The organism is Bacillus sp. ES1-5, from assembly GCF_022487605.1.
Lineage (GTDB): Bacteria > Bacillota > Bacilli > Bacillales > Bacillaceae_G > Bacillus_A > Bacillus_A wiedmannii.
In genome coordinates this window covers 1-57671 of sequence record NZ_JAKVPU010000006.1, presented here as the reverse complement: position 1 = coordinate 57671, position 57671 = coordinate 1, and the positions used below count along the sequence as shown (strand labels likewise).

57 protein-coding genes, 2 tRNA genes and 1 other annotated feature (1 of these 60 running past the window's edge) are annotated in these 57671 nt (G+C 36.9%); of the genes, 10 read left to right on the top strand and 49 right to left on the bottom strand.

Going from position 1 to position 57671, the window contains the following annotated elements; all coding sequences use genetic code 11:
* From MKO96_RS19675 to hemA, 9 genes are all read right to left on the bottom strand, one after another.
* A protein-coding gene (locus MKO96_RS19675) for a valine--tRNA ligase (RefSeq protein ID WP_000072220.1) crosses the window boundary here: on the bottom strand, positions 1 to 1615 show its 5' portion. 1031 nt of this gene lie to the left of the window's left edge; 1615 of the gene's 2646 nt are visible here — the first part of the coding sequence; the start codon lies at positions 1613 to 1615; its stop codon lies beyond the left edge, outside the window.
* Between the two features lie 37 nt (positions 1616 to 1652).
* Positions 1653 to 1885, bottom strand: a binding site (T-box leader).
* Between the two features lie 172 nt (positions 1886 to 2057).
* Complete coding sequence (ysxE, locus tag MKO96_RS19670; RefSeq protein WP_240588414.1) at positions 2058 to 3083, bottom strand: spore coat protein YsxE; 1026 nt, start codon at positions 3081 to 3083, stop codon at positions 2058 to 2060.
* A 62-nt stretch (positions 3084 to 3145) separates the two neighbouring features.
* Positions 3146 to 4159 (bottom strand): stage VI sporulation protein D, encoded by a 1014-nt coding sequence (spoVID, locus tag MKO96_RS19665; protein WP_240588413.1) that lies wholly within the window; start codon positions 4157 to 4159, stop codon positions 3146 to 3148.
* 79 nt (positions 4160 to 4238) lie between these two features.
* Positions 4239 to 5528 (bottom strand): glutamate-1-semialdehyde 2,1-aminomutase, encoded by a 1290-nt coding sequence (hemL, locus tag MKO96_RS19660; RefSeq protein ID WP_098096644.1) that lies wholly within the window; start codon positions 5526 to 5528, stop codon positions 4239 to 4241.
* Entirely contained in the window at positions 5528 to 6517 is a 990-nt protein-coding gene (gene hemB / locus MKO96_RS19655; protein ID WP_001087076.1) for a porphobilinogen synthase, read from the bottom strand. Before hemB ends, hemL begins: the two co-directional genes overlap by 1 nt.
* A gap of 20 nt (positions 6518 to 6537) precedes the next feature.
* Positions 6538 to 7290, bottom strand: coding sequence for a uroporphyrinogen-III synthase (gene hemD, locus MKO96_RS19650; protein ID WP_240588412.1), 753 nt, complete (start codon positions 7288 to 7290; stop codon positions 6538 to 6540).
* Positions 7291 to 7292: 2 nt separating this feature from the next.
* A complete protein-coding gene (hemC, locus tag MKO96_RS19645; protein ID WP_240588411.1) occupies positions 7293 to 8222 on the bottom strand; it encodes a hydroxymethylbilane synthase in 930 nt (309 codons plus the stop codon).
* Between the two features lie 15 nt (positions 8223 to 8237).
* The gene (locus tag MKO96_RS19640) at positions 8238 to 9071 is read right to left on the bottom strand and encodes a cytochrome c biogenesis protein (RefSeq protein WP_000008998.1); all 834 of its coding nucleotides are present in this window, start codon (positions 9069 to 9071) and stop codon (positions 8238 to 8240) included.
* 17 nt (positions 9072 to 9088) lie between these two features.
* Positions 9089 to 10423 (bottom strand): glutamyl-tRNA reductase, encoded by a 1335-nt coding sequence (hemA, locus tag MKO96_RS19635; protein WP_240588410.1) that lies wholly within the window; start codon positions 10421 to 10423, stop codon positions 9089 to 9091.
* Between the two features lie 415 nt (positions 10424 to 10838).
* On the opposite strand from hemA, the gene MKO96_RS19630 reads away from it, so the two are divergent.
* Together MKO96_RS19630 and MKO96_RS19625 are read left to right on the top strand one after the other, a co-directional pair.
* Complete coding sequence (locus MKO96_RS19630; protein WP_000138543.1) at positions 10839 to 11291, top strand: MarR family winged helix-turn-helix transcriptional regulator; 453 nt, start codon at positions 10839 to 10841, stop codon at positions 11289 to 11291.
* Between the two features lie 2 nt (positions 11292 to 11293).
* Positions 11294 to 11710, top strand: a complete 417-nt coding sequence (locus MKO96_RS19625; RefSeq protein WP_240588409.1) for an organic hydroperoxide resistance protein — start codon at positions 11294 to 11296, stop codon at positions 11708 to 11710.
* Positions 11711 to 11745: 35 nt separating this feature from the next.
* Here the strand turns inward: MKO96_RS19625 and ysxC are convergent, their stop codons facing one another.
* The 7 genes from ysxC to MKO96_RS19590 all read right to left on the bottom strand — a co-directional run bounded on the left by ysxC (position 11746) and on the right by MKO96_RS19590 (position 21186).
* Positions 11746 to 12342: a ribosome biogenesis GTP-binding protein YsxC gene (gene ysxC / locus MKO96_RS19620; protein ID WP_000869124.1), complete on the bottom strand. Its 597-nt coding sequence runs from the start codon at positions 12340 to 12342 to the stop codon at positions 11746 to 11748.
* On the bottom strand, positions 12339 to 14669 hold the full coding sequence (gene lon, locus MKO96_RS19615) for an endopeptidase La (RefSeq protein WP_240588408.1): 2331 nt from the start codon (positions 14667 to 14669) through the stop codon (positions 12339 to 12341). Before lon ends, ysxC begins: the two co-directional genes overlap by 4 nt.
* Before the next feature lie 184 nt (positions 14670 to 14853).
* Positions 14854 to 16524 carry an ATP-dependent protease LonB gene (gene lonB, locus MKO96_RS19610; RefSeq protein ID WP_240588407.1) on the bottom strand — a complete coding sequence of 557 codons (1671 nt, stop codon included), beginning with the start codon at positions 16522 to 16524 and terminating at the stop codon, positions 14854 to 14856.
* Between the two features lie 106 nt (positions 16525 to 16630).
* The gene (clpX, locus tag MKO96_RS19605; RefSeq protein ID WP_000472285.1) at positions 16631 to 17890 is read right to left on the bottom strand and encodes an ATP-dependent protease ATP-binding subunit ClpX; all 1260 of its coding nucleotides are present in this window, start codon (positions 17888 to 17890) and stop codon (positions 16631 to 16633) included.
* Between the two features lie 264 nt (positions 17891 to 18154).
* Positions 18155 to 19432, bottom strand: coding sequence for a trigger factor (gene tig / locus MKO96_RS19600; protein WP_064474678.1), 1278 nt, complete (start codon positions 19430 to 19432; stop codon positions 18155 to 18157).
* Positions 19433 to 19741: 309 nt separating this feature from the next.
* A complete protein-coding gene (locus MKO96_RS19595) occupies positions 19742 to 20740 on the bottom strand; it encodes a hypothetical protein (protein ID WP_240588406.1) in 999 nt (332 codons plus the stop codon).
* A 197-nt stretch (positions 20741 to 20937) separates the two neighbouring features.
* Positions 20938 to 21186, bottom strand: coding sequence for a hypothetical protein (locus tag MKO96_RS19590; RefSeq protein WP_001973787.1), 249 nt, complete (start codon positions 21184 to 21186; stop codon positions 20938 to 20940).
* 495 nt (positions 21187 to 21681) lie between these two features.
* Here MKO96_RS19590 and MKO96_RS19585 point away from each other — a divergent pair, with 495 nt between their 5' ends.
* Positions 21682 to 22296: a PH domain-containing protein gene (locus MKO96_RS19585; protein ID WP_087982190.1), complete on the top strand. Its 615-nt coding sequence runs from the start codon at positions 21682 to 21684 to the stop codon at positions 22294 to 22296.
* 94 nt (positions 22297 to 22390) lie between these two features.
* Here MKO96_RS19585 and MKO96_RS19580 read toward each other — a convergent pair whose 3' ends face one another.
* From MKO96_RS19580 to MKO96_RS19540, 9 genes are all read right to left on the bottom strand, one after another.
* Positions 22391 to 22591: a cytoplasmic protein gene (locus tag MKO96_RS19580; RefSeq protein WP_151633448.1), complete on the bottom strand. Its 201-nt coding sequence runs from the start codon at positions 22589 to 22591 to the stop codon at positions 22391 to 22393.
* A gap of 425 nt (positions 22592 to 23016) precedes the next feature.
* Positions 23017 to 23090, bottom strand: a tRNA-Arg gene (locus MKO96_RS19575).
* Position 23091: 1 nt separating this feature from the next.
* Positions 23092 to 23165 (bottom strand) — tRNA-Gly (locus tag MKO96_RS19570).
* Between the two features lie 109 nt (positions 23166 to 23274).
* Positions 23275 to 23778, bottom strand: a complete 504-nt coding sequence (locus MKO96_RS19565) for a metallophosphoesterase (RefSeq protein WP_098537505.1) — start codon at positions 23776 to 23778, stop codon at positions 23275 to 23277.
* A gap of 13 nt (positions 23779 to 23791) precedes the next feature.
* Complete coding sequence (locus MKO96_RS19560) at positions 23792 to 24400, bottom strand: XTP/dITP diphosphatase (protein ID WP_046956272.1); 609 nt, start codon at positions 24398 to 24400, stop codon at positions 23792 to 23794.
* Between the two features lie 11 nt (positions 24401 to 24411).
* Entirely contained in the window at positions 24412 to 25149 is a 738-nt protein-coding gene (rph, locus tag MKO96_RS19555; protein WP_001261774.1) for a ribonuclease PH, read from the bottom strand.
* Positions 25150 to 25277: 128 nt separating this feature from the next.
* The gene (gene gerM, locus MKO96_RS19550) at positions 25278 to 26327 is read right to left on the bottom strand and encodes a spore germination protein GerM (protein ID WP_240588405.1); all 1050 of its coding nucleotides are present in this window, start codon (positions 26325 to 26327) and stop codon (positions 25278 to 25280) included.
* A gap of 155 nt (positions 26328 to 26482) precedes the next feature.
* Positions 26483 to 27292, bottom strand: a complete 810-nt coding sequence (racE, locus tag MKO96_RS19545; RefSeq protein ID WP_000774000.1) for a glutamate racemase — start codon at positions 27290 to 27292, stop codon at positions 26483 to 26485.
* Positions 27293 to 27502: 210 nt separating this feature from the next.
* On the bottom strand, positions 27503 to 28828 hold the full coding sequence (locus MKO96_RS19540) for an MFS transporter (RefSeq protein WP_240588404.1): 1326 nt from the start codon (positions 28826 to 28828) through the stop codon (positions 27503 to 27505).
* A gap of 370 nt (positions 28829 to 29198) precedes the next feature.
* Here MKO96_RS19540 and MKO96_RS19535 point away from each other — a divergent pair, with 370 nt between their 5' ends.
* Positions 29199 to 29882 carry a type 1 glutamine amidotransferase domain-containing protein gene (locus MKO96_RS19535; RefSeq protein WP_087982195.1) on the top strand — a complete coding sequence of 228 codons (684 nt, stop codon included), beginning with the start codon at positions 29199 to 29201 and terminating at the stop codon, positions 29880 to 29882.
* A 49-nt stretch (positions 29883 to 29931) separates the two neighbouring features.
* On the opposite strand, the gene MKO96_RS19530 is transcribed toward MKO96_RS19535, so the two are convergent.
* From MKO96_RS19530 to MKO96_RS19505, 6 genes are all read right to left on the bottom strand, one after another.
* Positions 29932 to 30570 (bottom strand): TetR/AcrR family transcriptional regulator, encoded by a 639-nt coding sequence (locus MKO96_RS19530; RefSeq protein WP_240588403.1) that lies wholly within the window; start codon positions 30568 to 30570, stop codon positions 29932 to 29934.
* A gap of 155 nt (positions 30571 to 30725) precedes the next feature.
* A complete protein-coding gene (locus MKO96_RS19525) occupies positions 30726 to 31388 on the bottom strand; it encodes a type 1 glutamine amidotransferase domain-containing protein (protein WP_240588402.1) in 663 nt (220 codons plus the stop codon).
* Between the two features lie 156 nt (positions 31389 to 31544).
* On the bottom strand, positions 31545 to 31832 hold the full coding sequence (locus tag MKO96_RS19520) for a hypothetical protein (protein WP_087982200.1): 288 nt from the start codon (positions 31830 to 31832) through the stop codon (positions 31545 to 31547).
* Positions 31833 to 32018: 186 nt separating this feature from the next.
* Positions 32019 to 32243: a spore germination transcription factor GerE gene (gene gerE / locus MKO96_RS19515; protein WP_000659484.1), complete on the bottom strand. Its 225-nt coding sequence runs from the start codon at positions 32241 to 32243 to the stop codon at positions 32019 to 32021.
* Positions 32244 to 32408: 165 nt separating this feature from the next.
* On the bottom strand, positions 32409 to 33704 hold the full coding sequence (locus MKO96_RS19510; RefSeq protein ID WP_240588401.1) for a purine/pyrimidine permease: 1296 nt from the start codon (positions 33702 to 33704) through the stop codon (positions 32409 to 32411).
* Between the two features lie 99 nt (positions 33705 to 33803).
* Positions 33804 to 35045: an amidohydrolase family protein gene (locus tag MKO96_RS19505; RefSeq protein ID WP_240588400.1), complete on the bottom strand. Its 1242-nt coding sequence runs from the start codon at positions 35043 to 35045 to the stop codon at positions 33804 to 33806.
* 182 nt (positions 35046 to 35227) lie between these two features.
* Between MKO96_RS19505 and MKO96_RS19500 the strand changes: the two genes are divergently transcribed.
* Positions 35228 to 35413: a PspC domain-containing protein gene (locus MKO96_RS19500; protein WP_240588399.1), complete on the top strand. Its 186-nt coding sequence runs from the start codon at positions 35228 to 35230 to the stop codon at positions 35411 to 35413.
* Positions 35414 to 35483: 70 nt separating this feature from the next.
* Here MKO96_RS19500 and MKO96_RS19495 read toward each other — a convergent pair whose 3' ends face one another.
* Positions 35484 to 36056, bottom strand: a complete 573-nt coding sequence (locus tag MKO96_RS19495; protein WP_240588398.1) for a helix-turn-helix domain-containing protein — start codon at positions 36054 to 36056, stop codon at positions 35484 to 35486.
* A 100-nt stretch (positions 36057 to 36156) separates the two neighbouring features.
* Here MKO96_RS19495 and MKO96_RS19490 point away from each other — a divergent pair, with 100 nt between their 5' ends.
* Both MKO96_RS19490 and MKO96_RS19485 read left to right on the top strand, forming a co-directional pair.
* Positions 36157 to 37122, top strand: a complete 966-nt coding sequence (locus MKO96_RS19490) for a DMT family transporter (RefSeq protein WP_087982224.1) — start codon at positions 36157 to 36159, stop codon at positions 37120 to 37122.
* Positions 37123 to 37265: 143 nt separating this feature from the next.
* The gene (locus MKO96_RS19485) at positions 37266 to 37931 is read left to right on the top strand and encodes an MIP/aquaporin family protein (protein ID WP_060632441.1); all 666 of its coding nucleotides are present in this window, start codon (positions 37266 to 37268) and stop codon (positions 37929 to 37931) included.
* A 59-nt stretch (positions 37932 to 37990) separates the two neighbouring features.
* Here MKO96_RS19485 and MKO96_RS19480 read toward each other — a convergent pair whose 3' ends face one another.
* The 3 genes from MKO96_RS19480 to MKO96_RS19470 form a co-directional block, all read right to left on the bottom strand.
* The gene (locus MKO96_RS19480; protein ID WP_000512998.1) at positions 37991 to 38422 is read right to left on the bottom strand and encodes an Rrf2 family transcriptional regulator; all 432 of its coding nucleotides are present in this window, start codon (positions 38420 to 38422) and stop codon (positions 37991 to 37993) included.
* A 117-nt stretch (positions 38423 to 38539) separates the two neighbouring features.
* Positions 38540 to 39760, bottom strand: coding sequence for an ABC transporter permease (locus tag MKO96_RS19475; RefSeq protein WP_240588397.1), 1221 nt, complete (start codon positions 39758 to 39760; stop codon positions 38540 to 38542).
* Positions 39761 to 39762: 2 nt separating this feature from the next.
* A complete protein-coding gene (locus tag MKO96_RS19470) occupies positions 39763 to 40647 on the bottom strand; it encodes an ABC transporter ATP-binding protein (protein ID WP_240588396.1) in 885 nt (294 codons plus the stop codon).
* A 342-nt stretch (positions 40648 to 40989) separates the two neighbouring features.
* On the opposite strand from MKO96_RS19470, the gene MKO96_RS19465 reads away from it, so the two are divergent.
* Entirely contained in the window at positions 40990 to 41823 is an 834-nt protein-coding gene (locus MKO96_RS19465) for a 5'-nucleotidase, lipoprotein e(P4) family (RefSeq protein ID WP_240588395.1), read from the top strand.
* Between the two features lie 24 nt (positions 41824 to 41847).
* On the opposite strand, the gene motB is transcribed toward MKO96_RS19465, so the two are convergent.
* Positions 41848 to 42636: a flagellar motor protein MotB gene (gene motB / locus MKO96_RS19460; RefSeq protein ID WP_087982232.1), complete on the bottom strand. Its 789-nt coding sequence runs from the start codon at positions 42634 to 42636 to the stop codon at positions 41848 to 41850.
* On the bottom strand, positions 42626 to 43420 hold the full coding sequence (gene motA, locus MKO96_RS19455; protein ID WP_000344855.1) for a flagellar motor stator protein MotA: 795 nt from the start codon (positions 43418 to 43420) through the stop codon (positions 42626 to 42628). Before motA ends, motB begins: the two co-directional genes overlap by 11 nt.
* Positions 43421 to 43685: 265 nt before the next feature.
* On the opposite strand from motA, the gene MKO96_RS19450 reads away from it, so the two are divergent.
* Positions 43686 to 44465, top strand: a complete 780-nt coding sequence (locus MKO96_RS19450) for a M15 family metallopeptidase (RefSeq protein ID WP_048541274.1) — start codon at positions 43686 to 43688, stop codon at positions 44463 to 44465.
* A gap of 39 nt (positions 44466 to 44504) precedes the next feature.
* Here the strand turns inward: MKO96_RS19450 and MKO96_RS19445 are convergent, their stop codons facing one another.
* The 4 genes from MKO96_RS19445 to sdhC all read right to left on the bottom strand — a co-directional run bounded on the left by MKO96_RS19445 (position 44505) and on the right by sdhC (position 48229).
* Positions 44505 to 44948, bottom strand: a complete 444-nt coding sequence (locus MKO96_RS19445; protein ID WP_087982234.1) for an acyl-CoA thioesterase — start codon at positions 44946 to 44948, stop codon at positions 44505 to 44507.
* Positions 44949 to 45041: 93 nt separating this feature from the next.
* Complete coding sequence (gene sdhB / locus MKO96_RS19440) at positions 45042 to 45803, bottom strand: succinate dehydrogenase iron-sulfur subunit (RefSeq protein ID WP_001291830.1); 762 nt, start codon at positions 45801 to 45803, stop codon at positions 45042 to 45044.
* Positions 45796 to 47589: a succinate dehydrogenase flavoprotein subunit gene (sdhA, locus tag MKO96_RS19435; protein WP_097916585.1), complete on the bottom strand. Its 1794-nt coding sequence runs from the start codon at positions 47587 to 47589 to the stop codon at positions 45796 to 45798. The genes sdhB and sdhA overlap by 8 nt, the downstream gene beginning before the upstream one ends.
* Positions 47590 to 47602: 13 nt before the next feature.
* On the bottom strand, positions 47603 to 48229 hold the full coding sequence (sdhC, locus tag MKO96_RS19430) for a succinate dehydrogenase cytochrome B558 (RefSeq protein ID WP_000678353.1): 627 nt from the start codon (positions 48227 to 48229) through the stop codon (positions 47603 to 47605).
* Positions 48230 to 48528: 299 nt separating this feature from the next.
* On the opposite strand from sdhC, the gene MKO96_RS19425 reads away from it, so the two are divergent.
* Positions 48529 to 48978 carry a YslB family protein gene (locus tag MKO96_RS19425; RefSeq protein WP_000042225.1) on the top strand — a complete coding sequence of 150 codons (450 nt, stop codon included), beginning with the start codon at positions 48529 to 48531 and terminating at the stop codon, positions 48976 to 48978.
* A gap of 114 nt (positions 48979 to 49092) precedes the next feature.
* Here the strand turns inward: MKO96_RS19425 and uvrC are convergent, their stop codons facing one another.
* From uvrC to MKO96_RS19385, 8 genes are all read right to left on the bottom strand, one after another.
* Positions 49093 to 50877, bottom strand: a complete 1785-nt coding sequence (uvrC, locus tag MKO96_RS19420) for an excinuclease ABC subunit C (protein ID WP_240588394.1) — start codon at positions 50875 to 50877, stop codon at positions 49093 to 49095.
* Positions 50878 to 51024: 147 nt separating this feature from the next.
* Positions 51025 to 51339, bottom strand: coding sequence for a thioredoxin (trxA, locus tag MKO96_RS19415; protein WP_001018943.1), 315 nt, complete (start codon positions 51337 to 51339; stop codon positions 51025 to 51027).
* 210 nt (positions 51340 to 51549) lie between these two features.
* On the bottom strand, positions 51550 to 52527 hold the full coding sequence (gene etfA / locus MKO96_RS19410; RefSeq protein WP_000101968.1) for an electron transfer flavoprotein subunit alpha: 978 nt from the start codon (positions 52525 to 52527) through the stop codon (positions 51550 to 51552).
* 36 nt (positions 52528 to 52563) lie between these two features.
* Positions 52564 to 53337 carry an electron transfer flavoprotein subunit beta/FixA family protein gene (etfB, locus tag MKO96_RS19405; RefSeq protein ID WP_240588393.1) on the bottom strand — a complete coding sequence of 258 codons (774 nt, stop codon included), beginning with the start codon at positions 53335 to 53337 and terminating at the stop codon, positions 52564 to 52566.
* A gap of 78 nt (positions 53338 to 53415) precedes the next feature.
* Positions 53416 to 54192 carry an enoyl-CoA hydratase gene (locus MKO96_RS19400; RefSeq protein ID WP_000911294.1) on the bottom strand — a complete coding sequence of 259 codons (777 nt, stop codon included), beginning with the start codon at positions 54190 to 54192 and terminating at the stop codon, positions 53416 to 53418.
* 11 nt (positions 54193 to 54203) lie between these two features.
* Positions 54204 to 54791 (bottom strand): fatty acid metabolism transcriptional regulator FadR, encoded by a 588-nt coding sequence (locus MKO96_RS19395; protein ID WP_000742213.1) that lies wholly within the window; start codon positions 54789 to 54791, stop codon positions 54204 to 54206.
* 106 nt (positions 54792 to 54897) lie between these two features.
* On the bottom strand, positions 54898 to 56583 hold the full coding sequence (locus MKO96_RS19390; RefSeq protein WP_240588392.1) for a long-chain-fatty-acid--CoA ligase: 1686 nt from the start codon (positions 56581 to 56583) through the stop codon (positions 54898 to 54900).
* Between the two features lie 188 nt (positions 56584 to 56771).
* Positions 56772 to 57671: BclA C-terminal domain-containing protein (locus MKO96_RS19385; protein ID WP_483298329.1), on the bottom strand; the 900-nt coding region annotated here is incomplete at its 5' end.

Here is a 57671-nt window from a genome sequence, read left to right as displayed (position 1 = left end):
CCATTGGATCAATACCGTTACCAAGAGATTTACTCATTTTACGTCCTTGCTCATCACGAACTAAACCGTGAATTAATACATCTTTAAATGGACGCTCACCAGTAAACTCTAAACCTTGGAAAATCATACGAGATACCCAGAAGAAGATGATGTCATAACCCGTTACTAATGCATCTGTTGAATAATAACGTTTAAAGTCTGCTGAATCTTCATCCGGCCAGCCAAGTGTTGAGAACGGCCATAACGCTGAACTGAACCATGTATCAAGTACGTCGTTATCTTGATTCCAGTTTTCAATATCTGCTGGTGCATCTGTACCTACGTATACTTCACCAGTTTCTTTATGATACCAAGCTGGAATACGGTGTCCCCACCATAATTGACGAGAAATACACCAGTCGTGAATGTTTTCCATCCAGCGTAAGTATGTGTTCTCAAAACGTTCTGGTACGAACGTTACTTTCTCTTCTTCTTTTTGTTGAAGCTCTACTGCCTTCTCAGCAAGTGGAGCCATTTTTACGAACCATTGTGTTGATAAGTAAGGCTCAACAACTGCACCACTACGCTCACTATGACCTACTGAATGCATATGAGGCTCAATTTCTACTAATACGCCCGCTTCTTGTAAGTCCTTCACTAACGCTTTACGGCATTCGAAACGATCCATACCGTTATACTTACCAGCTTTTTCGTTCATTGATCCATCTTCGTTCATTACTAAGATACGTGGTAAATCATGACGGTTACCTACTTCAAAGTCATTCGGGTCATGAGCTGGTGTAATTTTTACAACGCCTGTTCCGAAATCTTTTTCTACGTACTCATCAGCAATAATCGGAATCTCACGGCCTACGATTGGAAGTGTAACTGTTTTTCCGATTAAATGTTTGTAACGATCGTCTTCTGGATGAACTGCTACTGCTGTATCACCAAGCATCGTTTCTGGACGAGTAGTCGCAAGACGAATATGACCAGAACCATCTGTTAACGGATAGTTCATATGATAGAATGCACCTTGAACTTCTTTATGAATTACTTCAATATCAGAAAGAGCTGTGCGTGTTGCTGGGTCCCAGTTGATAATATATTCACCGCGGTAAATTAAGCCTTTTTCGTATAATTGAACGAATACTTTATTAACCGCATCAGATAAACCTTCGTCTAATGTGAAACGTTCACGAGAATAGTCTAGTCCTAAACCAACTTTCCCCCATTGTTGACGAATGTGAGACGCGTATTCCTCTTTCCATTCCCAAGCTTTTTCAAGGAATTTCTCACGGCCAAGATCGTAACGTGAAATACCTTCTTCACGAAGTTTTCCTTCTACTTTCGCTTGTGTTGCGATACCCGCATGGTCCATTCCTGGAAGCCATAATACATCGTAACCTTGCATACGCTTCGTACGAGTTAAAATATCTTGAAGAGTTGTATCCCAAGCATGACCTAAGTGTAACTTACCAGTTACGTTCGGAGGTGGAATTACAATTGTATACGGTTGTTTCTTCTCATCTCCTGTTGCTTCGAAATATTTGCCTTCAAGCCACCATTGATAAAGCCCTTCTTCAACGGACATATGATCATATTTAGTTGGTAAATTCTTTTCCGTGTTTGACATTATTTTCCCTCCTTAAAATAAAAAATGCCCCTCATCCAAAAAGGACGAGGGACATCGCGGTACCACCTTTATTTACAAACAAATTCAGGAATTTGCTTATACTCTTAATTTGATAACGGACAAATCCGTCTTTTCCTAATGAGAACTATTCCGTTCAGAAAAGATGCTCCAGGGCTACCTTCTAACATAACTATCTAGAGAATCTCCCAGCTAATGATTCTCCTCTCTGAAGACGTTTCTTGTTATACTCTTCCCCTTCAAGGCATTTATATGATTGTTAATTATTATATACAATAGTGTAAAAAACGAAACCCTATTCGTCAAGATAAATTTAATACTACGGCTTTTTGAGCAAAAAAAGAAGATAAGTAGCATCCTCTACTTATCTTCTTTATCCCGCTATTTGCGGGCAGTAAGATCCCCTACCAATTAAAGTTTCACTTTATCCGTTCCCTTGCTGGGCAGCTTGTAATTGCGAAAGGAAATATTCTATATTGCTAACGAGCCAATGCGATTGTTGCAAGCTCTTTACTCCGAGAAGTTCATTTTCCTCATTGCGACTCTCTCTTCTTTTCTTATAAGACTGGATTTGCCGAATAAATTGCGATGGATACGTCATATACGCAAACATGAGTAGTTGCTCTTCTTTCGTAAAAGGGAAATTTTTTTGGTACATTTGATACCATTCAAACCGATCACTTCTCGCAATTGGATACGTGTTTAAAGACCGAGAATAAAACCCTACTATATCTTGCACCGGTGTGGCAAACTTCGATTTTTCTAAACTAATAAAATAGCCATTCCGTTCATAATCAAATAAGAAATGATTAAGCGATACGTTACCATGCACAAAAGTAATACGTGTTTTTTCTTTTTCCTTCATCGCATCGTTCCACTCAGTCAATTGCTTCGTTGCAAACTCACGCGCCCTCATTACATGATGATAGTACGTACAATATTGCAACTCAAACGGAGACATATACCACTTCGCTTCAGATTCTACGAGAAACTCTTCTAACATCTCACCATCATTCTCCCAGCGATCGGATATATTTGTATAATGTTTTTCTAAATCTTCTTCTGTATACGTTTCTTCTTTCACCGTTTTTTGATGCAATGTCCCGAGGGTTTGAAACATTTTATGGTATTGATCGTTATCCTCGCCGTTCCCTTCCGCACGTTCTAACCAAGGCATTAAATAATAATTATACGTACCATCATTTAAAATATAATTTCCATCCGTCGCATGGTATATAGGTACATAATTTGAAAAACCTTTCTCCTTCAAATATTGAATATGATGCAGAAAGTTATTCCGCTCTAACTTTCTGCCTTCTATTTTCTTGAGCGCATACGGACCTTGATTCGTGTAAATTTTCGTTACACTTCCGTGCTCTTCCATATGCTGCGTATCCAATCTATATTGCCTTACAATGGGTTCATAGCGATTTCGTAATTCCATATCCATACGAATAACCCTTTCTATTCAAAACATAGCCTTTAGAAAAATAAGTGAGTGAAAACACTCACTTATTTCGTTTTTGTTCTTGAAACAGGAATATAAATAATTTGTCCTGCCGTTAAATATATATCTTCTGTTTGATTGACACGGTATAAGTTTTGTACAGACGTTTCATAACGATCTGCAACAGATTCGATTGTATCTCCTTCTTGCACGAAATACATTCTTAACTTTGTAAATTCTTCTTCCGGTTCTTTCGTAAATATTTTCGTTAAATAAAGCGCATTTTCATCTCGCTGTGAGTAGGCTTCTTCTTCTTGCTCTTCTTGCTTTTTCTTTTTCTCTTTCTCTTTCTTGAAATCTTTTCGTCCGAACAATTCAAATTGCGGCGTTGTTTCTTTCTCCTCTGCACGCTCTACAAATTCATGTTCTTCTATTTCCTCTTCCTCTACTTCCTGCTCTTTTCTTTCTTCTAGTTGGAACGGTTCAAATGCGTAATCTTCCCACTCATCTGATTCCTTATAAGCTGGTTCTTCTACGTGCGGCGTTGGTCTAGTTTCATACTCTTGCGCTGAATCATCTTCTAACTCAGCATACGCCGTTTCTTCCTCTTCATCCTCAATTCTTTCTTCATCACATAAACCTGTAATAGATATATCCGCTAATAGTTGTAAGCAACCATTTTCCTTTAATTCATAATCAAATTCCTCGATAGATACATATAGTTCTTCAATTACTTTCACACGGTTTCTCGGAATTGATATTTCAAGCGGAAAGGAATGAACAAGTTCATTAACCCCATCTTCTCTTGTTTCTACATAATCAATTGACTTCGCTGGTGATAGATCTCTTAATGAATAAGCCGAATCATCTTGCCTTGCAACATACTCTCCCGTTAAATCTAATTGCCCTCTCACGATAACTTCATGATCAAGCTCTTCTATCTCAACGTCTGGATCTAACGAAATTGACAAAAGTTCTTCGACTTCCTGTCCTTTTTGGAACCAAACAGATTCTTTTAATGAAAAACGTAATGAATGATCTGTTGCCACTTCTTTTCCCCCTCCCAAACTATATGTCATTACAGATTTATGTATGGAAAGCTGACTTTATGAATAAAAAAAATCGCTCCCCCTATGGAGAGCGATTTTCTTTCAACAATTAAGCTTTTAATTTTGACATTGCAATTTCAGCCGCTGCAATCGTCGCTTCAATATCTGCATCGCTATGTGCTGTCGATAAGAATAGACCTTCGAATTGAGATGGTGGCAAGAATACACCTTGTTCTACCATTTCACGATAGTAAGCCGCAAAGAATTCTAAGTTTGAAGATTTTGCCGCATCGTAATTAATAACTTGTTCATCTGTAAAGAAGATACCAATCATAGAACCCGCACGGTTAATATGATGCGGAATGCCATGTTTTTCAGCCGCTTTACGTAAGCCAGCTTCTAACATTTCAGCTTTGCGCTCAAATTCTACATATGATTCTGGCGTTAACTGTACTAACGTTTCATAACCTGCTGCCATTGCAAGTGGGTTACCTGATAAAGTACCTGCTTGGTAAATCGGTCCGCTCGGTGCAACTTGGCGCATAATTTCTGCTTTACCACCGTATGCTCCTACTGGTAAGCCACCACCGATTACTTTACCTAAACAAGTTAAATCAGGTGTTACACCGTAATAACCTTGTCCACAATTATAAGCAACTCGGAATCCTGTCATGACTTCATCAAAAATAAGCAATGCACCATTTTGCTCTGTTACTTCACGAAGACCTTCTAAAAATCCTGGTTGTGGAGGAACAACACCCATATTTCCTGCTACTGGTTCTACAATTATACAAGCAATATCATCACCGAATTGTTCGAAAGCGTATTTCACACTATCTAAATCGTTATACGCTACGGTAATCGTATTTTTTGCTACACCTTCTGGCACACCAGGGCTATCTGGTAAACCTAGCGTCGCCACACCAGAACCCGCTTTAATTAATAACGAATCACCATGACCGTGGTAACAACCGATGAATTTCAAAATTTTGTTACGGCCTGTATAACCACGAGCTAAACGTAGCGCACTCATTGTCGCTTCTGTTCCAGAGTTAACCATACGTACAATCTCAATTGATGGTACGCGCTCAATAACAAGTTTCGCTAATTTATTCTCAATTTCCGTTGGGGCACCGAAGCTTGTTCCTCTTTCAGCAACAGACTTTAAAGCTTCAACAACACGATCGTTCGCATGACCATGAATTAAAGGACCCCATGATAATACGTAATCGATGTATTCATTTCCATCGATATCATATACTTTAGAGCCTTTTCCGCGCTCCATAAACAACGGATTCATACCGACAGACTTAAAGGCACGAACAGGGCTATTTACGCCACCAGGCATTAAATCTTGTGCCTCTTCAAACGCCGCAATCGACTTATCAAACTTTTTCATTATTTAGCGCCTCCTTCTTGTAACCATCTTGCTGCATCTTTTGCATGATACGTAATAATTAAATCTGCTCCTGCACGTTTCATGCTAATTAATTTTTCAAGTACAACTTCTTTTTCATTAATCCAACCATTTTGCGCTGCCGCTTTAATCATCGAATATTCACCACTTACGTTATAAGCAACAACTGGTAAATTAAAGTTATTTTTCACATCACGAACAATATCTAAGTAAGAAAGAGCTGGCTTTACAATTAAGAAATCTGCCCCTTCCATTACATCTGATTCTGCTTCACGGAATGCTTCCATACGGTTCGCTGGATCCATTTGATATGTTTTACGATCACCAAATTGCGGGGCACCGTGCGCCGCATCACGGAATGGCCCGTAAAATGCTGATGAATATTTCACAGCGTACGACATTACTGGTACGTGTCCAAAACCATTTTCATCTAATGCATGGCGAATTGCTGTTACGAATCCGTCCATCATGTTTGATGGCGCAATAATGTCCGCTCCTGCTTTCGCTTGGCTTACAGCTGTTTTCGCAAGAACTGCAAGAGACTCGTCATTTAAAATAATACCATCTTCAATTACACCGCAATGACCATGGCTTGTGAATTGACATAAACATGTATCTGCAACTACTACTAGCTCAGGGAATTCACCTTTAATTTGCTTAATTGCACGTTGCACAATTCCATGATCACAATATGCTGATGATCCAACTTCATCTTTTTCAGCAGGTAAACCAAATACAATAACAGAACGAATACCTAAATCAACAACCTCTTGCATTTCAGCTTGCAATAAATCTAAAGACATTTGATATACGCCTGGCATAGAAGGCACTTCATTACGAACATTTTCTCCTTCTAATACAAAAATAGGGTAAATAAAATCTTCCGTATGTAAAAACGTTTCACGCACAAGCGCACGCATATTACCGCTTTGTCTTAAGCGACGATGACGATTAAATTGTAAAGAGTTCATAGATTTCTATCCCCATTCTTTTATTTTATAGATTCACAAATGCATTGTAGTAATGCTTCTACAGTGTACTCTTCCGGCATAATAACATGTGGAAAATAAAGTCTCGCCTCTTTTTCCGTAATAGGCCCTATACAAGCAATTGTACATTTTTTTGTCCATTCTCTCCAGTTTGTACCCTCAAGTAAATGAACAAAACTAGTAACAGTTGAAGGGCTCGTAAATGTAATAATGTCTACTTTCCCTACTTCTAACGCTACTATAAGCTCTTGCCTTTTCTCTACATTCTCTTTCGTACCATATACGATTAGCTCATCTAGAGAAACACCAATTTCGCGAAGTGCAACTGGAATTACATCTCTTGCTAAATTCCCTTTCGGAAATAAAATGCACTCGTTCCCGCTTAGTCTTTTTACAAATTCTTCTGCAAATACTTCTGCAACAAATGAAGTTGGAACGAAGTCCACTTGATAGCCCCGCTTTTCTAACTCTAACCTTGTTTTCACACCTACTGCAGCAATTTTAGTCTTTGCGGGTAACTTCTTTCTCAAACTATCTAGAAAAAAAGCTACCCCATTTTTACTCGTAAAAATAACCCAGTCATACGAATGCAGCTGCCCTGCTATATGTTGAATTTGCCTATGAGACATACCTTCCATACGCAAAAGCGGAATTTCCAATGGAATTCCGCTCTTTTCTTTCACCGCTACACTCATTTGTTTCGCTTGATGCTGGGCACGTGTAATTAATACCGTTTTGCCAGCGAAAGCGTTCATATTTATTGTTGCCCCTTATTTGCAGCAAGAATGAGTTCTTTGGCGCCTTGTTTAATTAAACGGTCCGCAGCCTCTAATCCTACTTCCTCTGGATTAGTTCCTACTACTGTCTCTTTCAATAAAACAGAACCGTCCATAGAACCGACAAGAGCTGTTAATTCGATTGCATCATTTTCTGTAAGAGTTGCATATCCAGCGATCGGAACTTGGCATCCACCTTCAAGTTTATGAAGAAATACTCGTTCTGCCGCCACTGTTCTTCCTGTTACTGCATCATTCATATGCGCTAACAACTGTAGTAAATCCTTATCATCCTCACGGCATTCAATCGCTAATGCACCTTGTCCTACAGCAGGTACACATAACGTCTCATCTAAATGTTCTGTAATAACTTCATTATCCCAGCCCATTCTTTGTAAGCCAGCTGTCGCTAAAATGATTGCATCGTAATCTTCTTCTTGTAATTTACGTAAACGTGTATCGATATTTCCCCGAATCCACTTCACTTGTAAATCTGGTCTCGCAGCTAATAATTGTGCACTGCGTCTTAAACTACTCGTACCTAAAATAGCGCCTTCTGCTAACTCTTTAAACGATGCTCCGCTTTTTGAGATAAAAGCATCACGAGGGTCAACACGCTTCGGTGTACAACCAATCATTAATCCTTCTGGAAGTACGGCCGGCATATCTTTCATACTATGTACAGCCATATCAATTTCTTTCGTAAGTAACGCATGTTCAATCTCTTTAACAAACAACCCTTTTCCGCCTACTTTTGAAAGAGTAACATCTAAAATAACATCACCTTTTGTGACGATTTCTTTCACTTCAAATTCATATGGTAAACCTAGTGCTTTTAACTGATCAATAAACCAGTTTGTTTGCGTTAATGCTAATTTACTCTTTCGTGACCCTACAATAATTTTGCGCATAATTCTCTCTCCTCATTATAAATACCAAAAGTGGAAGTTGGATAAACTGCTTAATAAAAAAATATTGATTAGCATTACGAGAAATGCTCCGATGTTCCACTGCACGATTTTCTTCCCTTGCAACACATCTGCCACTCGTAAATATAGGCCAGCACAATATACAAATAGAACGACAAAAGACCCGATCACTTTCGTATCATACCAATGGAAATTGTCCAATTTCGTATATCCCCATATGCATCCTAATAAAATAGCTAGTAAGAAAAATGGAACAGAAAATAAATTTAATCCGTAAGACATCGATTCTAGCTTCGGTAAATTCCCTAACCTTCTTAATCTCGCATTCCATTTTTTCTTTTTTAATAGGCGATATTGCAATAAATACATAATAGAAAAAATGAACGATACAGTGAAAGTTGCATAAGAAATAATAGCCATACCGACATGTACATATACAAGTTCTGAAACTAATTGCTCTGCCAGTACCGGCGACATCTTTCCGAGCGGTGTAAAAATTGAAAAAGCGCTTACGCCAAATGCGACAACATTTGTAAAAAAGACTAGAAAGTCAATTCTCATAAATCGATTAATGACTAACGACATCGTAATCAATAGCCAAACATAAAAATAAATCCCTGATAATAAAGTTAATATAGGGTTCGTTTCTGAATCTGTAGCCCTGAGTAACATAAAGATAGACTGCAGAACCCATACAATCGAAAGTAACCAAAAAGCAAATCGGTTCGCCTTTCGGTTACTTTGGAAATAATCTATAAAATATAAACTAATGCTACAAGCATATAAAATAATTGCAATATGATAAATAATACTGTTATTTAAAAAACTCATCCGATCATCCTTCCAAATTATAAAGATGGAACGGATGGTGTCCATGCTCTTTTATGTTCTACTTCTTCCGCACAACTCTCTACGTCTTCCATTTCTAAGTCGAAAATCTTTGCAAATAACGCTAATTTTTCGTCTGCGCCCTCTTCAGCAGCTATTTCTTTCGCTACTAAAATTGGGTCTTTTAATAATTGATTAATAATACTTTTCGTATGCTTACTAATTACTTTTCTCTCACGATCACTAAGATTCGGTATTTTTCGTTCCAAACTTTCCATCGTTTCACTTTGGATAGCAAGTGCCTTATCACGAAGAGCTGCTATTAACGGAACAACACCAAGTGTACTTAACCACGTTTTAAATAAAACAATTTCCTCTTCAATCATAAATTGAATTTTCTCCGCTTCTTTCAAACGCTCAGCACGATTTGCTTCCACTACTCCTTGCAAATCATCAATGTCATATAAGAAAGAACCTTCTAGCTCATCAATCGCTGGATCAATATCACGCGGCACTGCAATATCCACCATAAATATTGGACGACCAGAGCGCATTTTCTCTACCTTTGTCATCATCTCTTTCGTAATGACATACTCAGATGCACCAGTTGAACTAATTAAAATATCTGCTTCTAATAATGCACATTGTAATTCACTTAAAGGCTTTGCATGTCCCATATATTTCTCAGCCATTACTTCCGCTTTCGTAAACGTCCTATTCATGACTGTTACTTTTCGAGCACCGCTTCCATATAAGTTTTGCAGTGCCAGTTCACCCATCTTACCAGCACCAAGAATAAGCACATGACAATCTGTTAAATCACCAAATATTTTCTTTCCGAGCTCAACAGCAGCATAGCTAACAGACATCGCACTTTCACCAATCGTCGTTTCTGAGTGCGCACGTTTCGCTAACGTAACCACCTGCTTAAACAACTCATTAAAAATTGTGCCTGTCGCTTTTACTTGTTGCGCTTCTAAAAAGCTATCTTTTATTTGGCCTAAAATCTGTGTTTCTCCAACTACCATAGAATCTAAACCGCACGTCACGCGGAATAAATGATCTATTGCACCGTCTTGTTCAAAAATAGTTAAATATGGTGCGACTTCTTCTATTTCAAGCTGAAACCAATCAGCTAAAAACTTCTTAATATAATACCGTCCCGTGTGTAATTGATCGACAACAGCGTAAATCTCAGTGCGATTACAAGTTGATACAATGACATTCTCTAACACGCTCTTTTGATTTTGTAATGTAGTCATTGCTTGCTCTAGCTCTGCTGCCTGAAATGTGAGTTTCTCACGAAATTCTACAGGGGCTGTTCGATAATTTACACTAACAACAAGAATATGCACGCAGCATGTCCCCCTTCACCCGTTTTATCACTTTATCTACTATCATAATACAACTTTCCTCTTATGAATCTGACAATCGTGTGAACAACCGATTATTTTTTATTTATTCTCCGTATGTAATAAAGGAGATTCAGTAAAACTAATAAAGACTTTCTACTTTATAATGATTATAAATTAATAACTCTATTTGTACGTTACCAAAAAAAGCCCTCATAATCAAGTGATGGAAACTATTCCATATGAATTATAACATCATCTTTCCTATCTTCTTTCATCATGAAGGAAAATATGTATGATTGTTCCAAATTGTAGCACAAACTTTCTCAATACAATGTATTTGACATTGTATTTCTTTTTCGTTATATTGATTTTACAAAATTAAATTGTGCACAACTTAATTAGAGAGGAGTTATGTATGACAGAGAATTCTTTACATCTAGATAACCAACTTTGTTTTTCTATTTACGCCTGTTCTAAAGAAGTTACCCGCTTTTATCGACCATATTTAGAAGAGATGGGTATTACGTATCCCCAGTACATTACTTTACTCGTACTATGGGAGCAAGATGGACTAACAGTAAAAGAAATTGGAGAACGTCTATTTTTAGATTCCGGTACGTTAACACCTATGTTAAAACGAATGGAATCATTAAAACTTGTAAAACGCGTTCGTTCCAAAGAAGATGAGCGCAAAGTTTGTATTAAATTAACAGAACAAGGTAAAGATTTAAAAGAAAAGGCTTGTTCATTGCCGACAACAATGGCAACAAATTTAGGAATTACAGAACAAGAATATCGTTCTTTATTAATTCAATTAAATAAACTAATTGAAACAATGAAAACAATAAATGATAGAAAAGGGGAATAAACATGGATAAATTATATACTGCTTCAGTAACTGCTACAGGTGGAAGAAACGGAAAAGTAGTTTCAGATGATGGCATATTAAATCTTGATGTAAAAATGCCGAAAGCACTAGGTGGTGCAGGCGGAGAGGCAACAAATCCAGAACAACTATTTGCTGCTGGTTATGCCGCTTGTTTTGATAGTGCATTACAACTTGTCATTCGTACAAAACGTGTGAAAGTAGAAAGCACAGAAGTAACTGCTCACGTTTCTATCGGAAAAGATACAGATGGTGGTTTCGGCCTATCTGCTGTACTTGATGTACATGTTGCTGGCGTCTCTCATGCCGAAGCACAAGAACTTGTAAAAGCCGCTCACGGTGTATGTCCTTATTCAAAAGCAACAAGAGGTAATATTGAGGTTACATTAAACGTAAGATAAAAAATTTAGTAAATAAAAAAAACGCGCGACATTCGTCACGCGTTTTTCGTTTTTGTCATTCTATGAATTGCCTTCCACGCTTCTTCTTTTCCAAGTCCTGTTTCAGAAGAGAATAGAACGATTTCATCGCCAATTTCAACAGCAAGCGTTTCTTTTACAACTTTTAAATGCTTTTGCCATTTCCCTTTCGGAATTTTATCGGCTTTCGTCGCAATAATAATTGTTGGGATTTCATAATGCTTTAAGAAATCATACATCATCACGTCATCATTTGTTGGTTGGTGACGTAAATCAACTACTAATACAGCTGCGTCTAATTGCTCACGTGTTGTAAAGTAAGTCTCAATCATCTTGCCCCATGCTGCGCGCTCTGTTTTAGATACTTTCGCATATCCATAACCTGGAACGTCAACAAAATGCATCATCTCATTGATTAAGAAAAAGTTCAACGTTTGCGTTTTCCCTGGTTTAGAAGAAATACGTACTAACTTTTTACGATTTAAAATTTTATTAATAAAGGAAGACTTCCCGACATTTGAACGACCTGCTAATGCAATTTCTGGTAAATCACTGTCTGGATATTGTTCTGGTTTAACAGCACTAATTACAATATCTGCTTTTGTTACTTTCATTGTTTCACTCCTACTAATGCGTGCTCCAATACTTCATCTAAATGAGATGCAAGCACAAACGTAAGGTTTTCTTTTACGCTTTCTGGAATATCATCTAAATCTTTCTCGTTTTCTGCTGGCAAAATAATTTTTGTTAAGCCTGCGCGGTGAGCACTTAATGTTTTTTCTTTTAAACCACCAATTGGTAATACACGACCACGAAGTGTAATTTCACCTGTCATCCCCACTTCTTTACTTACAGGAATACCTGTTAGTGCAGAAATAAGTGCCGTTGCCATCGTAATACCTGCTGATGGTCCATCTTTTGGAACTGCTCCTTCTGGAACATGAATATGAATATCATTTTTCTCATGGAAATTCGGATCAATCTGAAGCTCTTCTGCACGAGAACGAATATAGCTAAACGCTGCTTGTGCGGATTCTTTCATAACATCCCCAAGTTTACCTGTTAAAATTAATTTCCCTTTACCTGGCGCTACAGACACTTCAATCGCAAGTGTATCACCGCCTGCTGCTGTATACGCTAACCCTGTTGCCATACCAACTTGGTCTGTTTTTTCGGCTTGCCCATAACGGAATATGTGCTTACCAAGTAAATCAACAATGTTTTTCTCTGTTACTACAATACGCTTGCGTTCTGCTGTAACGATAATTTTTGCTGCTTTACGACAAACTTTTGCGATTTGACGCTCTAGTGTTCGAACACCAGCCTCACGTGTATAATAACGAATAATTTCAAGAAGTGCTTCATCACGTACTTGTAAATTACCTTTTCGTAAGCCATGCTCTTTTAATTGTTTCGGCAATAAATGTTCACGGGCAATGTGAACTTTTTCAAGTTCTGTATAGCCAGCAATCGAAATAATTTCCATACGGTCAAGCAGCGGACCTGGAACACTTGAAAGTGTATTCGCAGTTGCTACAAACATAACTTTCGATAGATCATACGGTTCTTCAATGTAATGATCACTGAAGTTATGGTTTTGTTCTGGGTCTAACACTTCAAGTAATGCCGCTGATGGATCTCCACGGAAGTCGTTAGACATTTTATCAATCTCATCTAATAAAAAGACTGGATTAACTGTTTTCGCCTTTTTCATACCTTGAATAATGCGTCCTGGCATCGCTCCAACGTACGTACGACGGTGACCACGGATTTCCGATTCATCACGTACACCACCAAGGGATACACGGACAAAATTACGATTTAATGATGTTGCAATCGAACGCGCTAACGAAGTTTTCCCGACCCCAGGAGGTCCTACTAAGCAAAGGATAGGTCCTTTTAATGAATTCGTTAACTTCTGTACAGCTAAATATTCGAGTACACGCTCTTTCACTTTCTCAAGACCGTAATGATCTTTGTTCAAAATCTCTTCGGAATGAGCAAGATCAATCATATCTTCTGTCGCTTCAGTCCATGGAAGTGCTAATAACCAATCCATATAATTGCGAATAACACCGCTCTCCGCAGAACTTACTGGTAATTTTTCATAACGGTCTAATTCTTTCAGTGCAGCCTTCATTGTTTCTTCAGGCATTCCCGACTGTTCAATTTTCTCACGAAGTTCTTCAACTTCCCCGCCCTTACCTTCTTTATCACCAAGTTCAGTTTGAATCGCCTTCATTTGCTCACGTAAGAAATACTCTTTTTGCGTACGCTCCATTGAACGTTTTACTTTTTGTCCAATTTTCTTTTCTAAACTAAGTAACTCTTGTTCATCTTGAATAATTGAAATAAGTGTATGTAATCGTTCCTTCACAGATACAATCTCTAAAATTTCTTGTTTCTGCTTCGTTTTAATCGGCAAGTGAGAAGCAATTAAATCAGCTAATCTTCCTGGCTCTTCTACATCAGCTACCGTTGCAAATGTTTCATTTGAAACTTTTTTCGAAACTTTAATATATTGTTCGAAATGCTCCAGTAATGTACGCATAAGAGCTTTCTCTTCTAGATCATCTTCCACTTCTTCAGTTACCGTTTTGATAGAGACCTGCACTACATTCTCTTCTTCGATAAACTCTACTACTTCAGCTCTATGTAAACCCTCTACAAGGACACGAAGCGTACCGTTCGGCAATTTTAACATTTGCTTCACTTTCGCCACTGTACCTACACTATATATGTCATCTTTTTTCGGATCATCGATATTCATTTCTTTTTGCATCGCTAAAAAGATGATATTTTCATCCATTGCCGCCTGCTCTAGTGCTTGTATCGATTTATCACGTCCTACATCAAGATGAAGAACCATCGTTGGATATACGAGAACGCCTCTTAATGGTAGGAGGGGTACGATTCTTTCATTCGTATTCATACTAGACATAGCACCTCCATAATAAATTAAACTCCTGTTCAACTATTTTATATTACAATACATCTAGATGCAATTGCAGAGATTTTCCGCAATTGTAAATCCCTCGTTTTTTCTCCCTTTTAAAAAGGAAAAAAGACTCCGCTTAAGCATACAAACTTAAACGAAGTCTGGCAAATTTTATTATCGTTCGTTCTCACATTGATTGTGCATCTGTTTCGTCTACAGTAGTATGTATATCAAGGTCTCGATGCATATTTTCCTGCATAAATGTTATCTCAAATACTTCTTTTAACTTACGAACAGGAATGATTTCAATTCCTTTTATTGTATACAAAAACGGTTGCATGTTTTCAGCAGGAATGATGACTTTCTTAGCACCTGCTTTTTTCGCGGCTTTTATTTTTGCGTACACACCACCAATAGGTTTCACTTCCCCGTGTATACTTATCTCACCGGTCATCGCTACTTCATTACTCACATACGTACGATGCACTGCTGAATATACACCTGTTGCCATAGCAATACCTGCCGAAGGGCCATCAATTGGGATACCACCTGGAAAATTAATATGTATATCATACCCTTCTGGCAACACATCTAGAGAACGAAGTACTGTTAATACATTATCTACAGAACCTTTCGCCATACTTTTGCGGCGAATGGATTTCGTTTGACTACCAATACTTTCCTCTTCCACAATCCCGGTAACATTTACCGACCCTTTATCTTTCGCCTTGATTGCTGTTACTTCAATTTCTAATAACGCGCCTGTATTTGGTCCGTATACAGCAAGTCCATTTACAAGACCGATTCTCGGAATAGGATAAATACGTTTTTCATATTTCGGTGTAAGTTGACTAGAGTGAACAACCCACTCTATATCTTCATCTTTAATGAAAGAACGTTCTTCATTTATTGCCATACCAGCAGAAATTTGTACAAGGTTAATCGCTTCTCGTCCATTTCTTGCATACATCCCGATCATTTCAATACCATTTTTACCTATTTGCATTTCCACTTTATCAGCTGCATTCTTCGCTACTTTTTGAATCTCTTCTGTATCTAACTCACGGAAAAACACTTCTAAACAGCGTGACCGAATAGCAGGAGGAATCTCCTCTGGCGAACGTGTCGTCGCCCCAACTAAGCGAAAATCGGCTGGCAAACCTTTTTGAAAAATATCATGTATATACGTTGGAATCATCGAATTTTCTTCACTATAGTACGCACTTTCCAAAAATACTTTCCGATCTTCTAACACCTTTAACATTTTGTTCATTTGAATTGGATGTAATTCACCAATCTCATCAATGAACAAAATACCACCATGCGCATCTGTTACAGCCCCTTTTTTCGGCTGTGGGATACCCGCTTGCCCCATTGCACCTGCCCCTTGATAAATCGGATCATGGACTGAACCAATTAATGGGTCTGCAATACCACGTTCATCAAATCTTGCTGTCGTCGCATCAAGTTCGATAAATGTTGCATTCGTACGAAATGGAGATTTCGGATTGCGTTTCGCTTCTTCCAATACAAGACGTGCTGCCGCTGTCTTCCCGACACCTGGCGGACCATATATAATTACATGTTGCGGATTCGGACCACAAAGAGCCGCTTTTAACGACCTAATTCCGTCCTCTTGCCCTACAATATCTAAAAAGGATGTAGGGCGTACCTTTTCCGCAAGCGGCTCTGTTAAAGAAATCTCACGCATTTTACGAAGCTGTTCTAATTCTTTTTTCGATTCTCGATCAATTGAAACTTTTTGTGTTCGCTGATTTCGAAGTAAATGCCAAAAATACAATCCGACAATTACACCAAAAACAAGTTGAACAAGTAAAAATATATTTGTCCAGCTCATAATTTATTTCCTCCCGCAATGTTTTATCACTTAGTATTTCCGCGGAGGAACATAGCTAAACATAAAGAAAAACAGCAATTATAAAAATTGCTGTTTCTTCTTCGCACTATGCAGATGTTTTTGTATCAAGTACAGTACCGTCTTGTAACACCAATTTCGGCGGTTCATTATCAGCTACTGTTTCTTTCGTCAGAATACACTTCTCGATATCTTTGCGAGATGGAAGTTCGAACATTACATCAAGCATTAAGCCTTCAATAATAGAACGAAGTCCACGAGCACCTGTTTTACGTTCAATTGCTTTTTTCGCAATCTCAACTAGTGCACCTTCTTCAAACTCTAACTCAACATCGTCAAGCTCCAATAATTTTTGGAATTGCTTAACAAGTGCATTTTTCGGTTTCGTTAAAATATCTACAAGAGCATCTTCATCAAGCGGCTCTAGGTTCGCAATAACTGGAAGACGACCGATAAACTCCGGAATTAAACCGAATCTTAAAAGATCCTCTGGTAAAACGTGAGATAAAACATGCTTCTCATTTACATCAGCATTTTTCTTCTCAGCACCAAATCCAATTACTTTCTCACCAAGGCGACGTTTAATAATTGGCTCAATGCCATCAAACGCTCCACCACAAATGAATAGGATGTTCGTTGTATCAATTTGAATGAACTCTTGATGCGGATGCTTACGACCACCTTGAGGTGGAACGCTCGCTACAGTACCTTCTAAAATTTTCAGAAGTGCCTGCTGTACACCTTCACCAGATACATCACGTGTAATTGATGGATTTTCGGACTTACGTGCCACTTTATCAATCTCATCAATATAAATGATTCCTTTTTCCGCTTTCTCTACATCATAATCAGCTGCTTGGATTAATTTTAGTAAGATGTTTTCTACATCTTCCCCTACATATCCAGCTTCTGTTAAAGATGTTGCGTCCGCGATTGCAAATGGAACATTTAAAATACGCGCTAATGTTTGTGCCAATAATGTTTTACCACTACCAGTTGGCCCAATAAGTGAAATATTACTCTTCGCTAATTCTACATCATCAATTTTACTGTTAGAATTAATGCGTTTGTAATGGTTATATACCGCTACCGCTAGTGCTTTTTTCGCGTTATCTTGTCCGATGACATACTCATCTAAGATTTCACGAATTTCTACCGGTTTCGGTACATCTTTGAATTCTACTTCTTCGTCCTTCGCAAGCTCCTCTTGTACAATTTCAGTACAAAGTTCGATACACTCGTCACAAATGTAAACACCTGGACCTGCAACTAACTTTCGAACTTGCGTTTGTGTTTTACCACAGAAAGAACATTTTAATTGACCTTTTTCATCATTAAATTTAAACATATTTTCACACCCCTTACAAAGTGCTAACCTCTTGCCTTCGTATGTACACGATAAATGTATCGTATGTAAATACATATTATGTCACTACGTGGCGAGAAATACAAATAATATGACTAGTTATGTACAAATAAAAAAATTTTAAAACTTTTGAAATATGTATATTCGACTTGTAAAGGAAGTTTTCCTTCTTCATCGAAAAGTTTTATAAATATATTTCTATATTTATAAAACAAGGCACGATTAAAATCGCGCCTTGTTATTTTATTATGCAGCGTTGTCTACTAAGAAGTCTACAGCTTTACGCACTTTAAGGTCTTCAGATAAAGCGTCTACGCTTCCAAGAGCTTGCTTGATAGCGTCTACTGGCATACCGTACATTTCAGCCATTTTTTCAACTTCTGCAGTTACTTCTTCTTCAGTAACTTCGATGTTTTCAGCTTCAATGATAGCTTCAAGAACAAGGTTGATTCTTACGCGTTTTTGAGCGTCTTCTTTCATTTGCTCTTTTAACTTGTCAGCGTCAGTACCTGTGAATTGGTAGTAAAGCTCAAGGTTCATACCTTGTTGGCTTAAACGTTGCTCGAATTCACGAACCATACGATCTAACTCAGTGTCGATCATAGCTTCTGGAATCTCGATTTCAGCGTTAGCAGCAGCTAATTCTACTACTTCGTCACGTACTTTGTGCTCAGCTTCGTGCTTTTTGCCTTCTTCTAAGTTTGTACGAAGTTTTGTTTTTAATTCATCAAGAGTTGCAACTTCTTCGTCAGCTTCTTTAGCGAACTCGTCGTTTAACTCAGGAAGTTCTTTTGTTTTGATTTCGTGAATTGTTACTTTGAATGTAGCTGGTTTACCAGCTAATTCAGCAGCGTGGTACTCTTCTGGGAATGAAACTTCAACTTCTTTAGAATCACCAGATTTAAGACCAATTACTTGCTCTTCGAAACCAGGGATGAAAGTACCAGAACCGATTGCAAGAGAATAGTTTTCGCCTTTTCCGCCTTCAAATGCTTCGCCATCAACGAAACCTTCGAAGTCGATTACAGCTGTATCACCGTTTTCAACAGTTCCTTCTTCTTTAACAACTAGTTCAGCTTGACGCTCTTGTAAAGATTTTAATTCGTTCTCTACATCTTCGTCAGTTACAGTTGTTTCAACTTTTTCTACTGCTAAACCTTTGTACTCACCTAATTTAACTTCAGGTTTCACTGTAACTTTTGCAGTGAAGATAAGGTTAGCATTTTTTTCGAACTTCTCGATGTTGATTTCAGGATGATCAACTGGGAAGATACCAGCTTCATCAATCGCTTCACCGTATGCTTTTGGTAAGATGATATCTATAGCATCTTGATATAAAGATTCGATACCAAAGCGTTGTTCGAATAACGGACGAGGCATTTTTCCTTTACGGAAACCTGGTACGTTGATTGTTTGTACTACTTTTTTGAACGCAGCGTCGATAGAGTTGTTTACTTCTTTAGCATCAACTTCGATTGTTAAAACGCCTACGTTACCTTCTAATTTTTCCCATTTTGTAGCCATTTATTCTTTCCCTCCAACTATAATAATGTATGCACATACCTCTATAGATTAAAATCTTCATTATCTCTTTTTTGAAATAACAAAAGTACAAATAATCCTCTAGCAAAAGCTTTCAGATATAATGTTCCAATCTACTAATTGTCTAAAAGACAACTACGGTATATTTTGTTCGAGAATAATATGAAACATATTAAGTAAGAGAATTACACTTCTCTTCTCTTACAAACAGGCAGATTTCTGCCTTTTGCAACCCTTACATTATAACATAGAATATGCTCGTTTCAAGAACCGAACGATTCTTTTTCATAATTATACGGGCAAATATCCTTCTCTTTCAACACGTAATAACCATTGATAAGCAATATGAAACTCTTCTAATTCAATATTATACGCTGTCATAAGCTCTTCTTCATCAATAGTCAATCCGAAACGTTTTCTTCCAATTCTCTCTAAAACAGCAGCCCAAATCTCCACTTTATCCATTAATAGAGCGAATGGGAAAACGCTAATTCGCAATTCTTTCCAATATGTAACCATCGCATCAAATATATCGGGATAATTTTGCTCTAATCGGCTTGATAATGTATGTATAATGTTATCGGATTGCTCCTCATTATGACCTGTAAATGCTGGAATCACCTTGATCGTATTCCCAAACTTTTCTACCTCTACCTCTTCTTCTATTTGATTTTCTATCATTTTATATAAAATAGAAGTTTTCAAATAAGGGTGCTGTTTTTCGTCTATTAAAAATTTCTTTAAAATAGGTAATGCAAGATCCAAGTCTTTTAACGAAAGTTGCTGAATCGCTCTTAACTTTTGTCCAAAGTTTTCTCCAAACATTTCATTAGTAAACTCATCCAATTCAAAATTCGAATCGACTAGTGACGTATCTACTTCATTTAACATACCTTCTGCAAATAAAGCGAGCTGTGCTAATTTTTCCTTTTGTTCAGACATTACATCTTTCGTTTGCAAAACCTTTTCAACGATTTCAATGACACCTTCATAATCATTTGTTTGAACTAAAATCGTCACATATGTTTCAAGAATATCACCAAATAATACAGCTCCTGTTTCAAGTAACTGTTCACATTTGTCTTTCGCTTCTTCCATATGTTTTAATTCTAACAAACAAATAACAGAAGCGAGTTCCGTTTGTTCCGTTTCTGCATTATACTGACGTAATATTTCAAAGCAGCGCAATGCATCTTCGAATTTCCGCTCTTTCAGTGCTAAAAAACCTTCATCAATATATCGCTCTGATAGTTGCGGAAACAATACGACCGTATTTTCTTTTTTATCCATACGTCCGCCTCTTTTTCTAGATTTTAATTATCTTTAAAGTAAATATATCAAATGAGTAATAAGAACACAACATCCCAAAACCCTTTGTTTGAAATATGGAAATATTTAATTTTTATATTTCAATATAAACAAATCCTTACTAAAAATTAAAAATGCGCAAATAAAAATCCTCAGCAATTAAAGCAGAGGATTCATCATTAATGGAAAGCTTTTATAATAGTGGGGTATATAACAAGGGTAATAATTTGGAGAACAATAATTGCCATAACAATCATGCTACAATAGAAGATTGGTTTACTTCGCTTCATTAAAAACATAATAATAAGCATCGTACAAGCAAACAAACTTAAGAAGAACAAACTCGTTGTCGAACTAAGTATACCACTCGGGACAAAGAACAATAACACTACACTACAAGTACCTATAATTCCAAATAACCATTCCATTCATTCACTCATTCCCTTTCCCTCTCGTGGCAGTTTTTTTTACTAAGCGATTAAATGTTTTACAACATCAACTACATACGTTAATTTCTCATACGCTACAAATCCAAAAGCAACTGTTAAACCCGTTACGATTAACCCTTTCATCATTTCTTCCTCCTCGTTTTATCGTTGTTACCTTCATTATAGAGGATTAGCAATTTGTTACCATCGAACTTCCTTACAGTTACCTTACAGAATTGTAAGATTTCAAAATGGATAGAAAAAAACCTCATATTACTTGAGAGGTTTTCACGGAATTTCTCTATAATTACTTGCAAAATTAACTTTTTTCTCTTGATTATTTTTCGGAGGAGCCATTCTTAAATTAATAGATTTACTAAATATTCGTTACTTTCCCTAACTTACTTTCAAATGTTTTCAATTATAAGAAAACACTTTATTGAAATCGTGTTAATATATTTTTGTACAATCAAGAATTTAAAAGGGGGATTATGTATGTTTAAAAAAATGGCTGCAGATGTATTAGGACTAAGTGATGTAGGGTCTGTCATTACACCGAAAGATTACGATAAAGTTGACGCTGATGATTATGTGATGCATGAAGACGGGGAGAAAATTTATTTTCTAATTAAATCCAAATCAGATGAATATTGTTTCACAAACAAAGGATTACTCCACTTAGATGGTACAAGCGCAACAAGTAAAAAACGTACACTACGCCGCTTTAGCTATAGTAAATATCCAATTAAAAACGTAGCACTTGAAACTGCGGGAACAATTGATTTAGATGTAGAAATTAAGTTTCAAATGGGAGATGAGCATTATTCAATTGATGTTCATAAAAAACATATTGAAGAATTAAAAGATTTATATAAAGCTTTACTTAAAATAGAAGAAATCTCATACGACAACGATATTACATTGCAGTATGCACATAAAAGTTTAGATATGGCATCTAATGCTTTTAGCCGTATTTCAAACGCACAAGTAAACTTAGCAGAGCAATTTAAAGAGATGAACGAGATCGCCTTTAACTGGCTTGTTGATACGAAGAAACAATATAATGTGAAAGATTATGGTTTTGTATTTGAGAAGTTTATTAATAATTAATTTAAAACAAACAAAAAACCTTGTCATCAAAAGATAACAAGGTTTTCTTAGCGCCCTAGGAGAGATTCGAACTCCCGCCCCGCCCATTTCCGCACTATTTTATATATTTTGATCGCAGTCTTAATATATCTTCCTCTTCTCGAATGCCTGCCGATCCCTTCCTCACATTTTTTACGACAGTCCAATCTGGGTTAGTTTCATCACCGATGTTCTGTACTGTAAAGTTGCCATCACCATATTTCCGGTGACCTTCTGCCAACTTCTCCGTTAAATCATTCTCATTTGATCTCGCCATCTTTGCGCCATCTCCCTTTTTTATACAACCTTCTTAAACTGTCCAACCAATCACAAGTCCAGTCAATTGGAGATTCTCGTTTTCCGCTTCTATTAATTGTAACACACTGCCGGGGATAAGTTCCGACAACGAATGCTCAATCGTACTAGAATGGTAAAAGTTTTATAACATTCTAAGTAAAAAATTAGAATAATACGGATATAGATTTGAGTTCCACCATAAGCCTATTGATTCTTTAAATTAAATATGAGGAACGGGGCGCATAAACGGCACTCTTTTTATTTAAGAAAAAGAAGTACATATGCAACTGCTTAATATTGAAAGAAAGGTCGCAAATATTAAGAATAAACTACACTTATAACCCAAACATCAATTTGTAGACAAACAAAAAACCTTGTTATCAAAAGATAACAAGGTTTTATTAGCGTCCCAGGAGAGATTCGAACTCCCGACCGTACGCTTAGAAGGCGTATGCTCTATCCGGCTGAGCTACTGGGACATGGAGCGGGTGAAGAGAATCGAACTCTCGACCAGAGCTTGGAAGGCTCTTGTTTTACCACTAAACTACACCCGCATATGTTATTTTATTTTCCTTCGTTAGCGCCGTTGCCCTATCGACAATATTTATTATATGTATAACCATACATAAAGTCAACACCTTTTTTAAAAGAGGATAATTTTTCTTATCCTCTTTTAAAAACTGCTTGTTCAACTAGTTGCCCGTCTAATGTTTCAAAACGAACTTCCATTTGATTTTCATCCATTTCTAATAACGCAAATGTCTTTTCTACACGTTGACGTGGCAATAGAATACTACCTGGATTAATAAATAAAACGCCATCGATTAATTCCGCACCTAATACGTGAGAATGTCCGAAGCACGCAACTTGCGCCCCTACCTCTTCTGCGTGGTACGCTAATGTTTGTAATGTCATTTTCACGTTATGACGATGTCCATGCACAACAACGAAACGAATGCCATCTACATCAGTTACAACTTCATCTTGAAAGTTAGCATAATCACAATTTCCTTTTACAACATGGAAACCTTGCAGCTCTTCATGAGCAGGCGTTAGCTCTGAATCACCGCAATGAATCATAACATCTACTTTTCCTTCATATTCCTCTTTCAACTGCTGTAATTCCTTCACAGAGCTATGACTATCGCTTACGATTAAAGCTTTCATCAATCTCTCTCCCTTATTCTCCTAAAAACCATTCAGGGATTTTTTCTTCTAACTTACGAAGAGCACGTCCGCGGTGGCTAATGGCATTTTTCTCATCTGAACTTAGTTCCGCCATCGCTTTTTTATATTCTTCCACATAAAAAATCGGATCATATCCAAAGCCGTTTTCCCCGCGGCGCTGTTCTAAAATATACCCTTCGCACGTCCCGTTTACAATGACAGGCTTTTTATCACCTTCAGGGAAAGCCACTGCTAATGCACAGTAGAAACGAGCTTTACGCTTTTCAAACGCTATGTCATTTAATTCTTGTAACACTTTATCAATATTCGCTTGATCATCTTTCGGCTCTCCAGCAAAACGAGCTGAATACACGCCTGGTTTTCCATTTAAAGCATCTACAATAAGACCTGAATCATCCGCAATTACGATCGCATTCAGCTGTCTACTAAGACTATCCGCTTTTAAAATCGCATTTTCTTCAAATGTTTCACCAGTTTCTTCGACTTCTTCAATATGAGGAAAATCGTGTAATGATTTTACTTCTAAATCAAATCGCTCAAATAACTCAGCAAATTCACGTACTTTCCCCATATTTTTTGTCGCTACAACAACTTGTTTCATACTTTCCACCTCTACTCTATATGAGATACGATGTCACCTAACGCTTCTTTTTGCATGTCAATCAGTTGGAAGATGCCTTGTTCCGCAGCATCAAGTAATTCATTTAACTGCGCTCTGCTAAACGTCGCTTCTTCTCCAGTTCCTTGCACTTCAACAAACTGGCCTTTTCCAGTCATAATCACGTTCATATCAACGTCTGCTTTAGAATCTTCTACATAGTTTAAATCTAAAACAACACCTTGCTCTTCAACAATTCCCACTGACGTTGCTGCTAAATAATCTTTTACTGGAATTTTAGATACTTTTTCTGCTTGTAATAACTTCTCAAACGCTAATACCATTGCTACATATGCACCTGTAATAGAAGCAGTTCTCGTTCCACCATCCGCTTGAATAACATCACAATCAATCCAAACTGTTCTTTCACCAAGTGCTTCTAAGTCAACTACCGCACGTAAAGCTCGTCCAATTAAGCGCTGGATTTCCATTGTACGTCCTGTTACTTTCCCTTTACTTGATTCCCTTATTGTACGTTGTTCTGTTGCACGTGGAATCATCGCATATTCAGCTGTTACCCAGCCCTTTCCTTCTCCACGCATAAACGGTGGGACACGCTCTTCAATTGTCGCTGAGCAAATTACCTTTGTATCCCCAACTTCAATTAATACTGACCCTTCTGGATTTTTTAAATAATTCGTATGAATATGTATATGGCGTAATTCTGTTTTCTCTCTACCATCTACTCGCATAAAAATAACCTCCTCATAACTACTTGTTAGTATAGCCAAATTTAAATGTATGATATGTATACAATAAAAGAAGGGGAACTCAAAAAGCAATTCCCCTTTCTTACTTAAGTATATCAAATTATTGAAGATTAAAAACTACCTGTATTCACGTTTTCTGGACGATCGACAGGTTTTATTAACTTTCCGCCCTTTTCATCTATAAGATTCGCTTTACCATTTACTTCAATAGAAACACTTTTCACGCCTTTCTTTTCTGTTAAAGATAAAACTAACGACTTCAATACGTAATTTGAAACCATATTTTTATCTGGGTTTATAAATATATTTTCATTAAAGTTTAATGTAAGATTTCCATCTTGTAACTTCGGATTCGTAATCAACTTAACTCCTGGATTAAAATCATTCAGAAGCGATTGATGAATCGGTCCTTTTACAAGTTCATCTATAATTGCTGCATAATCACTTTCTTTCCCTTCTGCAACGCGGCGTGTTACTGGTACGTAGTATTGCTGTTTATTATTATTTTGTGCCATAAAATAAAGTGTAACTGGTTTTGTATTTGTTACATCCGCTACTTGTTCATCATCGAAGTTGATACCATTAGCACGGCTCACCCCTTCACCAAGCGGTGTACCACCAACAGGCATCTTCGCCAATTTCTCACCATTTATTTGGAACTGCACTTGTTTTATTTCTTTAAATTGCGTCAACGTCCACGCTATTGATTCAACCATTTGACGCTCTTCTTCTTTTGCATAGTTTTTCATTTCTTTAGAGAAGTCAATGACTGCCGTCCCATCTTTTTTCAAATTTAAGGTCATCGATGTATTCGCTGGAATGACTGCACGGAACCCATTCGGTAATAAATTCGTTACCGGTCCATCTTTCACAAGGTACTCTAACGTTTGCTGAATGACCTCATTCGCTTTCGGAGTAGGTATAGCTAACGTTTGCGGTACAACATAACCATTTTTATCAACAAGGTATAGTTCTCTATTTACCGTTTGTCCTTGCTTATCTTTCTTAGCTACTTCTTTCTTTCCACCCTCTGTATACGTAACTTGTTTTGGCGGATCAATTTGTTCCGTTGCTTTCTCCTGATTTATAAAGCCACACCCTGTTAGTAAAACAGCGCTCACAGTAGCACCAACAACCCATTTAAAAGTGGATTTAGGCATGCCATTCCCCCCTAAAATCTAAGTTTGTACTATTATGTATACGAGCTGTTTCATGTTTTAGAACTAGCTGTACTCCTTATAAAGTAAAACTTTAATCAGTGGGATAAACAAAAAACTCCTGATTTCTCAGGAGTTCACTTATATGGATTCTACTATTATTCTTTTTCTAAATGAATATGTTTCACATTTTCAATCGGTTGACCGAACCATTTTGATGCAATTTCTTTAAATAGGCCTATTTTTCCTGTCGTTAAGAAGAGATGATCACTTTGTTCCTCTCCCTCATTCAACATTTTACTATGGTATAAAATTGTACTTACTTCGCGCGCTGTTTCATCACCTGAACTAATTAGTTGTACTTTATCTCCCATTACTTTTTTAATAACAGGACCTAAAATTGGATAATGTGTACAACCTAAAATAAGTGTATCAATATCAGTATTTTTCAGCGGTTGCAACGTTTCTCGTACAACTTCATACGCCATTTCACTTTCAAAATTTCCACTCTCTACAAGCTCAACGAAAGGCGGACACGCTAAACTTTCTACCATAACACGGTTATTAATAGACTTTAACGCTTCTTCGTATGCACCACTTTTCACCGTTCCAATCGTTCCAATAATCCCAACATGATACGTGTTTGTCACTTTTAAAGCTGTACGTGATCCTGGGTGAATAACTCCTACCACTGGAATTGGTAATTGTTTCTGCATCTCTTCTAATACAACCGCAGTTGCTGTATTACACGCAATAACTAACATTTTGATATTTAAATCTAGTAAATGCTCCGTCATTTCCCACGTAAATTGACGCACTTCTTCTCGAGAACGTGGACCATAAGGGCAACGTGCCGTATCCCCTAAATATATAATACGTTCTTTCGGCAACTGACGAATTAATTCCTTCGCTACTGTTAAACCGCCAACTCCTGAATCGATAACACCGATTGCTCTATTCAACTTCATCACCCATTTTCTCATTCATCATCTTATTTTATCATTATATTTTACACACTTTAAGTTCGCTAACTTAAACTGCTTCTGTATGAAAATTTTCATTTGTACCTGTATAGACTAGGACCTTTTTTATTTTGCTCCTTTTTTTCATAATTTGCAAGATAGAAAAATAACCGACCTTCTATATGAAAGTCGGTTTCTTCTATATAAAATGCGTATTTATTGCTCCATCTTTTTTTGGAAAGAAGACATTCCTATTAATAAGAAGAAATGAGCAGAAATTAACATGACAATTAAAATAAAATTCAAACGATAACTATTTGTAGATTCCATAATTTTGCTCGCTACAGCTGGTCCAAATGCCATACCGAAAAAGTTAATTAAATTATATAAACCAAGACCGACTCCAACTTTAGCTGGATGTAATGTTTTCGGTATAAATGTGTTTACTGATACTTGAATGGCTGAATAACTCATAAATGTTAAAATAATCGCCACTAAAATAACAATTAAGCTCCCATTCGGAATAAGCCCTAAAATTAAAAAGCCAACGATCATAATGACAGACGCTACATAAATCATATTCACATTTCCAAACGAAGGGACAATTTTCCCAGTAATAAAACTAGATACAATCCCAAAGATTGATGCAACAAACAAAACAATTCCGATAACAAATGGAGACAATCCGTGTTCTCTGCCTAACAGCAATGGTAATAATAATAAACTAGCACATAGCGCCACATTCATTATAAATCCGACCGCTATTAAACGAAGAAATGGTTTATTTGTAAACAACTCAATATGAATAAATGGATGCTCCGCGTTCTTCATACGAACCGTGAATAAAAATAAGAAAGCTACCGATAACACAAATAGCCAAATATTAATATTTACACCTAATAAAACAGTCGTAATGAACGCAAATAATAACACCGCTCCAATGTAATCAAAATGAAACGCTTCATCCGTATGCTGCGCTTCTTCTGGCATAAATTTTATAAGCAAGAAAATCCCAACTACTGAAATAACCATAAATAAAAATAAATATGGCCACCCTAATGTATTTGTAATAGCCCCGCCAACTAAAGGACCAATACCTATCGCTAATGCAATAGAAGAACTAATCATCGCTAACGCACCAGGCTTCTTATCAGGAACAACTAATTTTGCCACTGCAATCATACTAAGCGCAATAAATGCCGCGCCCCCACTCGCCTGCACTAATCTTGCAAGAATGGTAATCGCATAAGATTGATTCATAAATCCAATAATAGAACCCGCTACAAATATGATAATTGAAATAATTAATAGTTTTTTTACACTATAACGATCCGCCAGCTTCCCATATATCATCGAACCAATACCGACAACTAAGGAATACCCTACTACAACCCAACTTACTTTCGATTGACTAATGGATAAATCATTAGCAATATCTTCTAACGCTACATTAAATAAAACCGCATTCATCGGTCCTAATAAAACGATAAAACATAATGTGAAAACAAACCATTTTGAATGGTTGCTTATATCTTTCCCCATGTGTAACACCTCTCCTGATTGTAGTAACTGTAAATGAAGAATAAAGTTGTTTAGCTCCGCTATCACAACTAAACAACTTCATCAAATGTATAAATTTATCGCGCGACAAACTGAATTCGAAACGAAGCATGTATATTATTCGATATTCATGGAACTATCATAGTTTCAGCATTACAGTTTGTCAACGAAAAATATACAAAGTAAACTAATTTAGTCTTTTCGGTTTACTTTGTTCAAAGATTGTTATACACTAATTTCGAATCCGATATAAGGAGGACTGACATGGTTATTCAAATTTGCAATTTCTAATTTCATAAAATTAAGTAAATAAAGAACTTTTATATAGAAGAAACATTATAGGAGGATTATGATGAAGAAAAAAATGTTAGTTGTATTAACGAGCGTAGAAAAATATCCAAATTTAAATAGAGCGACTGGGCTTTGGCTTGGTGAAGCTGTCCATTTCGTTAAAAAAGTTGAAGAAGCTGGTTACGAAGTAGATTATGTCAGTCCACAAGGTGGTTATACACCGATTGATCCGCATAGTTTAGCAATGGCGGAGAGCATCGATTGGGAATGGTATCAAAAGAAAGAATTTATGAATCGTCTCGGTTCTACAATGAAACCGAGTGAAGTGAATCCAGCAGACTACGCTGCGATTTATTACGCAGGCGGTCACGGTGTAATTTGGGACTTCCCAGAAAATAAAGAACTTCAAATGATTAGCCGCAACATTTATGAAAATGGCGGAATCGTCTCCTCTGTTTGTCACGGAGCTGCTGGTTTATTTCATATCACATTAAATAATGGGGAACGCTTAATTAGTGGTAAAAAAGTAACAGGATTCTCAAATGAAGAAGAAAAACTAGTTGAATTGGATCAATTCGTTCCATTTTTAACAGAAGATGAACTCATTAAAAATGGAGGTCTTTACGAAAAAGCTGTGCATCCTTGGGAAGCTTACGCTGTAGAAGATAATCGTGTTATCACTGGTCAAAACCCAGCTTCAGGTGGTTCAGTAGCTGAATTAGTATTACAACACGCAAAAAAATAACATGTAATAAAAAAGCAGATTTTCCATTACTATAGGAAAATCTGCTTTTTCACGAAATCATTTGCAAAATAGCAATAACTTCTTTTTCAATTTTAGAATCATCAATTGCTTCTATATACTCTGGTTTAAAAAGTTGATACTTCTTCAATTCATAAAAATCCAGTATCGCTTTCTTTAACGTAATATCGTACTGAATACAAAAAGAATGATCTATAATACGTCTTAACATCACATCATCTTGCACCATAAATAATTGTGCGTTCATTTTATTAAAGTAGCCTTGTTCCATACCAGCTTCAAAAAACATTTGCAAATTATGATTACGATTTTGTTGTGCAGCAACTAACCGATCAGATAAGTGCGGATATGCCTCTTTCAAATCTTGTAAAAAGACATCAGAAATATATGTCACACATTTTAAAGAATGGATAAACGTCTTTTGGAAACGCTCTGCAAAAGACATACTTTCATCTTGATTATCCGCATCTCCTTCAAGAAGGTAGTTCATAAAATCTTCTACCACAGCTTCAATAATCTCATCTTTTGAAGAAAAACGTTTATATAAAGTAGCTTTACTAATATCCATATACTTCGCAATTTCATCTATTTTCAATTGGCTAAAACTCGTTTTTCTAATAACGGGCTTTATTTTATTAATATAAGTATTTGCACACGCAACTTTTCTCATTAAAAGAGCCTCCCCTTTTGTCCATACAAAATAGTATAGCAAATTCAAGATTAATTATAAATGAAGTCATTATACTCAATACATCTTTTTAGTTTAAGAGGCATTTATACTATAGAAAAAATGCCCGCTACCTTTATGAGTAACGAGCTCTTTTTCTATAATTTACTTACAGCTCTTCTTATAGCTTTCCCTATTTCCATACTAGACTGCGGATTTTGCCCTGTAATTAAACGCCCATCTACTACGACATGTGGCGTGAATTTTGGAGCAACATAAAACAAAGCCCCTTCTTCTTTCAATTTACTTTCTAATAAAAACGGCACTCGCTTTTCTAAATGTACAGCTTTTTCCTCATCATTCGTATAACCTGTTACACGCTTACCGGCAACAAAAAACGAGCCATCTTTATTTTTCACACCGACTAAAGAGCTTACGCCGTGACAAACAGCTGCTACAATCCTGTTATTGTTGTACATATTCTCAATCAAATTTGCAACATATGGATTACCTGGAAAATCTACAATCGCTCCGTGCCCACCGCCAAATAAAACCGCATCATAATCCGAAAACTGAACCGTTGAGATCGGCTTCGTATTTTGCAATAAAGAAGCAACATGCTTAAATTCACGAGGTATCCCGTTCGGAATAGAAACTCTATCAATAGGTACTCTACCACCCTTTATCGACACAATATCAACATCGAACTTAGCCTTTTTAAATACATTATAAGGAGCTGCGAGCTCTTCCAGCCACAAACCAGTCGGGTGTCCATTCATATCATGAGCGCTTGTTGAAACTAACAATATCCTTTTCAACATATCCCCTCCTTACTACCTATTTATGTATGGAGTGTTCTTATCATTCATATAGCAAGCGAAAAAAAACGATAACAACAAGCTGACTTTTATACAAAAGGTCAGCTTGTTGCTATCGTTTGAATTCTTTCGTACGAAGATGTTCACAACCTATAGCTTTTATCTCCAACGCCACGCAATCGTTGTATCCTCCATATGAATAGCAGGTATATCAATCCCTAAATATCGCTGATCATCCTCATCAAAAATAGACCAATTTTCTTCATATAACAATTCAGGATCTATGCTTTCAAAATCAAATCCACTATCTTCGTCTACCATCTCACGAAAATATTTTTGGAACGGTTTACTATTTTCATATAGACGAATTGTTCCATACATCCATGGCATGTCTCCGAAAACACCTTTAATTTCACCTATCTCCATATCCTTAAAATACAACTTCATATTTGCACCTTCTTATTCATAAATGACAAAGATACCTAACCTGAATGCCTCATCATGTTCTAAAGTAGTTATTTTTAATGTTTCTTTCTTAAACATATCTTCCTTCTCAAAGTCTGAGATACCTTTTTAAGTTCAAAATATAAACAGAAAAATAGCCGACTCTTCATATAAAAGTCGGCTTTCTTTTTATAGTTCGAGCTCTCCCATGCGAAGAAGCTCAACAACTGCTTGTGAACGTCCTTTAACTCCTAGCTTTTGCATTGCGTTTGAGATGTGGTTGCGTACTGTTTTTTCACTGATAAAAAGTTCACCTGCAATTTCCTTCGTTGTTTTATCTTGAACCAGTAATTCAAATACTTCTCTCTCTCTCTTTGTGAGTAACGGTTTAGATTGATACGCTTTTTCCTTCAACTGGTATAACCCTCCTTGCTTAAGCCAGAGCCGTGTATGTGTAAGTTGGGTGTTTATTTAGTCAAGATATTGTATGAACGAAATGTGCGGGTGGTGAATGAAAATGGGCTTTATTTCACATGTTATTTTAGACTTTTATACAGTGCAGACACTCTTTGTATCCACTCACTTTTCAGTACGCCATATTTGTTCTAGTAATATACTGACAACTGTACCTACGAACAAACCATTTCCGAATATATATTGCATCACAGACGGCAGTGATTGGAGTGCTCCAGACGGTAAAAACATAACACCGCTTCCAAATAATACAGCAACTCCTAAAATCGTTACATTCCTTTCGCCCATCGGCACTTGTTTTATATTATGAAATCCAATTCCAATTAGCTGTACGAACGAAGCCATTAAAACCGCAGATGCGACAGCGGATGGCAACGATGCTAAGTAACGAATAATACTTGGAAACAGCGACATTACGACTAGTAACATACATGCTAGTAAGAACGATCGTATATATTTTTGTTTCGTTAAACGTATAAATCCTGCCGTTGCTGGTAACGGTACGACACCTACAGTTGAAAATACAGAAGAAATGATGTGCGAAATCCCTCCAACCCACGTACCATCCTTCAACTGTTTCTGTTCAATAGTCGCTTTTTGAATGGTAGCTTGATTGATCGCTATAATTGCTGCCACTGTATTAGAAACTAAAATACATACCATAACGAAACTTGATACAGCCATACCTGTATTCCATTTCGGAAGTCCCCAAGCAAATATTTGTGGAAGTTGCACAAAATGAGTTACTTGAGATGGAATCGTCACTTTTCCTGCAATGAGAAAAAGAACCCACCCACTAATTAATCCTATTAAAACTGCGTAACTTTTGACAAAACCTTTTCCAAAATTAGATAGTATAATAACGAACAAAAATATACTAAACGCGATTATCGCTGTAAATCCATCAATTTGAGAAACAGTAGCAGTAATTCCTAGCATCCCTTTCAGAAATACACCACTTAATTGTAAACATAACAAAAGTAAAAACGTTCCTGTCACAAGCGGCGTGAATAAAAATAAAATACGTCCGATAAAACCAGTTACTCCTAATCCTATTAAAACAACACCGGAAATTATCATTCCTAATTCTAAAATTTGCAACGTACTATGTAATTGATCTTGCCCGACAGTTGCATAAGCAAGTACGGTAAATACGCCAACCCAAGATCCAGCTGGCCCATCCGCAATTGGTAGTCTATGTCCAAGCCACCCTTGTAAAAAAGAAGATATACCAACTACAAAAAACGTACGCTGCATTAAATAAAATATTTCTTCCGTCGTAAGATGAAATAATCCGCCAACGACAATGGGTAGTGCGATTGAATTCGCTAATAAAAATATAAACCATTGCAAAGTTCCCATAATATGATTTTGATTATGTTGATTGTCCAAATTTTTCATCCCTTCCTAGCTAACCTATAAGAAATATATTGTAAACACAAAAAAGAAGAGTTCTACACTCACAATTAGAACCCTCCTCAAAACATTCAAACGATTCTTTTACACAAGATTATTTAATTCCACCTCATTTAAACTACCAACAACAATATTTCCTTTATGTACAACGAAGCACTTCTCTGTTTGACGCGCTACCGCTTCAGCAGTACATGTTGCATTCGTCAAAACAAAACTCGCTTCATCTCCTACATTCGGCCATACTCGCTTCCCTTCATTGTTTAACGTTTCTTTTCCTCCCGTAATAAAGCGAAGGGCTTTTCCTAAAGACCTTTCGTCACTCCACCCAAAACGTTCCGCCAATCGATTTGCCTTTTGCAGCATATCGCCCGTTCCAAACGGTGACCAATGATCAGTAATACTATCATTTCCTAATGAAACTTTCACACCTTTTTTATCTAATAACGGAATTGGGATTACTTGTTTCCCAATTGGCACCGTTGAAGTAATATCAATGTTTAAAGCAGCTAGTCTTTCCGCCACTTCTTCAACTTCTTTATCCGTAACACCACCAAGTCCAAGTGCATGACTAATTGTTACGCGACCTTGCCATCCCGCTTCTTCTGTTAAACTTGCCAATCGCCTCATCGTAAACGTCCCAAGATTATTCGCATCATGCAGATGAATATCAACATCTGCATTAAATTCTACTGCGATATCCATAATGGTATGTAATGATCTTTCAATATCATTATCCACTGTAGCTGGATCCACTCCACCGACTAGATGCGCACCCATACGCATCGCATCTTTCACAAGTTGCACAGAATTACTGCGCAATAATCCATGTTGCGGAAAAGCAACGATTCTACCAGAAACCTGATTTTTATATGTTTCTAACGCCTCTAACGTCGCCTCCAAATTACCAAGTCCAATTACCGGATCAACATTACAATGCGTTCTAATATTCGTTGCACCATTTTGAAGCAATAACGCTAGCATATTTTCCGCCCTATCTTGAGCAGTTGCTAATTGCTTCGGCAAAATTTTCTCTTCTTCATTAAAACGCGTAAAAATATTCTCTGCTGGCATACATGCTTTCCAAGGACCACTATAATACGTCTTATCAATATGAATATGCATCTCTTCGAAAGCTGGCAAAATTAATAAACGCTTAGCATCAAGAATTAATACTCCTTCCTCTTGAACAGCCCCTGCTATCATTTTTTTAATTCGTCCATCTTCAATGAGTAAACTACATAACTCTGTTTCTGTTTGGGAAATTCTCCCCTCTTCATATGTATACCCTGATTCAAGCATTACATTAGTCAACCAATATACTGTCATCTCTATTTCCCCCACCCTTTATTAAAAGTTACCTCTTACTATAAGTTTAATATCAACTGAAAATTAAGACAATTAATACGACTGTTCCCTAAAAAAAATGTCATACAACCTCATAGTCTTCTCATAAATTTCCATATAGAATAGAAGTATATAGCTTGCTATAAAAAGGAGTGGATTGGAAGATGTCAAAAAGATTATGTAAATCCGAAACTGATAAACTGCTATTTGGTATATGCGGTGGTTTAGGGGAATATTTTGATATTAGCTCTACTCTCATTCGCATACTTTGGGTCATTGCTATTTTATGTTTTGGGACGGGGTTTTTAGTTTATTTTATTTGTTTATTACTTATGCCACGCTCTTACTAATAACATTCTTTCATCTATTTGAGCATAGCGTATAAAAAATCCCCTATAGATTTTTCTATAGGGGATTTTTTCATGAAGAATATTTCATCGTTAAATGTAATACTGCTACTTCATCTTCTTCATTTCTATAACTATGTTTTTTATTCGCTTCAAATTGAATAGAGTCAAACTCATTTAATTCGTATACATCGCTTTCTACTCGAATCGATACTTTCCCTTTCATTACTGTTACAAGCTCAATAGCACCTTCATGATGAGCTTCTGGTTCATATATACTATTCGACCTTAAACAAGCACGATGCATTTCCATCCCCGTTTCTTTCGTATAGCGGAACATCGTTTCTAAATGCCATGCTTGTCCTACATCTACTGCAAATCCTTCTCCGCAGCGCGCCACAGCTACAGGTTCTCCAACAACCATCAATCGCGATAAAGGAATCGATAACCCTTTCGTTATTTTCCAAATGACAGCTAACGTCGGATTCGTTTCGCCTCTTTCAATCTTTCCTAATGTTAATTTACTAACCCCAGTTTTTTGGGCTAATTCTTCTAAACTTAATTTTTGTTCATTTCGAATTTGTCTTAACAGCTGACCTACTTGCTGAATGACTTCTTTCGTTTGCATATCTTCATGTTCTTTCATCTATAAAACCACCTTGAAGTATAAAATAGTTTACTTTTATTATTTTTAAGTATATTATACTATACGTAATCATCAAATTCCGAAAGGAGTGCTATGCTTCATGCGCGCAATTTTATTAGGCCTTTTATCATCAGCCTTTTTTTCCGCAACCTTTATTATTAATCGAGCGATGAATGTATCTGGAACGAGCTGGGCCTGGACAGCTTCCTTCCGTTTTTTATTTGCTCTCCCTATTTTATTCCTTATCGTTTTATTTCGCAAAAACTTAAGGGGTTTATGGGAAGAATTAAAGAAACATCCATTAGCGTGGATCGGATGGGGTTCCGTTGCTGGTATTGGTTTCTATTCTTTATTAAGTTTCGCAGCTGTCTTTTCTCCAGCTTGGCTCGTTGCCGGAACTTGGCAAGTTACTATATTAGCAGGTTTACTTTTATCACCATTATTCTTCGTTAAAATAGAAACGAAATCAGGCACAAAACTTGTACGCGGAAAAATTCCACTTCGTAGTTTATATGTCGCATTATTTATTTTACTTGGTGTAATTTGTATGCAAGCGACTGCAGCAGGTCATATTACAATGACTCAGTTCATTTCAGGTTTTTTACCTGTCGTAGTAGCAGCCTTCTTATATCCATTCGGCAACCGAAAAATGATGGAACTTGTTGGCGGACGTCTTGATACGTTCCAACGTGTATTAGGAATGGCAATAGGAAGTCTACCTATAACAATTTTACTTGGTATATACGGATTTTCTACTACTGGTATTCCAACATCCAGCCAAATGTTGCAAGGATTTTTATTAGCATTATGTTCTGGCGTAATTGCAACGATGACATTTTTCTTTGCTACCGACTTAGCCAAAGATAACCTCGCTCTACTTGGAGCTGTTGAAGCAACGCAAGCTGGAACGATGGTCTTTACAGTGCTTGGCGAAATTGTTTTCTTGAATGGTTCATTTCCTGGTGGTCTTTCCCTACTTGGAATGATTATTATTATGTTAGGAATGGTTGCTAATAGCGTGTTAAACCGTTCTGCTCCAGTCGTTAAGCAGAAAAAAACTGCATAAAAAAGAGTATAGTTCTCTAACAAAGAACTATACTCTTTTTTTATTGTCCCCCTATTTCGCCTTATCAGAATAGTATTTCATTAGCTGTTTATACTAAAACCTATGTTATAATACGTTTCATGCGCAATATTAGGAGGTAAATTATGTTAAAAAAAGCAATCGCTGAATTTATTGGTACATTTGTGCTTGTATTATTCGGAACTGGAGTAGCTGTCATTGGCGGCGGAATTGAAGGAATTGGAACATTAGGAATCGCTATGGCTTTCGGTCTATCTATTGTAGCTATGGCATATAGCATCGGAACAATTTCTGGATGTCACATTAACCCAGCAGTATCAGTAGCTATGTTCATCAACAAAAGAATGAACGCTATGGAACTTTGTTATTATGTATTAGCTCAAATTTTAGGTGGTTTATTAGGAACTGCAACGTTAGTAACAATTTTAAAATCTGCTAAAACACCTTTAGATAATTTAGGACAAAATGGTTTTGGAACGCTTGGTTTATCTGGAGCATTTCTAGTTGAATTTATTTTAACTTTCGTATTCGTATTAGTGATCGTTGCTGTAACAGGTAAAAAAGGAAGCTCTTCTTTAGCTGGATTAGTAATTGGTTTCACATTAGTATTAGTTCACTTATTAGGAATTCCGTTAACTGGAACTTCTGTTAACCCAGCTCGTAGTATCGCACCAGCTTTATTCGCTGGCGGAGAAGCACTTTCTCAACTATGGGTATTCATCGTAGCACCAATTCTTGGTGGTATCGTAGCAGCTATTGTTGGTAAATTTATTTTAAATACTGAAAAATAGAATTTTCAATATTTCTGAATAAAAAAAGGCGAGCCCTCATTATGAGGTTGCTCGCTTTTTTACTCTTTCATTTTAGACTTTAAGTTTGTAACTAATTGATCTACCGTTACATTTGCAAGTACGTTTTCCATCGCTTCTTGCGCTTGCATTAAAATAATTTCTAATACTGATTGAATATTAGCTCCTACTGGACATTCAATGTTGGGATTTTCATGGAAGGAAAATAGTTGTCCTTCTTCTACAACTTCCACTGCTTTATATACATCAAGTAATGTAATTTCTTCTAAATCACGAGCAAGTGTCGTACCACCTTTACCAGCTTGTACATCAACAAGTCCTGCTCTCTTCAACATTCCTGTAATGCGACGAATCACAACTGGATTTGTATTCACACTACCAGCAATCCATTCAGAGGTACAGCGAGAGTTTCGATCTATCGCAAGTAATGTCAGCATATGAACACCTACTGTAAACCGACTACTAATCCCCATCTGCACACCCTCCTTTGTATTCATTCTATTAAAAGACGACTCTTATTATTATATACTATTTTTAATTTATACATAAAGAAAAAGCATGATTTCAATAGGAAATCATGCTTTTTCTCATTATTGACGCTTTATAAATTTCGCTAAATCTTTAAATTTCACTTTATCTGAGTAATTCATTACGCCGTTTACGTAAATGCGGCTTGCAAGTATATTGACGATAGCAATAGTCACCAATAAAATGACTAAAGTCACAATAATCTCTACAGTTCCTGCTTCACCAGCTACAAGCCTTGAAAATGTAACCATAGGTGTAAAGAATGGAATATATGAACTAACTACAGCTAATGTACTATTAGGATCAAATAGTGATTTAATACTAATGAAAAATGCTGCTATACCTAACATTGTAATTGGGAACGAAAGAGATTGTACATCCTCAATTTTTGATACAACAGCACCAACCGCTGCATATAACATTGCATATAGTAAGTAGCCCGTAACAAAATATACAACGAACATACTAATTACTACAGCATCCAATTTAGAAAAGTCTAATGCAAGTCCCACTAAAGATGCATTTTCTAAGTCTACCCAACCTAATAAATATGGTACAAGAAAACCGAATGAAGCAGTAATAAGTAATAGTAAAGCACTAGAAACAATTGCTAAAATTTTAGCATGTAGCATTGTTAATGGTTTTACTTTCGGAAGCATTAACTCCATAACACGAGACGACTTTTCAGATGCTATCGTCATCCCAATTGCAGTTCCAAACACAATAATAAACATATATAAAGCAAACGAGAATACATAGCCAATGCCAAAGGAAGATGCATGATCTTTTACCGCCTCTTGCTTTAACGGAATTTCCATCTGTAACTGTTTTGCTACTTCGGCAGATACATTATTTTTTTCAATCATTACCGCTGTATACTGTTCCTTTAAATAACTCGCCATAAGTGTAGCCATTGATTGGCTCGGAAAACCACTATACATATACGTTACTTCTGGAATACCATTCTTTTCTGTAATATGGAATAAACCGTCTAAATCGCCATCTTCTACTTGCTTACGTAGCTCATTAAACTTATCCTTATTTTCTACAGTTACTTTAGCAGACGGAAGTAACTTTGTTACATCACTTTCTTGTACTTTATACGTATCACTTTCAGTTACTACAGCAATTTTATCTTTTCCTTTATCATTATCAGCAGTGAAATGATTAAATGCGAAAAGCCCAAACACAACTAAAAATAAAATCGCACTCGTAATTAATGATTTTTTAGATAAAAATGCTTCTCTAAAATAAAATGAAAATACGTGAGAAAATTTACGCATCGTTATTTCGCCCTCTCTACAAAGATTTCATTTAACGTCGGCTCTAACATTTTAAATTGTCGTAAGGTAACACCTTGTTCTTGCAATTGTTGTAAAATCTTTAGAGCTTCTGCATCATCTTGTACTTGCACATAAAGAAGGCCTTGTTGTTTTTCATACGATACATGAATAGCTTCTAATCCCTTCTCATTCTCTTCTGTATCTTCAATCGTTAAATTGCGGAAACCGTATTCTTTTTTAATATCACTTAACTCGCCTTTTACGACTGCTTCGCCTTTTTTCAAAATACATACATGTTGGCAAAAAGCCTCTACTTGTTCCATACGATGACTAGATAAAATAATTGTCTTTCCGCTCTGTACTTGTTCTTCAATAATGCTAGCTAACATCCCAGCATTAACTGGATCCAGTCCACTAAATGGTTCATCTAAAATGAGAAGTTCAGGATTATGAAGAAGAGCAGCAATTAATTGGATTTTTTGCTGGTTCCCTTTTGAAAGCTCTCCTGCCGTTTTAAATTTATATTCCGGTATCGCTAATCGATCTAACCAATGATCAATAGCAAAATCTACTTCTTTTTTCGTCATTCCTTCTAATCTACCGAAATATCGCAACTGGTCTATTACTCTACTTTTCGTATATAAACCTCTTTCTTCTGGTAAATATCCAATCGTTACCCCACTAGTTCCAAATGATTTTCCATCCCATGTAATAGAGCCTTCATTAGGCGTTAATAATCCGAGAAGCATTTTGATTGTCGTAGTTTTTCCTGCACCATTTCGTCCAAGTAATCCTAACACTTCACCTTTTGGTAAAGAAATTTGCAAGCCGTTCACTGCTTTTGATTCCCCAAATAGTTTCGTTAAGTTTTGAATTTGTAAACTCAAAGTATAAAGCCTCCCCTTTAGTTTCATTCATACTCTCTTTCAAAGACTATGTTTATTCCGGATAAAATATAGCACTACACTTCATCCTCTTAGTATGTAACATCGTCTTAATCCATCATTTGTTCTATTTAGTTAAAATTGTAAATAATATCATGGTATTTGTCAATTATAATTGTCATTCCGACAATAAAACTTGTCAAAATGATTCCCATCATTTTTCTCATCTTTCTAATATAGGACATACTACTATATATACAAAAGACAATATGCAAATGTTCATATAAAAATATTATATTTTAATATATAATATAAAATGATTTTCTAACATCAAGGAGGATACATATGAAGATGAAGAGGGGCATTACCACTTTATTATCTGTAGCGGTTCTATCTACATCACTTGTAGCATGTTCAGGAACACCAGAGAAAACAGTGGCAAAAGAAGAAAAAGCAAAATTAACAGACCAGCAATTAATGGCTGATTTATGGTATCAAACAGCTGGTGAAACGAAAGCACTTTACTACCAAGGATACAACATCGGTCAATTAAAACTTGATGCAGTTCTTGCAAAAGGGACAGAGAAAAAACCTGCTATCGTACTTGATTTAGATGAAACGGTTTTAGACAACAGTCCTCATCAAGCAATGAGCGTAAAGACAGGAAAAGGCTATCCGTATAAATGGGATGACTGGATTAATAAGGCTGAAGCGGAAGCCCTTCCAGGTGCAATTGATTTCTTAAAATATACAGAATCTAAAGGTGTAGATATTTACTACATCTCAAACCGTAAAGCGAACCAACTAGATGCAACAATTAAAAATCTTGAACGTGTAGGTGCTCCTCAAGCAACGAAAGAACATATATTACTACAAGATCCGAAAGAAAAAGAAAAAGGAAAAGAAAAGCGCCGCGAACTCGTTTCTCAAACGCATGATATCGTCTTATTCTTCGGTGATAATTTATCTGATTTCACTGGTTTTGATGGAAAGTCTGTAAAGGATCGAAATCAAGCAGTCTCAGATTCAAAAGCACAATTTGGTGAAAAATTCATCATTTTCCCGAATCCAATGTACGGCGATTGGGAAGGCGCTTTATATGATTATGATTTCAAAAAGTCAGATGCAGAAAAAGATAAAATCCGTCGCGACAACTTAAAATCATTTGATGCAAAATAAAGAGGATGGCATTCGCCATCCTCTTTATTTTACCTTCTCTGTTAAAGGCAAGATAAACACTTCCACACGCCTATTCTTTGCCTTTCCTTCTTGTGTATCGTTTGGAGCAATTGAACGGTATTCTCCGTAACCAATCGCACTAAATTTTTCTGGTTGTAATTCTTTATTTTGGAGTAATACTTGCATAAAATTAACTGCACGCTGCGTACTTAATTCCCAGTTCGATGCAAACTGCGCATTGGCAATAGGAACATTATCCGTATGACCAGATACTGTAATCTCACGAGGTGACGCTGAAACAAGTAAGCTAGACATCTCTTTTGCAATCCCTAGTGATTCTAACTTCACATCTGCTTTCCCCGAATCAAACAGTATATTCTCTAATATTGTTACCATTAATCCCTTTTCAGTTAATTTAGTTTGAAAAGAAGAGGATAATTGTTTTTCATTAATATATTGATCAATCTTTTTTTGTAATGCTTTCAATTCATCCATCTCTTTTTTTTCTTTCGCTCTAGCTTCTTCTTGTTTTTTTGCTTGTTCTGCCTCAAGGCTGCTTGCTGATAACTCTGTCTCTTCATTCGGCTTCTGATCACTCAAAAATTCTTTATTTCCTGTTCCACCTGCTAGTTCACTTCTAAACGCTACTGCCATCTGTTTGAACTTCGCAGCATCTATACTACTCATTGCGAATAAAACGATAAACAATGCAAATAACAACGTTAACATATCAGAATAAGGGATTAACCAAGTTTCATCGATATGTTCTTCGTGTTTTTTCTTTTTGCCTCTTCGATTTTTTTTACTCCGCATTTTTTTCTGCTCCTTTTTCTAGCTTTTTACGCTCAGTTGCAGAAAGTGCACCTAAAATGCGGTTCTTCATAATAAACGGATATGTACCCTCTTGTAGCATTAATAAACAATCAATAATTAAACGTTTTTTCTCTAATTCAGCTGCAGATTTTTGCTTTAATTTATTTGCAAATGGATGCCATAATACATAGCCTGAAAAAATACCAAAAATCGTGGCAATAAATGCACCCGAAATAGCATGACCTAACTTTTCAATATCAGTTAAATTGCCAAGTGCAGCTACAAGACCAATAACAGCACCTAAAACTCCTAATGTCGGTGCATACGTACCAGCTTGAGAAAAAATTGCTGCTCCTTTTGCATGCCTTTCTTCAATTGCTTCTAATTCAGCTTCTAAAATCTGCTCTAAATCTTCTGCGGATACGCCATCAATCACAAATTTCATACCACGCAAAAGAAATTCATCTTGAATTTTGTCTAATTGTTGCTCTAAAGACAAAATACCATATTTTCTACTCTCCGATGTCCAATGAACAAATAATTCTAGCAACTGTTCATAACTTAAATCCTTTTTATTTGACCCAAAAAGAACTTTAAATAATTTTGGAACCCTTTTTAGTTGATTCATCGGAAATGCTATACATACTGCAGCAAATGTACCGATAAAAATAATTAATGCTGCGGCAGGATTCAATAAGGAATTTACGTCAGCGCCCTTGACGACCATCCCTACTACTACCGCTACAAATCCTAAAATAAGTCCAATAATTGTTGCAAAATCCATTCCCATTCACTCCTAGTCTATACAAGAAGTTCTTTATTCTCGATAATCGCTACATCTTCTTATGTATATATATTACATAAAAAATTCATTTCATGAAAGATAAGAAATGAATTAAATGAAAAAATACTACAATTTCACACATTTTCTGACATTTTCTTTGCATTTCTATTACGTTACGACTCTTATATTTCTTTTTCAGTAAACTAGACTTATAATAAAAAACGATACATATTTTATTAAGAAAGGAATGTGATTACAAGGTATCATGAAAAAGATAATCATTATTTCTGCCACTACTATTGTAATCGGTATCACTTCTTTCGCTTACTTTAGTTCTAAATCACCACTACAAAATGAGGCGAAAGCTGTCGAAAGTCAACAGCATAGTAATCACCAAAAAGAAGAGATTCCTGCTTTTCCAAAAGCTGATCATACTGCAAAGAAGCTAGAGAATGATTTTTCCGTTGTAACAAATCCAGAGTCTAACCTTGTCTTAGTTAATAAACATCGAAAACTACCAGACGGATACATACCTGAAGACTTAACAAGACCAAACGTACCATTTACTAGTCCAAAAGATAAAGAAAAGACATTGCTGCGTAAAGATGCTGCAGATGCGCTTGAAAATATGTTTGAAGCAGCAAAAAAAGAAGGACTGGAACTTACAGCTGTATCTGGTTATCGTTCATACAAACGCCAGAAATCATTACATGATACATACGTTAGACGTCAAGGAAAAGCTGAAGCTGATTCAGTAAGTGCCATTCCTGGTACGAGTGAACATCAAACTGGTTTAGCAATGGATATTAGTTCAAAATCTGCTAAATTCCAATTAGAACCTATTTTTGGAGAGACAGCCGAAGGAAAATGGGTTGCAAAACATGCCCATGAATTTGGCTTTGTCATTCGTTATTTAGAAGATAAAACAGAAACAACAGAATATTCATATGAACCGTGGCATTTGCGCTACGTTGGTAATCCATACGCTACATACATATATAAACATCATTTAACATTAGAAGAAGCAATGAAAGACAAAAAATAAGAGAGCAAATTGCTCTCTTATTTTTATTTCAATCTATCATTATAGTAATTTTTTCTTCCACTCTTCAGGCCATGGTTCGCCTCTTCCCGTTTTTTTCGATGCTTGAACCATCATTCCACGACCGACTAAACAAACTTCTCCTTCTGCATTCTTCACCATGTAATGCAAATCTAAAGAAGAATTCCCAACCGATCCCGCTTTTACATATACCTTCAACTGTTCATCAAAATATATTTGCTTAATAAAATTGCATTGTAAATCTGCAACAACGATCATCGTTTCTGAAGATTCATGCGTCCATTCTTGCATAAATCCAAGTTCTTTAAACAATGCGATACGCGCTTCTTCAAAATAGGTAAAGGCAATGACATTATTTACATGCCCAAACATATCTACTTCACCAAAACGAACTTTTACAGGATTGTAAAATGAAAAACCACTTTCCCATTGCTCAAAATCTTCAATATAAGAAATCCTCTTCATTATTCTCTCTCCTTTTCGCCTTTAAAATAAACAGAATAAACAGAAAAATAATGTTATAAATATTGCCTCTTCAACATGAAGAGGCAATATTTATTAATAGTTATTGTCGCTACCAAAGAAATCTTTGAACGATTGAATTGTTGTATCACGGTTTAATGCCGCAATTGAAGTTGTTAATGGAATACCCTTTGGACATGATTGCACACAGTTTTGAGAGTTACCACAGTTTGCAAGTCCTCCATCTCCCATAATTGCACGTAAGCGATCTGCTTTATGCATTTCACCCGTCGGATGTGAGTTGAATAAACGAGCTTGTGATAACGGTGCTGGTCCAATAAAGTCAGATTTACTATTTACGTTTGGACATGATTCTAAGCAAACACCACATGTCATACATTTTGAAAGCTCATAAGCCCATTGACGTTTCTTCTCAGGCATTCTTGGTCCTGGTCCTAAGTCATACGTACCATCAATTGGAATCCAAGCCTTAACGCGTTTTAGAGCGTTAAACATGCGACTACGGTCAACTTGTAAGTCACGTACAACCGGGAATGTCTTCATCGGCTTTAAGCGAATTGGTTGTTCTAACTGATCAATAAGAGCTGTACATGATTGACGTGGTTTTCCGTTAATCACCATCGAACATGCGCCACATACTTCCTCTAAACAGTTCATATCCCATGCAATCGGAGTCGTCTGGTTTCCTTTTGAATCAACAGGATTACGACGAATTTCCATCAGTGCCGAAATAATGTTCATATTTGGACGATATGGAATTTCAAACTCTTGGTCAAACTCTTGTGCATCTGGTCCATCTTGTCTCGTAATGATGAGGCGGATTGTTTTCTCAGACATGTTGCTTATCCCCCTTCTCTTCACCCTTAGAAGCTACATCATGTTTTGAGGAATAGTCACGTTTACGTGGTTTAATTAATGAAACATCCACTTCTTCGTAATGGAATGCTGGTGCTTTTCCTTCTCCCTCAAATTTCGCCATCGTAGTTTTTAAGAAGTTTGCATCATCACGATTTGGAAATTCTGGTTTGTAATGTGCTCCGCGGCTTTCATTACGGTTATATGCGCCAATTGTAATAACACGTGCTAACTCAAACATATTTGCAAGTTGGCGTGTAAATGAAGCACCTTGGTTACTCCATCTCGCTGTATCGTTAATGTTAATGCGTTTGTAACGCGCCATTAACTCTTCAATTTTCGCATCAGTTTCTAGTAGCTTTTTATTTTCACGAACTACTGTAACGTTATCTGTCATCCATTCTCCAAGCTCTTTATGAAGAACATATGCATTTTCGTTACCATCAAGCGTTAAAATATTGTTAAATTTCTCTGTTTCGATTAATTCATTTTGCTCATATACAGTAGATGAAACAGCATCAGATGATTTAGAAAGACCTTTCATATACTCAATCGCATTCGGTCCTGCTACCATACCACCGTAAATTGCTGATAATAGTGAGTTCGCCCCAAGGCGGTTACCACCGTGCATAGAATAATCACACTCACCTGCTGCAAATAAACCTGGAATACTTGTCATCTGCTTATAATCAACCCATAGTCCGCCCATTGAATAGTGAACTGCTGGGAAGATTTTCATTGGTAGTTTACGAGGATCATCACCTGTAAACTTCTCATAGATTTCAATAATTCCACCAAGTTTAATATCTAGTTCTTTCGGATCTTTATGAGAAAGATCTAAGTACACCATGTTTTCACCGTTAATACCTAATTTTTGCTCTACGCAAACGTCAAAGATTTCACGCGTTGCAATATCACGAGGTACAAGGTTTCCGTAAGCCGGATATTTTTCTTCTAGGAAGTACCATGGTTTACCATCTTTATATGTCCAAACACGGCCACCTTCACCACGTGCAGATTCACTCATAAGACGTAATTTATCGTCTCCAGGAATTGCCGTTGGATGAATTTGAATGAACTCGCCGTTTGCATAATATGCACCTTGTTGATATACAGCAGAAGCTGCTGTACCTGTATTAATAATAGAGTTAGTTGATTTTCCAAAGATGATACCAGGGCCCCCTGTTGCCATAATCACGGCATCAGCTTGAAAACTTTTAATCTCCATTGTTTGTAAATCTTGTGCAACGATTCCTCGGCACACACCTTCGTCATCAACAACAGCTCGTAAGAAATCCCAACCTTCATATTTCGTTACAAGTCCTGCTACTTCGTGACGACGTACTTGCTCATCTAATGCGTATAGTAATTGCTGTCCAGTTGTTGCACCAGCAAATGCTGTACGGTGATGTTGCGTTCCACCAAAACGACGGAAATCAAGAAGTCCTTCTTCCGTACGGTTGAACATAACACCCATACGGTCCATTAAATGAATGATACCAGGTGCTGCTTCACACATTGCTTTAACTGGCGGTTGGTTCGCTAAGAAGTCCCCACCATAAATTGTATCGTCAAAGTGGATCCATGGAGAATCCCCTTCACCTTTCGTATTTACGGCACCGTTAATTCCACCTTGGGCACATACAGAATGTGAACGTTTTACTGGTACTAAAGAAAATAGTTCAACATTTACTCCTGCTTCTGCCGCTTTAATCGTTGCCATTAAGCCGGCCAAGCCACCGCCGACTACTATAAGTTTCCCTTTCATGCTCTCCCACTCCTTACTGGTTTGCTAGCTGTGGATCGATGAACGCTAATAATGCACTCACACCTACATAAGATAGACCTAAGAAAATAGCTAATGTTACATAAGTAGAGATTCTTTGTGAACGTGGAGATACTGTAATTCCCCAGCTTATGCAGAATGTCCATAGTCCATTTGCAAAGTGGAAAATTGTTGAAACAACACCAACTAAGTAGAATGCAAACATAGCTGGATTGTTTAAAATATCTGCCATCATATCATAGTTTACCTCTTTACCTAACAATGCTTGAATACGAGTTTCCCAGACGTGCCAAGAAATGAAAATCAGTGTAACGATACCTGAAATTCTTTGGAAGACGAACATCCAGTTACGGAAATAACCGTAAGATACCGCATTGTTCTTAGCTGTAAATGCAATATATAAGCCATATATAGCATGGTACAGTATAGGTAAAAAGATGATGAAAATTTCTAGCGCATACCGGAATGGAAGGAGCTCCATAAAGCCTGCAGCTTTGTTAAAAGCCTCTGCTCCTCTTGTTGCAAAGTTGTTTACAATTAGATGTTGCGTCAAAAAGACACCAACCGGGATGACCCCCATTAATGAGTGCCACTTACGAAACGTATACTCGCGGCCTTTCATGTCCCCATTACCCCCTTGAATGTTTGACTGCTGTTTTCAGATTAATTTACAACAATAATGTTTTTTCACTATTGGCATAAGAAAAACTGAAAAAATTATTCGAAATATTTCAGCATAATTTGATAACAAGTTCATTTTACCCCTATTTTTGTCGAAGCGTCAAGAAAACGTATACATAATTTGCATATAATTTGCCAATTCTTTTTCCCTTCTTATATATTCAGATTTTCCCAAAGAAAAATCTGTTTTTATAAATGAGAAATGTTATATAATAATCCCTATAGAAAGAGGGGAATATTGTGAGTAAAAATACAATCGATACAACATCTTTAGAAGATGTTTCATTGAACGCCTTCGCTTATGAATTGCTACGTGAAGAATTACTACCTGATTTAATCGGTAACGATTTAGATGGTATTTTATACTGGTCTGGTAGAAACCTTGCAAGAAAATATCCACTAGAAACAATTGAAGAAGTCATTCAGTTCTTTGAAAAAGCTGGCTGGGGCACTTTAAGCATTATTGAACATAAGCGTCGTGAAATGCAGTTCCAACTTAAAGGCACACTCATCGCTGAACGTCAAAAACAAAACAGACATTCTTCTTATCAATTAGAAGCTGGATTCATCGCTGAACAAATTCAAAAGCAACGAAACGTCGTTGCAGAGTCCTATGAAGAAAAGAAAAAACGTTCAGACTCTATTACATTTCTTGTGAAATGGGATATAAAAGATCTCATTGAAGTGTAGCATTACCTACAGTCAACTAGACATATAAGTTTAGTTGACTTTTTTGTATTTTCATTCAGTTGTATTTATTTTAAATCTTCAGAAATTATACCAAAAAACAGAAGACGTTGTAAACTACAACGTCTTCTTATCTGTTAAATACGTATAAATTGTTTCCGCGACATTTTTCGGCATACCCGCTTCGACAAATTCAGCTAAAGAAGCTTCTTTCATCTTCTTTAATGAACCAAAATGTTTTAACAATACCTTTTTCCGTTTATCACCGATTCCTGGAATATCATCCAGTGCTGATTGAATGACAGATTTCCCGTGTAATTGACGATGGAATGTAATCGCAAATCGATGCACTTCATCTTGAATGCGCTGCAATAAATAAAATTCTTGGCTATTTCGCTCAAGCATCACAGGTTCAGGTGGATCTCCAATAATTAAATGGGAGGTTTTATGTTTGTCATCTTTTACAAGCCCTGCCATCGGAATATATAAACCGAGTTCGTTTTCTAGAACATCACTTACAGCTGCCAGATGCCCTTTTCCACCATCAATAATGATTAAATCTGGTAAAGGCAAACTCTCTTTCAGTGCCCTTGTATAACGGCGTCTCACAACTTCTCTCATAGACTCATAATCATCTGGTCCTTGAACCGTTTTAATTTTATATTTCCTATATTCTTTCTTAGCTGGTTTCCCATCGATAAAAGCAATCATTGCAGAAACAGGATTTGTCCCTTGAATATTTGAGTTATCAAACGCCTCAATACGATAAGGTGTTTCAATCCCGAGCTGCTTCCCTAAATGATCTACCGCTTTAATCGTTCGCTCTTCATCACGTTCAATTAAATAGAATTTCTCTTCAAGAGCAATTTTCGCATTTTTACTTGCTAATTCTACAAGATCTTTTTTCTTACCACGTTTCGGCTGTGTCGCTTCGACTTCTAAAAAGCGCTCTACTAACTCTGAGTCTATACTTCCTGGAACGACAATTTCCTTCGGCTTAAAATGACTGCTGTTCTCATAAAATTGACCGATAAACGTTAAAAATCCCTCTTCTGGTTCATCGTAGATTGGAAACATAGAAACATCACGTTCAATTAGCTTTCCTTTTCGAACGAAGAAAACTTGAACACACATCCAACCTTTATCAACTGCATACCCAAACACATCACGATCCACTAAGTCACTCATAATCATCTTTTGTTTTTCCATAATCGCATCGATATGAGCAATTTGATCACGTAACTCTTTTGCACGTTCAAATTCTAGTTTCTCTGAAGCTTCATACATCTTTGTTTCTAATTCTGAACGAACTTCTTTATGCCCACCATTTAAAAACTTAATAATTTCATCTACAATTTCTTTGTTTTGTTCTTCCGTCACTTCTTTCACACAAGGTGCTAAACATTGACCCATATGATAATATAAACAAACTTTATCGGGCATATTTGAGCACTTACGAAGCGGATACATACGATCTAGCAGTTTTTTCGTTTCATGAGCTGATTGTGCATTCGGATAAGGGCCAAAATACTTTCCCTTATCCTTTTTTACATTTCGCGTAATAAGTAATCGCGGCTGTTTCTCAGCTGTAATTTTAATAAAAGGATATGTTTTATCATCTTTTAATTGAATATTATATTTTGGATCATGTTTTTTTATTAAGTTTAACTCTAAAATGAGAGCCTCTAAATTTGAGGAGGTTACAATATATTCAAAATCTACAATTTCTCCTACAAGCCGCAATGTTTTTCCATCATGCGAACCAGTAAAGTACGAGCGCACACGATTTTTAAGCACTTTTGCCTTTCCGACATATATAACCGTTCCTTGCTTATCTTTCATTAAATAACAACCAGGTTGATCTGGTAAAATAGCCAATTTTTCTTTTAAATGTTCGTGCACTCGTTACCCTCCATTTCTACATGCTTAGCATCTTTATTTTCACATGAAAACATACTATGCCAAAACACCCAACATACGTTCCTTTATTGTAACGGAAAGGTGTAAAAAAGGAAAATAAAAAAGGCTACCAAATGGTAGCCCTTTATTTTAGAAGTGTTTAGAAACTAATTCTACTAACGCTTCTTTCGGTTTGTAACCTAACGCTTGATCAACTACTTTACCGTCTTTTAATACGAAAAGAGCTGGAATGCTCATTACTTCGAATTGACGAGCAGTTTCTTGGTTTTCATCCACGTCTACTTTTACTACTTTTACTTTTTCGCCTAATTCTGCATCAATTTCCTCTAATACAGGAGCGATCATTTTACAAGGTCCACACCAAGGTGCCCAGAAATCTAATAATACAACACCTTCGCTAGTTTCAGCTGCGAAGCTTTGGTCATTTGCATTTACAATTGCCATTTTATTTCCTCCTTCAAGTATATTCTACCAAGAGTATATCATTAACTTATATACGTGGCGAATAATATGTATCGTTATGTATTGTAACAAAAAAGTGTTCCTTTATACTATATAAAAATACGGAGTAAATACTAAAAAGATGAGAGACAGGGGATCTCTCACCTTTTCTATATATAGGGGTACTTCACTTGGAACTCAAGGGTACTCAAATCATGAATGTACTTTTAACTTTTTAAACTCTTCTGTTAAAAGAGGTAAGACTTCAAATAGATCGCCAACAATACCATAGTCAGCTACTTTGAAGATACTTGCTTCTGGGTCTTTATTAATCGCAACGATTATTTTTGAGTTAGACATACCAGCTAAATGCTGAATCGCACCAGAAATACCGCATGCAATGTATAAGTCTGGCGTAACAACTTTACCAGTTTGACCAATTTGTAATGAGTAATCGCAATACTCAGCGTCACAAGCACCACGAGATGCTCCAACAGCGCCGCCTAATACGTCAGCTAACTCTTTTAATGGCTTGAATCCTTCTTCACTCTTCACACCGCGTCCACCAGCGATAATAACTTTCGCTTCAGAAAGGTCAACACCTTCTGCCGTCTTACGGACGACATCTTGAATAATTGTACGTAAATCTTTCACATCTACTGTAATAGAAGACACGTCACCACTGCGAGACTCATCTTTTTCAAGTGTCGCAATGTTATTTGGACGCACTGTCGCAAATAAGATACCGTCTGTTACAATCTTCTTCTCAAACGCTTTACCAGAGTAAATTGGACGAGTAAAGATAACATTTCCACCTTCAACTTCTAAAGCAGTTACGTCAGAAACTAGACCAGCTTCAAGCTTCGCTGCTAATTTTGGTGATAAATCTTTACCAAGTGCTGTATGTCCAAATACAATACCTTCTGGCTTTTCTTCAGCATATACAGCTGAAAATGCTTGTGCATAACCATCAGATGTATATGATTTTAATTTATCATTTTCAACTGTCACAACGCGATCTGCACCGTAATGAATCAATTCATTTGCAAAAGAGGCAACGCTGTCTCCAACTAGAAGACCTACTACTTCACCGCCTTCTGCAATTGTTTTTGCTGCTGCTACCGCTTCAAACGAAACGTTACGTAGCGATCCATCACGAACCTCACCCATTACTAATACTTTACGAGCCATAGATTTTCCCTCCTGCATATATAATTTCGTATTTTATTAGATTACTTTCGCTTCTGTATGGAGCAACGATACAAGTTCTTTTACTTGATCTTGCAGCTCGCCTTGTAACACTTTTCCTGCATCTTTCTTAGGAGGCAAATAGATTTCAATTGTTTTTGTCTTTGCTTCCACATCATCTTCTTCTAAATCTAAATCATCTAATTCTACTTCTTCTAGTGGCTTTTTCTTCGCTTTCATAATACCTGGAAGCGATGGATAACGAGGTTCATTTAAACCTTGTTGTGCTGTTACTAAAACTGGCAATGAAGTTTCAATCACTTCCGTATCACCTTCAACATCACGCTCAATCTTCACGCTTGTACCGTCAATTTCAATTTTTGTAATTGTCGTTACGTACGGAATATTTAACGCTTCTGCTACGCGTGGACCAACTTGTCCAGATGCACCATCAATTGCAACGTTCCCGCCTAAAATTAAATCTGCACCTTTATCTTTTAAATATTCAGCAAGTACTTTTGCTGTCGTGAACTGGTCACCATTTTCCACATCATCTTCAATATTAATTAATACAGCTTTATCGCAGCCCATCGCTAATGCCGTACGAAGTTCTTTCTCACTATCTTCGCCACCGACTGTTACAACAGTAACTTCGCCACCTTGTGCGTCTCTTACTTGAATTGCTTCTTCAATCGCATATTCGTCGTAAGGGTTGATGATGAATTCCGCTTCGCCATCGTAAATTGCACCGTTTTTAATTACGATTTTTTCTTCTGTATCAAATGTTCGTTTCATGAGTACGTAGATGTTCATTCCATTTACCCCCTTGTTTTTCAGAAAGATTCTATCAATTTTAATTTTCTGTTAATTTATATTAAAAAAATAATTGAACTACCTGCCACTAAATGAAGGCTTACGTTTTTCTAAAAACGCTGCTACACCTTCTCTTCCATCTTCACCCGTAAATACTTCACCAAAGATTTGAGCTTCGCGTTGTACACCTTCATAATAATGAGACGATTTCGTCGTTTGCAATAACTCTAGTACAGCACGAGTCGTCGCTGGGCTTTTTCCAGCAATCTGTTTTGCAACTTTAAGCGTATCATCTAAAAATGTTTCTTCAGCAAAAACTCCGTTAACAAGTCCCCATTTTAATGCTTCTGCACCAGTAATCGGTGTACTTGTTAACATCATTTCACAAGCTTTCGCTTTCCCAACATAACGTGGTAATCGCTGTGTACCTGCAAATCCAGGAATTAATCCAAGTGTTAATTCAGGTAACCCAAGTTTTGCACTTTCAGTTGCAAAGCGCATGTGGCAAGACATAGCAAACTCAAGGCCGCCGCCAAGTGCCGCTCCATGAATTGCCGCGATAACTGGTTTTGAACATTTTTCAACACGCTCAAACGTAACTTGTCCAAGCTGCGCTAATTCTGTCGCTTGCTTCGCTTCAGTAACAGATGTAAATTCTTTAATATCTGCTCCCGCCGAGAAAAAGCGCCCTTCACCGTGAATAACAACAACACGAATGTTATCATCCTTCTCCACTTGATCAATTAATTCAGTAACGTCATGCATAACTTGTGAAGACATCGCGTTTGCCGGCGCATGATTTAATGTCGCCACCGCGATATGATCTTCAACTCTTACAGATAGGAATTTCAACATGATCCCTCCCATTATTGACGATAACCACAAGCTGCAATAAGTAGCCCATGTACCGTTTTTGAAAGTGCGACCAGATCATACTTATGATCGCTCATTACCCAATTGGTCACAACTTCATCTACTGTTCCAAAGATCATTTGTCTTGCCACGCGAACATTTAAATCCGCTTGGAATTCACCTTGCTTTATACCTGTCTCTAAAATCTCATCCATAACTTGTAAGTAGCCTTTTAATACTTCATTTATTTTCAGGCGTAAGTCTTGATTGGACTGTCTTAGCTCTAATTGCGTAACGATAGCAAGAGGATCATTTTGTGATAACAGCAAGAAGTGCGTTTCTACCAACATGAATAACTTCGATACAGCGCTTTCAATTCCTGCTGTTTTTTGACGAATTGTTTCGACAAAATCTCCCATCTTCTCTTGAAATAAGGATATTAATATATCTTCTTTATTTTTAAAATATAAATAAATCGTGCCATCAGCTACCCCAGCTTGCTTTGCTATTTTAGAAACTTGCGCTTGGTGGTACCCATTCTCCGCAATCACAATGACTGCCGCATCAATAATTTGATTGTATTTCGGTCTATTTTTTTTCACTTTACTGTCCCCTTCAAGAAGATGACTGAATGAATAGTCATTCATATTCTTATAATACTGACTATTTAGAAAAGTGTCAATCCTATTTTTTCAAAAAGAAAGGGCCTTAGCCCGTTTGCTCATCCTCATTTTTTCTTTTCTCTTCATCTATTAGGACACGGCGTAAAATTTTTCCAACTGTCGTTTTCGGTAATTCATCTCTAAACTCATATACTTTCGGCACTTTATAAGCCGCTAAATATTTACGCGCAAACTGGTTTAATTCTTCCTCAGAACACTCCGCACCTTCTTTTAACACAACAAATGCTTTAACCGTCTCTCCCCGGTACGGATCGGGAATTCCAATCGTCACCACTTCTTGCACTTTTTCATGCTCATATAATACTTCTTCTACTTCACGAGGATACACATTAAATCCACTCGCAACAATCATATCTTTCTTACGATCTTTCACATAGAAAAATCCATCTTCATCCATGTAACCAACATCCCCTGTATGAAGCCATCCGTCTTGTAATACAGCTGCTGTTTCTTCTGGCTTATTCCAATACCCTTTCATAATTTGAGGACCCTTTACAACAATTTCACCAAGTTCACCCGGAGGTAAAGCCTCTCCAGTTTCAAGTGACATAATGTTTGCCTCTGTATCTGGCCACGGCACACCTATACTTCCTGGCACGCGTTTTTCCCACAAAAAATTCCCATGTGTAACTGGCGACGACTCCGTTAATCCATAACCTTCTACCAATTTTCCACCTGTAACTCTCTCAAACTCTTCCTGTACTTCTACAGGAAGCGGGGCAGATCCACTAATACAAGCTTGAATAGAAGAAATATCATATTCTTTTAAGAGGGGACTATTTAATAGAGCAATATAAATGGTCGGTGCCCCTGGAAATAGTGTCACTTTATGTTTTTTTATCGCTTCAAAAACCATTTTCATATCAAACTTCGGAATCAGCACCATTTTATATCCTTGCATAATACTTAAATTCATTACAGCTGTCATCCCATACACATGAAAGAACGGAAGGACGCCAAGAATTACTTCTTCTCCTTCTTTACAATTATATAGCCAATGAGCTCCCATTAACGTGTTCGAAACAAGGTTTTTATGCGTCAACATAACGCCTTTCGGAAACCCAGTTGTTCCTCCTGTGTACTGTAAAAGGGCTAGATCATTTTCAGGATCACAAGGAACTTCAACATTAACATTACTTTCTCGTTCTACTGATTTCCATAGATGAATCGTTTCGCTTTCCGACACATTCACAACAAGATTTGCCTGCTTTTTTTGTACAAATGGATAAAGTAAATTTTTAGGGAAGGGTAAAAAGTCCGCAATCCGAGTTACGATAATATGTTCAATTTTTGTAGCAGATTGAACATTCGTTACTCTCGGAAACACTAAATCGAGACAAAGAATTACTTTTGCTCCCGAGTCATGAAGCTGGTATTCTAATTCTCTTTCTGTATATAGTGGATTTGTTTGTACTACGATACCTCCCGCAAGTAATGTACCATAATAACCAATTACAGATTGCGGACAGTTCGGCAACATAATAGCAACTCGATCACCCTTTTCCACACCGAGCTTTTGAAGATAATTTGCAAACCTCTTCACCTTATCATGAAAGTCTGAAAATGTAATATCCTTCCCTAAAAAGTGAAGCGCTTTCTTTTCTGGGTAACAGGAAGCCACCCGTTCCACATATCCATGAAGCGGCTGAATATCATAAGAAATCGTACTTGGAATTTCTTCTGGATAACTTTTCAACCATGGTTTTTCCACCTTCATTCCCCCTTCAAATACATAAAAATAAATGAATGTTCATTCATGATGGTTGTTTTCATTATATTATAGTCGCCATAACGTTACAATCATAATATTCTGACTTTTATATAACTATGCTTCACTCCATTAACTTCTTATTATATGTATAAACTCTCCTAATCTTAAAAGAATAAGAGAGTTATTATTTAGCTTAACCTTATTATCGTTAACACAGCTCCTGGTGTAGTTGTTGATAACGTTGCAACAGCTAACAAACCAAATAGTTGCAAACTAATAGCATCTCCTGCTGCAAGAGTTGTAATGATTGTTGCGCTAAATGATGTGGTTGCTACAGCAGGAGAATTGATTGTTCCAGCAAGTGGTGCTCCATTAATTGTAATCCGTGAACTAACTAATAATGAAGCTGTTATATTAATCGAATATGAAATATAATAATTTCCAGCATTTGCAACCGTAAATACTGTATTCCCCCCGGAAACCGTAATACCTGGACCGATATTTTGATTATTCGGAAGCGGGACATTCGTTCCACCAAGAAGTACCGATATCGCTGTTCCTGACGTATTATTTGCAAATGCATACGTCGCCGTGATACTTGTACCTGTAGCCCCGGTTGCCCCCGTTGGACCCGTCGCTCCTGTTGGACCTGTTGCTCCTGTTATTCCCGTCGCTCCCGTTGGACCTGTTGCTCCTGTTGCTCCCGTTGCTCCTGTTGGACCCGTCGCTCCTGTTGGACCTGTTACTCCCGTTGGGCCTGTTGCTCCTGTTATTCCCGTCGCTCCCGTTGCTCCCGTTGCTCCCGTTGCTCCCGTTGCTCCCGTTGCTCCCGTTGCTCCTGTTATTCCCGTTGCTCCTGTTATTCCCGTTGCTCCTGTTGGACCCGTCGCTCCTGTTGGACCTGTTACTCCCGTTGGGCCTGTTGGGCCTGTTGGGCCTGTTACTCCCGTCGCTCCTGTTATTCCTGTTACTCCCGTCGCTCCTGTTGCTCCTGTTATTCCCGTTGCTCCTGTTGCTCCCGTTGCTCCCGTTGCTCCTGTTATTCCCGTTGCTCCTGTTATTCCCGTTGCTCCTGTTGGACCCGTCGC

What these genes read in the sequence shown, in the direction of transcription:
- MKO96_RS19465 (WP_240588395.1), top strand. Translation starts at nt 40,990, where the DNA reads ATGAAGATGAAGAGGGGCATTACCACTTTATTATCTGTAGCGGTTCTA.
- MKO96_RS19640 (WP_000008998.1), bottom strand. Translation starts at nt 9,071, where the DNA reads ATGAGTTTTTTAAATAACAGTATTATTTATCATATTGCAATTATTTTA.
- MKO96_RS19520 (WP_087982200.1), bottom strand. Translation starts at nt 31,832, where the DNA reads ATGAAGTTGTATTTTAAGGATATGGAGATAGGTGAAATTAAAGGTGTT.
- MKO96_RS19500 (WP_240588399.1), top strand. Translation starts at nt 35,228, where the DNA reads ATGTCAAAAAGATTATGTAAATCCGAAACTGATAAACTGCTATTTGGT.
- hemL (WP_098096644.1), bottom strand. Translation starts at nt 5,528, where the DNA reads ATGAAAAAGTTTGATAAGTCGATTGCGGCGTTTGAAGAGGCACAAGAT.
- racE (WP_000774000.1), bottom strand. Translation starts at nt 27,292, where the DNA reads ATGAAGTTGAATAGAGCAATCGGTGTTATCGATTCAGGAGTTGGCGGT.
- MKO96_RS19630 (WP_000138543.1), top strand. Translation starts at nt 10,839, where the DNA reads ATGACAGAGAATTCTTTACATCTAGATAACCAACTTTGTTTTTCTATT.
- MKO96_RS19530 (WP_240588403.1), bottom strand. Translation starts at nt 30,570, where the DNA reads ATGAGAAAAGTTGCGTGTGCAAATACTTATATTAATAAAATAAAGCCC.
- MKO96_RS19510 (WP_240588401.1), bottom strand. Translation starts at nt 33,704, where the DNA reads ATGAAAAATTTGGACAATCAACATAATCAAAATCATATTATGGGAACT.
- motB (WP_087982232.1), bottom strand. Translation starts at nt 42,636, where the DNA reads ATGCGGAGTAAAAAAAATCGAAGAGGCAAAAAGAAAAAACACGAAGAA.
- MKO96_RS19590 (WP_001973787.1), bottom strand. Translation starts at nt 21,186, where the DNA reads ATGGAATGGTTATTTGGAATTATAGGTACTTGTAGTGTAGTGTTATTG.
- MKO96_RS19445 (WP_087982234.1), bottom strand. Translation starts at nt 44,948, where the DNA reads ATGAAGAGGATTTCTTATATTGAAGATTTTGAGCAATGGGAAAGTGGT.
- trxA (WP_001018943.1), bottom strand. Translation starts at nt 51,339, where the DNA reads ATGGCAATTGTAAATGCAAATGACCAAAGCTTCGCAGCTGAAACTAGC.
- lonB (WP_240588407.1), bottom strand. Translation starts at nt 16,524, where the DNA reads ATGAGCTGGACAAATATATTTTTACTTGTTCAACTTGTTTTTGGTGTA.
- MKO96_RS19565 (WP_098537505.1), bottom strand. Translation starts at nt 23,778, where the DNA reads ATGAAAGCTTTAATCGTAAGCGATAGTCATAGCTCTGTGAAGGAATTA.
- MKO96_RS19485 (WP_060632441.1), top strand. Translation starts at nt 37,266, where the DNA reads ATGTTAAAAAAAGCAATCGCTGAATTTATTGGTACATTTGTGCTTGTA.
- MKO96_RS19490 (WP_087982224.1), top strand. Translation starts at nt 36,157, where the DNA reads ATGCGCGCAATTTTATTAGGCCTTTTATCATCAGCCTTTTTTTCCGCA.
- hemB (WP_001087076.1), bottom strand. Translation starts at nt 6,517, where the DNA reads ATGAACTCTTTACAATTTAATCGTCATCGTCGCTTAAGACAAAGCGGT.
- sdhC (WP_000678353.1), bottom strand. Translation starts at nt 48,229, where the DNA reads ATGAAAGGCCGCGAGTATACGTTTCGTAAGTGGCACTCATTAATGGGG.
- MKO96_RS19495 (WP_240588398.1), bottom strand. Translation starts at nt 36,056, where the DNA reads ATGAAAGAACATGAAGATATGCAAACGAAAGAAGTCATTCAGCAAGTA.
- MKO96_RS19480 (WP_000512998.1), bottom strand. Translation starts at nt 38,422, where the DNA reads ATGGGGATTAGTAGTCGGTTTACAGTAGGTGTTCATATGCTGACATTA.
- ysxE (WP_240588414.1), bottom strand. Translation starts at nt 3,083, where the DNA reads ATGGATATGGAATTACGAAATCGCTATGAACCCATTGTAAGGCAATAT.
- MKO96_RS19580 (WP_151633448.1), bottom strand. Translation starts at nt 22,591, where the DNA reads ATGGCGAGATCAAATGAGAATGATTTAACGGAGAAGTTGGCAGAAGGT.
- lon (WP_240588408.1), bottom strand. Translation starts at nt 14,669, where the DNA reads ATGTCTAGTATGAATACGAATGAAAGAATCGTACCCCTCCTACCATTA.
- MKO96_RS19505 (WP_240588400.1), bottom strand. Translation starts at nt 35,045, where the DNA reads ATGACAGTATATTGGTTGACTAATGTAATGCTTGAATCAGGGTATACA.
- etfA (WP_000101968.1), bottom strand. Translation starts at nt 52,527, where the DNA reads ATGGCTCGTAAAGTATTAGTAATGGGTGAGGTTCGTGATGGATCGCTA.
- tig (WP_064474678.1), bottom strand. Translation starts at nt 19,432, where the DNA reads ATGGCTACAAAATGGGAAAAATTAGAAGGTAACGTAGGCGTTTTAACA.
- MKO96_RS19525 (WP_240588402.1), bottom strand. Translation starts at nt 31,388, where the DNA reads ATGTTGAAAAGGATATTGTTAGTTTCAACAAGCGCTCATGATATGAAT.
- hemC (WP_240588411.1), bottom strand. Translation starts at nt 8,222, where the DNA reads ATGCGCAAAATTATTGTAGGGTCACGAAAGAGTAAATTAGCATTAACG.
- MKO96_RS19625 (WP_240588409.1), top strand. Translation starts at nt 11,294, where the DNA reads ATGGATAAATTATATACTGCTTCAGTAACTGCTACAGGTGGAAGAAAC.
- sdhB (WP_001291830.1), bottom strand. Translation starts at nt 45,803, where the DNA reads ATGTCTGAGAAAACAATCCGCCTCATCATTACGAGACAAGATGGACCA.
- motA (WP_000344855.1), bottom strand. Translation starts at nt 43,420, where the DNA reads ATGGATTTTGCAACAATTATTGGACTTATTTTAGGATTTGTAGCGGTA.
- MKO96_RS19400 (WP_000911294.1), bottom strand. Translation starts at nt 54,192, where the DNA reads ATGTTGAAATTCCTATCTGTAAGAGTTGAAGATCATATCGCGGTGGCG.
- MKO96_RS19595 (WP_240588406.1), bottom strand. Translation starts at nt 20,740, where the DNA reads ATGGATAAAAAAGAAAATACGGTCGTATTGTTTCCGCAACTATCAGAG.
- ysxC (WP_000869124.1), bottom strand. Translation starts at nt 12,342, where the DNA reads ATGAAAGTAACAAAAGCAGATATTGTAATTAGTGCTGTTAAACCAGAA.
- MKO96_RS19450 (WP_048541274.1), top strand. Translation starts at nt 43,686, where the DNA reads ATGAAAAAGATAATCATTATTTCTGCCACTACTATTGTAATCGGTATC.
- hemD (WP_240588412.1), bottom strand. Translation starts at nt 7,290, where the DNA reads ATGAACGCTTTCGCTGGCAAAACGGTATTAATTACACGTGCCCAGCAT.
- MKO96_RS19540 (WP_240588404.1), bottom strand. Translation starts at nt 28,828, where the DNA reads ATGGGGAAAGATATAAGCAACCATTCAAAATGGTTTGTTTTCACATTA.
- spoVID (WP_240588413.1), bottom strand. Translation starts at nt 4,159, where the DNA reads ATGACATATAGTTTGGGAGGGGGAAAAGAAGTGGCAACAGATCATTCA.
- gerM (WP_240588405.1), bottom strand. Translation starts at nt 26,327, where the DNA reads ATGCCTAAATCCACTTTTAAATGGGTTGTTGGTGCTACTGTGAGCGCT.
- MKO96_RS19560 (WP_046956272.1), bottom strand. Translation starts at nt 24,400, where the DNA reads ATGAAACAAGTTGTTGTAGCGACAAAAAATATGGGGAAAGTACGTGAA.
- MKO96_RS19475 (WP_240588397.1), bottom strand. Translation starts at nt 39,760, where the DNA reads ATGCGTAAATTTTCTCACGTATTTTCATTTTATTTTAGAGAAGCATTT.
- sdhA (WP_097916585.1), bottom strand. Translation starts at nt 47,589, where the DNA reads ATGAAAGGGAAACTTATAGTAGTCGGCGGTGGCTTGGCCGGCTTAATG.
- rph (WP_001261774.1), bottom strand. Translation starts at nt 25,149, where the DNA reads ATGCGAGTAGATGGTAGAGAGAAAACAGAATTACGCCATATACATATT.
- MKO96_RS19535 (WP_087982195.1), top strand. Translation starts at nt 29,199, where the DNA reads ATGAAGAAAAAAATGTTAGTTGTATTAACGAGCGTAGAAAAATATCCA.
- etfB (WP_240588393.1), bottom strand. Translation starts at nt 53,337, where the DNA reads ATGAACATCTACGTACTCATGAAACGAACATTTGATACAGAAGAAAAA.
- MKO96_RS19585 (WP_087982190.1), top strand. Translation starts at nt 21,682, where the DNA reads ATGTTTAAAAAAATGGCTGCAGATGTATTAGGACTAAGTGATGTAGGG.
- clpX (WP_000472285.1), bottom strand. Translation starts at nt 17,890, where the DNA reads ATGTTTAAATTTAATGATGAAAAAGGTCAATTAAAATGTTCTTTCTGT.